Below are 57,671 nucleotides of genomic sequence, written 5' to 3'. Positions count from 1 at the left end.
GCATTGGTGAATCCCCATGCGACCCTGTTATTTGTACCCACAACAATGGCTGGCGCGCCTGGCAGTGAAACACCTGTAACTTGTATAGGCTCACCGGTATCTGAAACGTAATTCAATTGAGCACGATACCAGATGATAGGAACCGCAAATGAGAGGTGCATATCATCGGACAACATGGCCCGACCACTCTCGGTCAGTGCTCCGGTTACAGCCCAGTTATTGCTGCCGATATCAATGGGTTCCTCAATCGTGCTAATCAGAGCTGTCGCTAGCAGTTGAGGTTCAAGCTCTGGAGTTGATATATCTTCTGTGGGGAGAAGACTAGAATCGAGCGCCGCTTGATAAGGGCTATGTTGTGTCACGAATGCCAACATCTGCTCGCCATACAGGCGCTGGATCTGAGTCAGAGCCATGTCTCGCTTTGGGGTATTTCCTTGCAAATCCAGGTACATGCTATAGATAACCAGCAAACTATCTGCCGGTTGCCAGGTTTGAGGGCTTGCCCCGGTGAGCAGGTATTCGAAAGAACTAAGGCTTTGCTCTGCTACTGCGGCGTTGACGCCATTGGCATAGGCCTGTAGTAGCAATTTTTGATTTGGTTCCATCTTAGCGACTGTATTCTCGGCTCGCTTCCTCAATTGATGAAAACGGCGAGACTTATCCAGATTAAGCGCCTTTTCACCGAAGAGCTCTGCGAGCTCTCCAGCCGAGTTACGCCTAAGCAGATCCATTTGAAAGAATCTATCTTGTCCATGTGCAAAACCCAGAGCATAGGCCACATCTCGACGGTTTTGACCATGTATGACCGCAGTACCTAATCTGTCTCGCTCTATGGTAACGGATTCAAATAGATGGCCGCTGCGAAACTCCCCTGATAGCTTAGGCAGACTCAGATGCAGCCCCAAATAAGCTGTCGAGATCAGAATGAAAATCAGTGAGAGGGTTGAAACCAGAAGTATTTTTATTATTTTAGTCATCAAGTATCGCCATAATATCCATTATCATGCCGATGACTATAACCTAAGTTACACTGATGTTAACTAAAACAATCCAGCACTAGAATAATTGCACCAGAAATAAATAAACAGATATAGAAAGGTGAACTAGCTAAGTTAAGCGTTACATACACTGAGCCAGTTTGCCTTTCTTCGTCGCTGCCATAACACAGCCTCTTTCACTATCGGTAGCCGCCTTACAATCCGCTATTAAGGTCTTATGATCCGGCGACATACTGCCAAGCACCTTCTTGGCATGTTTTACCACCTCACTACATTTTCCGACCGGAACGGGATCGTAGTTAGTACAAGCACTTAGCATAAGAAACAGAATAACGGTAAAGAGCAAGGTAATACGATTAATTTTATCGACAGTTGAGAACTTAGGCATGATTATTCCTTGATCGCTAAACTTGAGTAACTAACCTTCTATTAAACCTTGTCAGTAAGAAAATAAAACTGGAAAACCGACTTAAAAAGGCACTTAGAAAGAGTAGAAGATAAACCTAGGTTTTGCACACTTTGTATTAACGCTTTGCTCGATTAGAATAGCCACTTATTAACAATGACATTATCAATAGCAAGTCACAAAACATGGCAAAACCCAATAAGAAAGGCCCAACACGTACTGTCGATATCTTCTGCGCTAAGTGCAAAACCCAGCTATTTAAATATCGCAAAGGTGGCAAAGGCGCTTTAGTTAAGTGCTTCAAGGAACGAATCGTCGAAGACTTCACTCAAACGCCCTGTACCTGTCCTAATTGTGGACAAAAGTTCGCCAGAGATACCTTAGTGAGAGGCACACCGGCATTGAAGATGATAGGTGGCAAGGTGACGTTTAAATGAACTAGCAACTCACATTCAATAGCCATATTATTTTCTTCTTAATATAAAATGAGCAGCTGATTGTTCGTTGATTTATAGCATTATATTTCCCCTAATTTTTTTATCAAAAAATCAAGAAATACTCTGATATGAGGCTTAGGATATTGAGCACCTTTATAGATAGCAAAGATTTCACCACTGCCTTCTTCCCAATGATTCACCGTCCAGTCTGGTAAAACTTCCACTAGCTGACCACTGTCTATATAAGGTTTAACCATCCACTCTGACAAGAGCAGCACACCGCAATCCTTAAGCGCAGCAGTGAGTAAAGGCGATCCCCCTTTTGAAATAAAATTGCCCTTAACAGATATTTTTTGTTGGATTTTCCCCTTAGCAAAGAACCAATGATTCCTTTGCCTCTCTTGACTGATAAGTAAGCAATTATGTTCATGTAGATCTGATGGCTGTCTGATTGGAGAGCGATGATTTAGATAGGTTGGAGACGCTGTCAATAAAGTAGGATGATTCAACAACTTTCTCGCTTTTAAACCACTATCTTGCGGAACACCAATACGAATAGCGAGATCCACATTTTCGCTATGAAGATCCACCAGCTTATTGTCGAGATCAAGCTCAATTTGTATATCCGGGTACATCTGTAGAAACTCTGGAATAATAGGCGCTAAGCAAAGGTTACCGAAACTTTCGAACACTGATATTCTTAACATTCCCAGAGGCGTATCCAGAGCCCCTCTCATCTCTGCCAGCAAGGCATCGGTATCTTCTACTAACTTTCCCGACTGCTGGTAAAAGTAGTCACCTTCTTCAGTCAACACCAACTGGCGAGTACTCCTCTTAAATAGCGTCGTTTTAAGTTGAGCTTCTAGATTGTCGATATTGCGCGCAATGGAAGAAGGCGCCATATGCAAGACCTTAGCAGCCTGAGAAAAGCTTCCCGAATCGACAACCTGATGAAATATCTTGATCAGAGCAAACATTTTCACACCTCTGTTGTACTTTTCAAAACCGCACACCTTTGCAAAATACGCAAAGGTGTTTCAGTTTATGTGCGTATTCAATTAATAATTAGAATTATGCACAATTAAGCCATCCCAATAAAGCAGCCTTAAACCTCAATAAAGGATAAAAGATGACAAAACGTATTGATATCGCCCAAACACAAGCAGCAGCATTAACTGCCATGATGTCTGTCGAAAATTATCTGGCAGAAACCAAACTATCAACAGCACTAAAAGAGCTAATTAAGATCCGCGCATCCATGATTAATCAGTGCGCTTATTGTATTCAAATGCATACGGAAGTGGCTTTGAAAGCAGGAATATCACAACAAAAATTATTTGCAGTATCCGCCTGGAAAGAATCTCCCTTGTTTGATGATACAGAGCGTGCGGTACTCGCCCTCACCGATGAGCTCACTCATGTTTCACACCTTGGTCTGAGCGATAACACTTATCAAGAATGTCTCGAGTTGTTAGGTGAGGAACAGATAGCTCAAGCAATCATGCAGGTCATCATGATCAATGCCTGGAACCGTTTTGCTATAGCGACGAAGATGACACATTAAACAGATCTATGGCGCTTCGGCTCATGGCTCTTACGCCTGTGCTAATAGTCAAAGGGTAGTCGGGGGCAAACTTACTCGAGTGAAGTGATGGTAAGTGTTCCCCGGACGCCTTACTGGTTTCATACAGTGCGGGCTCTACGGCGCCAAGCCAGAAGATGTTGATGGGACGCTTCTCGGATGTGAGCCCATAGAGGCCAAAATCTTCACCGGCCATAACAGGCTCTGCTTTAACCACATTAGCCTTACCTATCTCGCGTTCGATACTGGCTTGTACTGAGCTAGCTAACTCAGGATCATTATAGGTAGAGGGTATCGTCTCATCTTCATGAACATAGACCACAGGCATTAAACTATCAGGTAGCCCGGCACTCATGGCTATGCCCTTTGTCATGCGCTTTATTGCTGCAATCTGTTGCTGACGAACTTGCGGGTTATAAGAACGTAGGGTGAGCTGCAATTTAACTTCATTAGATATGATGTTGTGCTTAGAGCCCCCATGAATAGAGCCAACTGTGATCACATTTGGCTCTAGTGGTGAGATCTCTCGACTCGGTATGGTCTGCAGCGCCATCACAGTACGAGCCGCTATCACCACAGGATCGATAGTCATATGTGGATAGGCGCCATGGCCTCCCTTGCCTTTAATGGTGATATCCACCGAGTCGACATTAGCCAAAGCATAGCCCGGCGCTATTGCCACCTTACCCGCAGGAACCGAAGCACTTACATGCAAACCCAGTACAAAATCAGGTGTTGGAAACTCAGTAAATAAGCCTTGTGCTAACATGGCTTTGGCGCCACCGCCCACCTCTTCCGCTGGTTGTGCCACCATCATCAAGGTGCCTTGCCAATCGCTCTTATGCTTCACAAGCTGGTCAGCGGTGCCGATTAAACTGGTCATATGAATATCATGACCACAGCCATGCATGATGCCAACCGACTTATTATCGGCATCAATTGTGGTCACAACTGATGCATAAGGTTTTCCGGTCTGCTCTATGATTGGCAAGCCATCGATATCGGCGCGGATCATCACAGTCGGGCCATCGCCATTTTTGAATATGCCTACGACGCCATAACCGCCGTAATTATCCGTCACCTCAAAACCCAGTGCCGAAAGCTCCTTCGCCATTCTCTGTCCCGTCGCCTTCTCTTGATAGGAAAGCTCAGGATGTTGATGCAGATGCAAGTATAGCTTTTCAAGTTCAGGTAGGGCTTTACCGACAGATAGTGCTAATGATGAGTCAAGGCTGCTTGCATAAACCGCTAGCGGGCTCGTCATCATAAATACGAAGGCGAGTGACTGGCATATTTTGGTGAGTTTCATCGGCTTCTTCTTTTTATTCATAGCAAAGTTAACAATCAAGACACATAAACTAGCACAAAAAATTTATTAATCTGAACTGAATCGAAACAGATAGATTGAAATAGAAGAGTTAAAACAATTTAAATACAACTAGTAAAAAGCGCAGCCCCAAGGCTGCGCTTTCAAAACACTCTACAAGCTCTTAGCTAAGAAGCCTAAGCTTACAACTGATAATTAAAGCTCAGCTTGGCATTACGCTCTTCACCTGGCATACCACCGAGGAACATGGCCTTGTTGTAGTAAGTCTCATTGAACAGATTGTTGACGTTCAATTGTAGCTTCCAGTTATCGGCCTGATAGCTGATGGCCGAATCGAATACCGTATAACTTGGCACATATCCATCGGGAATACCGAATGAGCTTGAATTCGTGCTGCGATCATCGACGTATTTTGCACCTAAGCTAATATCAATTGGGCTAGAGAGTGAGAACATATCTGCGCCATAAGTAACCCAAGCACTGGCTGTCACATAAGGTACACCCTTTTGACGGGTATCATAGCTGCTGCGATTCGGATCTTTCTTATCACGAGCATCTTGGTAGACACCGTTAACGTTGAGCATCCACTGCTCATTCAAATGAGCATTCATGTCTAACTCGACACCTGTGGTCTCTTCCTTGCCATCATAGAAGTTTTTCGGCACGTTTGGCCCTGAAACATCTTCTTCATACTCTGAGTTTGAGTATTGCAGATTAGTGCGTGAACTCTTAAAGAACACCAAGGAAGTCAGCATCTGATCATCAAACGCCTTAAAACGCATGCCTAGATCGTCACTGATAGATTCAGAATCCAGTCTGTCCGAACCATCACCTTTTACGCCACCTAACATGCTGTAAGCCGTGCGGCCTTTAGAATGATTAATGAAAAATGACAAGTCATCGGTTGGCATATAGGTCAAACCTAAGTTATAGGTGATGCCATCATCATTGGTATCCGCCTCAGGCGTTGGCTCAGCCGCACTGGCGCGATAGCGCGCATCGACACCGAAATGCTCATAGCTTTGCTTAATCTCGTTAAAGGCAACACCGATACGACTAGTGAAACCGTAACCGAAATAGCCGACATGCTGTAGGCCAACGCCCCAGGCACTCACCTTCTTGTTGTAGTTACTGGTCATTAGAGGGTCGTGATCTTCAAAGGAGCCTTCAGCCCAATTGGGATTACGAATGTCATAGATATAAGGCAATTGGCCCTGATAGATGACATCACCCGCCTTGTTCTTTATGACCTTATCGGCATCGTAAATGGAGTACTGCTTGAAGCGAATATCACGGTCTTCGAAGTTCGCATTAACTAACAGCTCATTATCTATGCCGGCAAGTTCGAAATCGTACCTCAAGTCGGCGAAATACTGCCAAGAAGTCTCATCGGCAGAGACTTGACGATACTCCTGACGGCGAGCCGCAAACGGGTAGAGAACATCGTCTTCAAGTAGTGGCGCACGAGGGTCTGCATTGATGGTGCCTCTGCGATCCCAGTAAACATAGTTATAGGCACCGGTTTGACGGGCAAAACCTGAGGTGTAGTCACGATATTGCAGCTGCTGGTTCAAGAATAGATTTTCATTGAGGAAGATATTATGAGTCAGCTTAAATCTCAGCTCTTCACCTTCATTATCTTTGGCCATTGGCGAGATAATCCCGTTATGACCAAACTCATAGGGGGTTAAACCATCGCTAGCAGCCAAAGAGTCGGCTAGTTGTTGCCTCTGCTCATCGGTAAGTTGAATACCTTTGCCTTCTGGATCGTTAATTAAATCTTCCCAGCTGACTTCTCCGGCAGTTTTCCCGCCGACGGATTCAGCGTTGTAGATACGTATTGGGTGACCGATAGAGTCGACTGCAATAGCATCCTTGATATAAGAAGCCGATAGCATCAAGTCCTGGTTTTCATCGAACACATATTTGATCGATGTGTAGACTTCATCACGATCGGTACCGATATCACGATAGCCGTCACTGCGCCCCGTTTTAGCAACAACACGATAAGCTAGCTTGTCAGTCAATCCGCCCGTGCTATCGATACTCAGCGCATAGGAATCCCATTGACCCAGCTCGACACCTATATCGTGGCGACTCTCAAATTCAGGCTTCTTTTCGATAAGGTTAATCACGCCGCCGGCGCTGCCCATACCATATAAACCTGTCGCCGGGCCTTTGAGCACTTCTACCGATTCAACATTCGTCAGAGAGCGTGTCGGATTAAAGGTGTTGCCAAGCCCTGCGCCGCCATACATACCATCATAGGTATAGTTAGCACCGAGTCCGCGGATCACTAAGTTATCACCGATACCATAGTTATTACCCGCCTGAGTCACGCCACTGATATTACGCACCAGATCTTGCAGATTATTCACGCCTTGAGCATTGATTAGCTCTTCATCGACGATGACAACTGCCGCAGGGGTTTCCATTAAAGACATATCTGACTTTGTCGCTAGGCCTGAATTCATAACCACTTGGTTTTGTCTTCCATAGACAGTGATACGCTCTACATCCTTGTTTTTCAGCTCTTCTGCTTGCACTTTTTCTGGTACTTGGGCCTGCTCATTAGCAGAAATAAGCCCAGGAAAAAAAGCTGATGCGCAAGCGACAGCAAGTAGTGAAAAACGAAATTGTTGCATCGATATTATCCCCATTAGTATTATGGCCGGAATGATAATGATTATTGATAGCATTACAACAGGGAATTCACATACCGACACAAAATTGTGACCTTCGTATCCGGTTTTGCGGTTTTTTTACAAAGTAAATGTTGATGGGTTAAGGATATGCCTTAAGTTTACTCAGAGACTTCTAGAGTAATTAGCTGAGGTGGCTGTTGGAAAATACTTTATCTTCATCGAATAAACTGATGGCTTTACACTTTATAACTGCCGTATACACTAGACGTAAAAAGCTTGGCATTAAAATGCCAAGCTAAAATGAATTTATCTTTTAAAACTGATAATGCAAACTTAAGGTAAAGTTCGACAGCTCACTAATCAATCAGACTGAATCAAATCAAGATTTATGATTTTCGCCTCCTCAGACTGGCAAACAGGCTTAGGCCCAAAAGAGAAATAAATGAAAATGCCCCGCCGCCATGGTCTTCACTACTAGAATCCCCTCCTGTATAGACTGTGTCTCTATCACTGCTCTCTAAGGGCAAAGCATAGAAATTATCTGTATCATCAGCGCTAATGGTGGCGACAATATCATCAAACCCCACTTCGTATAGATCGACTAGCACGTCATAATGGTCTGTGTAATAGCCATTATGCAGCGTGGTTAACACTTCAAAATCATCGTCACTCGAGTCACCCAGTATTGTAAAAATATCTGTGGTGTAATAATGCACCCAAGGACCACCGTCTCGGCTCAAGTAGAGCTCTGCGTATACATCGGCGACCTCGACCGCATCGGGCCCATAGACATCGGCATCGAAGGTCACGCTAAAGGTTTGGAAAAAACCGTCACCATCATCATCGACGAACAGGCGACTGCTGGCTTCATAGATTGAAAACTCATGATAGATGGGATTAGAAAAGGCTTTGGGTACAGTAGACTGAGCATCGTCGTTTACTGTTTTTAACCCGCTTTTCTGCATAGAGTACTTAGGTGAAATATTGCCATTTTTGTGGTCGGCAATGACCTCTTCTCGAGATTTAGCTTTTATACTTGGTAACATCAGTGGCATTTGCTGTTTCAACTGGCTTAATCGCGTATTCAGCTCATCTTGTTCCACTAATTGAGCTTGGTTTCCAACTGAAAACGTCTGTAAGTTTACACTCTCTATCTGGCTGACACCCTGTTCGTCACTCGCATAAACATTTGGAATGAATGATATTAAGGCCCCTGCAATCAAAGTTAATGCAGATATTCGCTTGCAGCTCCAAGATTGAGTGCCTGAGCTAACTCTGGTTTCTGTATCCATTTTTACGCAATTGAGCTCTCTGGCTTGATTAATTATGTTCACATTCATCATATAAACCTCATTATTTCTGTCGTTGAGGTCATTAAAGACGATTTAAGGTGAATATAAGCTGAACGCTAAAAATGCTATGGAGTAAAATTCGAAGAGATGAATTGTCCATCGACACGAATGCATTAAACATTGTCATCTTGGGTTCATCTTATCTGAGGTATAACTATTAGAGCCCCTGAAACTGACTCCTTCATTTCTTTGATTTCTTAGACAAGCTCTTTAAAACTTGTGTCTTAAGAATGGGATATTTACACTGATAACAAATAAAGGCATTTAAACATCGGACACACTCTATGAAATTGGCTTCGAGCTTCACATTAGCTTTAATCATATCGGCTTGTTTACTGTTCCCACTACAGGGAGCAGCCTCAAGTGTGACTAAGCTATCAATGGTTTCAGCTGTAAGCTCTGTCAATGCCGTTAGCTTAAGTTCGATGAGCATGGCCGCTCAGTCTAAAAAGCCCCCTAAAAAGTTAAAAGTCACCAGTTCTCAACAAGCTATTCAGTTAGTCAAACGACAATACCCAGGCAAGGTGCTCAAGGTGCAATCGAGCCGAGTCAACGGCAACCCAGGTTACCGGGTCAAGTTGTTATCCAGTTCCGGAGCGGTATTTTATGTGTCCGTCGATGCCAAAACCGGCAGTGTGCGTAGAAACTAATTTGCAACTTAAAGACTTAACATAATGAATTTACACAGGTGATCCAATGCGAATACTGTTAGTTGAAGATGACTTAGAACTACAAACTAATCTTAAACAACATTTGATTGATGCCAATTTTACCTTGGATGTGGCCAGTGATGGAAAGGGTGATTTGTTTCAGAGGAATACCCGAAGCTCATTACAGAGGTGACCCAATGCGAATACTGTTAGTTGAAGACGACTTAGAGCTACAAACTAATCTGAAACAGCACCTGCTCGATGCCAATTTTACCTTGGATGTGGCCAGCGATGGAGAAGATGGTTTATTTCAGGGAAGTGAGTATAGCTATGACGCCGGGATCATAGATGTCGGGTTACCTAAGCTTAACGGCATTGAACTGATCACTAAGCTCAGAGAGCTAGAGATAGACTTTCCCATCTTGATCTTAACCGCCCGTGATAGCTGGCAAGATAAGGTAGAGGGCTTAGATGCCGGCGCCGATGATTACCTGACGAAACCTTTCCATCCTGAAGAGCTAATCGCCCGTCTCAACGCCTTGATCCGTCGCTCGGCAGGCAAGGCCAGTCCACTAGTCTACAATGGACCTTTTAGCATCAATACCAGTACTCTAGAGGTTAAAAAGTCTGGTCAGTTGATGAATTTAAGCAGCTCAGAGTACAAGCTATTCGAGTTTTTTATGTTGCACCCAGGAGAAGTTAAATCTAAGACAGTACTGATTGAGCATATCTATGATCAAGACTTCGACTTAGACTCTAACGTGATCGAAGTATTTATTCGCAGGTTGCGCAAGAAGTTAGATCCAGACAATCAGCTCGGACTGATAGAAACATTGAGGGGGCAAGGTTATCGTTTGAAGCCACTGGCTCGCTGTGCACAGCACACTGAAGATGAGTCAGATGCTAAATAAACTGTCAAACCTGATGAACTCACTCAAGGCGCGCCTGATTATCAGTGCACTCTTGCTGAACCTAATCTTACTGCCCTTGATTGGTTTTACCCTGAACGATGCATTTAAACAGCAAGTCTCGACATCGGCCAAAAATGAATTGAAAGCTTACCTCTACTCAATTTTAGCCGTGACAGAGGTGGATAACGGCCAACTTATGATGCCCGAAGCCTTAGCAGAGAATCAATTTAATGTGATTCAATCTGGCTTATTTGCACTCATTTCAACGCCAAATCCCGATAGGAAGAAAACCAGTGTCACTTGGCAATCCAACTCGTTTCTTGGGCTGAACTTACCCGACAATTTGCCCCAACCTGAGATAGGTAAAAGTGAGTTTAAGGAGATAGAGATTGATGACAAGCCCCATATTATCTACAGTTACAGCGCCAGTTTCGAACATAAAATTTTATCCAATGATGGCTTGAGTGTTGACAATGTCACCTTCCCAATCACGGTGCACATCATTAAAGATCAACTCGACTACCAAAACCAAATAGATTTATTTGGTCAATACCTTTGGAGCTGGTTACTGATCTTGATGGTTTTCCTGGTATTGGTTCAGTTGGCTTGGCTACTGTGGACCCTAAAGCCCTTGGCTCAGTTTAAGCGAGAACTTAACGAGATAGAGCAAGGCAAGGCCATGCAGATCCAGGCAAAGTATCCCAATGAGCTGCAAGCTGTAGCGAGACAGCTCAACACCCTGCTCAATACCGAGCAGCGCCAGCGAAAACGTTACCGCAATGCCCTATCGGATCTGGCCCATAGCCTAAAAACGCCACTGGCAGTGATTCAAAGTCAGAAAGATCTGAGCAAAAGTTCATTCGAGCAAACTAATATCATTAGCCGCATCATAAGTCATCAACTCAAACGAGCACAAACGGCAGCTGGGTCTTCTTGGCACTTAGGTGTTAATGTCATGTCGGTGTCAGATAAGCTAGTGAGGACCTTGCCCAAAATATACCGTGAACCTCAGATAGAGATAAGTTCGAGTGTCGGCGAGCAGTGTATTTTCAAGGGTGACGAGGCCGATTTAATCGAAATGTTAGGTAACTTACTCGACAATGCCTGTAAGGCCGCCAAGGCTCGAGTGCACCTGACCGTCAGCATGAAAGACACCGGACTCAACATAGATATAGAAGATGATGGCCCGGGAGTATCACCTGAACTTGAGAGTGACATATTCGAGCGCGGCATACGCGCCGACTCCTATCTACAGGGAAACGGCATAGGACTTGCCATAGTTAGTGACTTGGTTGACAGTTATCAGGGCCAACTTTCAGTGTCCCGTTCAGATACTCTGGGCGGCGCCAAATTTAGCCTGAGCTTTAACTGATTTTCTGAGTTTTAGTTAATAATTTGGCTTACTAAAAAGCCCTGCTAATCGGTATTAGCAGGGCTTTCCTCATCTTATCTGTTCGTTTTGGTAATTACATTAGCTTTCCACTGTAAGCTTCTGCACTGCTATCGCTTCTTCTAGCTGAGCCTCTACAAAACCGGGGGAAGTGGTTTTCGCCGAGATTAAACGATACATGGCCGGAATCACCAGTAGGGTAACAAACGTCGCAAACGCCATCCCGAAGAAGACCACAGTACCCACAGCGATACGGCTCTCAGAGCCTGCGCCGGTTGACATGATCAAGGGGACTGCACCGACTAAGGTCGTAAATGCGGTCATCAGGATAGGACGCAGACGGCGCGTCGAAGCATCGATAATCGCCTGTTCTATCTCGAGCCCTTTATCACGTAACTGATTGGCAAATTCCACGATCAAGATGCCGTTCTTGGTCACCATGCCGATCAGCATGATCATGCCTATCTGGCTGTAAATATTCAGTCCTTGGCCGGTCAGGAAGAGGCCGAGGAAGCCACCGAAGACCCCCATAGGTACAGTAAACATCACCACCATAGGGTTAATAAAGCTCTCAAACTGGGCAGCCAACACCAGATAAGCCACTAACAAAGCCAGTCCAAATACCACAAGCACACTACTTTGATTTTCTTTAAAGTCTTTCGACTCACCCGTGTAGCTCACCGAGATATCACTGGGCAAAATCTCGATCGCTTTAGCATCGAGAAAATCTAAGGCTTGGCCTAAGGTATAACCTTCACCTAAGTTAGCCTTAAGTGTTATCGATTTCTGCTTATTGGTATGACTCAATTTTTGAGCCGAAGCCACCTCTTCGATATGTGTTATCGAATCGAGTGTGATCAACTCGCCTTTACTCGAACGCATGTAGATCTGGCTCAAGTCCGCCATGCTATTAAAGCTATTCTCGTCGCCTCTTAAATAAACATCATACTCCTCACCGCGCTCGACAAATGTGGTTTCACTGCGTCCACCGAGCATCACCTCCAGGGTCTCGGAAACTTCGGCAACACTAATCCCAAGCTCGGCGGCGCGCTGTCTGTCGACACTCACCACTAGCTCTGGCGTGGTCTCGGAGTAATCGAGATCGGCCCCTTCCAGCATAGGGCTATGAATCGCTTCTTCCTGTAAAACTTCCGCCCACTTGAACAGTTCCTGGTAATCAGAACCTCCTATCACAAACTGCACCGGCTCGCTCGATTGCCCCCTGAAACCTGGCAACATGGGACGCACCATCACATCGGGGATCCCCTGCAGGGCTTTAGCGACAATAGCCAGTGCTTGCTGAGCATTGACGTCCCTATCTTCCCAGTCTTCAAGCTGCATGATAACGAAACCGGTCTGATCACCAGCCCGGCCACCGAATGCCGGAGCTTGTACGCTGAAAGACTTGATCACCCCTTGGCCTAACAGCGGCATTAGCTTGTCTTCGACAATATCCATGTTAGCCGTCATGCGGTTGTAACTGGTGCCTTCTGCCCCCTTGACGAAAGCAAATATCACCCCCCTATCTTCTTGGGGTGCCAGCTGTGATGGCACCACCTGCATCAGGGCGGCGCTGCCGACAATACACAAGATGATCACCACAGGCGCGACAAACCTAAATTGAATCGCCTTGGCAACGGCGAGTCGATAGCCACGCTCCAGCTTGCTAAATCTGGCATCGATCCAGATATTGAAACGATTAGGCTTAACATCCGCTTTAAGTATCTTGCTGGCGAGCACTGGCGTTAACGTCAGGGCCACGATAGAGGAGAAGATCACCGACATCGCCAGCATGACGGAGAACTCGGTAAACAAGCGTCCGACCATGCCTTCCATGAAAGAGATAGGCAGAAATACCATCACCAGAACGGCCGTGGTGGCGACAACGGCAAACCCCACTTCCCGCGTGCCGTTATAGGCTGCCAACAAAGGTGGTTCACCTTTCTCGATATGATGGAAGATATTCTCCACCACCACTATGGCATCATCCACCACCAGACCGATGGACAGAATCAAGGCCATCAGGGTGAGCAAGTTAATCGAGAAACCAAAAAAGTTAGCGGCAATAAAGGCTGAAATGAGCGAAACCGGTACGGTCACGGCAGGGATAAGTGTTGCCCTCGCCTGACCGATAAAGATATAGAGCACCAGGACAACCAGTCCACCGGTGATCAACAATGTGTTATAAACTTCGCTAATTGAGCGGTCGATAAATACCGTGGAGTCATAATCGACCACCAGCTGAGTCCCTTCAGGCAGGAATTGCTGAATGCGCTCGACCTCGATATGCGCAGCCTTTGCCACCTCTAAAGGGTTGGCGTCGGACTGAGCTATGATACCTAAACTTAAGTTTGGTACACCATCACTCTTAAATGTGGAGTTTTCATTCTCTGCACCAACAAAAACCGAGGCGACATCTTTAAGGTAAATTGGCGTGCCATCACTGGCGGTGCGAACCACTAAGTAATCAAAGTCATGCGGATTATTGTAGAGCCTGGCCGTACGCACTGTCATTACAGTGGTGTCGTTTCTGACTTCTCCGCCCGGGGTTTCAACGTTTTCAGTCTTTAAGCTGGCAATGATATCTGCGGTCGTCACATTACGACCCGCCATCAACTCAGGTTTGAGCTGAACATACATCACCTTGTAGAGGCCGCCAGAGATACTCACCGAGCTCACCCCAGTGATCAGGCTGAATCTGTCTTCCAACACCCGCTGGGCATAGTCGGTCAGCTGGGTTCTGTCCATCACAGACGAGCTGAGATTGATATAAATTGAAGGCTCACCCGAGCCATTGTCCTTGGAGACAATAGGATCATCCGCCTCGTCGGGCAAACGACGTTGGGCACGGGCAACCGCATCACGGACATCACTCACCCCTTCGGTAAGGTCCCAGTCGAGATCGAAGGTGATGGTGATCCGCGACATCCCGTTGCGGGTAACGGATGTTATCTCATCGATGCCACTGATGCCTGTGAGTTCATCCTCCAAAGATGTGGTGATCTGACTCTCCATGATCGTTGCCGAAGCGCCATCATAGGTGGTCATCACAGTCACCACTGGATTTTCCACATCCGGCATTTCACGCACCGCCAGTTTAGAGAAGGACACGGCGCCAAATACACATAGAAGCAAACTTAAAACGATAGCGACGACGGGGCGTTTAACTGAGATATCAGAGATTAACATTAACTTCTGTCTCCCTGAGACTCACCTAACTTATGGCCCGCAGTCATAGACTCATCTTTATTTGAAAGGTCATCCACTCTTAAGCCGTCACGCATGTTAACTAAACCTTGCACTACGATGCGATCGCCGACACTGAGTCCATCTGTGATAAGTACTTCATCTTGAATACGCGCTCCTAGAACCACTTGGGTTCGTTTGGCTAATTGGTCTGCGCCAATCACGTATACAAATCGTTTGGTGCCGGAATATTCTATGGCTTGAACCGGGATCACAGGCTCAGACACGGCAGGAAAGCTCAGACTCGCCGACATCATCATGCCAGGCTTTAGCTTATGATCTGCGTTATCGAAATTGACCCGCACCTTAAGGTTCAGGGTCTCCTCATTAATACGAGGATCGATAGCCACCACCCACCCTGTAAACGTACTATCGGGCCAGGCTCTGTTGGTTGCAGCCACTGTCATGTCAACACTCAACATAGAGAGATAATTCTCAGGTACCTGCAAATCGACCCGCATAGAAGATAGATCATCTAGGGACAGCAGCTCACTCCCCGCCGTCACCATGGTCCCCCGGCTGAAATCCAGTAATCCCGCGGTACCGGAAAAAGGCGCCTTGATATAGTGGTATTCGAGTTCGGCCTGAGCAGACTCGAGTCTGGCGGTGGCAATATCGACACTGGCTCTTTGAGCATCAATCTCAGTCTGGGTGATGGCATTACGATCGATGAGCTTGAGATATTCTTTTAGTTTACGTTTCTCATCGTTGAGGTACGCCTTCGCCTCTGAGACACTAGCCTGAGGCTTAGCATCTTCGAGCTGGATTAGCAGCTGCCCCGTGTGTATCTCTTGATTAGCGGTCACATGAATCGCTTTAACCTTGCCCGCCACCTCTGGGGAAATATAGACAGATTTATCCGCCTGCAATTTGCCTATTAAAGAGATAGTCTGAGACAACAGGTGCCGATCAACAACACCTGTAACCACAGGCACGACGCGCGGTGCACGCGCCGACTTATCGTTAGGCTTCTGCGCCAGAGTAAAGCCACTGAACGAAGCGACAACGGCGCTCACGATAAGAATGGGGATCAATAGCAGACTTTTTTTCATTGATGAGTTTTCTTCTAATACCAAGGTTGTGAATTGCCACTATTTTAAAGAAAAACTAGCCTTTGTAGGGTAAAGCTGTGTAAAGCAACGCAAATGTCCGGTGTTTATTAAACAATATCTTGTAACAGAGCATGACTAGAAACAATCCCGCAACCACAGGCAAACTAAAGCCACACAAGCCAACACAGAAAGACACAAGTTATATCTGGAGGCTGCAAGGCCACAAAAGGCCGATAAAATCGAGCTGCAACCCATTTATCTGTTGAGTGAACACTATTAGCAATTGGTAAAAATTTCTTCGATAATCCACGCAGCCAAAATACTTGGCGCTTATGAGACATTCCAATTGAAATTAATTTGGCTAGATAATCTACACCGAAGAGGTGTCTACGGCTTTTACCGCAGTTACATGCCCTATACCCGAATCAGTCGAAAAGAGCAGATAGCCTTATTGATAAATGATGATGAACACACTTTCCCCCCTGACTCATACATTAAAGCAGAGCAGATTATTGCAGGTCTCAGGTTTAGGCCTATCGGAGAATTTAACTTACTGAACGGTATGCTGGTTCACCCAGACCATAGAGGAAAAGGCATAGGCCACCAGCTAATGAAGCGAGTAACAGAGAAACTGACATCAAAAGAAACCTATCTATTTTCTCTACCACACCTGGTGGAGTTTTACCGAAAGCATGGATTTAGCCAAGATGTCCAAGCGCCGAATGATATCGAACAGCTTTTTAATAAATACACCAGCCAAGGTAAAGACTTAGTCATGATGGGCTATATCAAGGTAAAGAATCAGAATCGGTGATTTAACCTTTCTCTTGCCTTGGTAAGCTAAACAACCAAGGCATCGACTTGAGCAGCTTATAGCCTAGCCAGATCATCATTGAGGTGGCGATCACAGCGACCAGAATAGAGCTAGCTCGATAAAGAATGGCGAAGAAGGCGTCTTGTTGTCCCGGTACCATGTTAGTCGTCAAAGGAATCGTCAGCGCGGAGATGGCTGAGAAACCGATCCCTGCCCATACAGGATCCTTAGCCAACCAGCGACAGAAGATCCCGGCGGCGATGGCATAAGACACGAGATAGAGTATAGGGTTGTCAAACATATCATAGAGAACAAATTGAATGGCCATCGCAGCCATACAACCGGCCAATGTTCCTATGATACGAATTTTTGCCGCCATCAGGGACCCAACCAGAGTCATAGGTGCCAATATGACCAAGATACTCGCCTGAGCCGAGAGTGAGTCATTCAAGTTCGCCACCTGAAAAATGACAAACGCAACCATGGCCACCAGCCAGCCCAGGGCGGTTTGTTCCAATATGGCTTTAGGCTCTTTATCTTGCCCTTGTATACTCATTATGGGCCCTTCTTCTATCGGATCAGGAAAACAATAAAAGGCCAGACCGCAGATAGGCAAGGTCATCAGAGTGGCTATCCAGATCCCCACGATGAAGTTTTCTAAATCGAATGCTTGATAGCTGCCAAAATTGAGCAGAATCGAACCAATAAGTAGACCCACATATCCGAATACATAGATCGGTTTATGATGCATGGCAAAGCATTTAAACAGCAGCATGATCCCCACGGCTATCAGCATGAGAACCGGGTATGGCTGCAAGAAGCCTATGATTAGGCTTACCTGAACGCTCACCCAGAAGATGCCCAATATCAACTGCACAAACAAGCCCGTATTCCAACGATTCAGACTCACTAAAACAAACACAGGAAACAAGGCCATAAACATGGCATTCGACCACCCAAGGAGCGTGCTTATGGTTACACCTAACACACAGGCGAACCAGATCCTTAACGGCTTCATCTTACCTCCTCGAATGACTCTCTAAAACAGAAAATAAACCATAGTGAGAGCCCGAATAAACAGGGCTTCAACCTGTTCAAAAATAACGGCAAGCAGCAGAGTAACACTGACTCCCAGAATCATTCGGGTCGTGGTTTCTCTTTTAACTGGCTTACTATTTGATGGTGACATCCTGGTTACCTTTTACTCGTTTTAATCTAAGTTCAGACGTGATCAATACACATAATGGAACAGACTCACCATGCGTATTAATAGCCCACCTAAAAAATTAAACACTAAATTATCTGTTTGATAGATAATAACAGTTGCACGAGAACCAACAAATAGATTATCAGGAAGTTTAATGTCAGCGCTGAAGTTAACCCTGACTCTTTGGGCATCACGTACCCAACGATTACTGGTCACAACCGATGACAATTGACCATTAGCCTTCTGCTGCGCCGACGCCACACCAAAATCACGACTGGACACAGCTAAACTCAGCACCTCTCCGGGCAGTCCATCGAAGGCGACTTCGGCGCGCATGCCAGGTTGTAACATGGAGGTGGCCTTCTCTCTGAAATCGGCAGTGATCCACAAAGAGTCGGTAGGAATAAATGTCAGAAGAGGCTGATTAACACTGGCAAAACTACCTTTATGCAGCTGTAGATTTGTCACCACACCGTCACTCGGTGCTTTTATCTGTGTGTGCGAGAAGTCTAACTTGGCTTGTGCTAAACTCGTTTCGGCTGAATGTACTAAACTACTCTCCCCCTCACTATCACCAAGTTGAGTCTCAATTGCCCTGTACTGGGCCTTCGCTGCGACAAGATTCGCCGAGCTCTCATCTCTCTGTGTCCTGATCGAATCAAGCTTAGATTCAGAGACAGAACCTGAAGTCGACAACTTAGATATTCTTTGAAACTCCCTTTTGGCATTGTCAGAAGCTGCTGTACTGGTTGTAATATTCGCTTTCGCCGCCGCGGCCTGAGCATACAGGGACGCTTCCCCCTCGATGGCCTGCTTTAAATTCAACTCGGCCATAGTAACCGCTAACCTAAACTTACGATCATCTATGCTAAATAACAGATCACCAGACTTAACCAACTGATTATTGCTGAGGTTCACTTGGGTTATATAGCCCGACACTTCGGGGGCTAACTGCACGACAAAGCCTTGTACCCGACTCTCAGTCGTCATGGGCGCATAGCGGTCGGCCATAACCAGATAGAGGCCAGTCACCACGAACATGATGATCAACACTGTCATCCAACGTCTGAATTTTTGCTCTGCGAGCTCCATTTTATCTCCTTTCAATCTTAAGCAGAGTATTATATATCGCTATTTTTACTACAAATAGTCTGTATCATAGGCCATGTACGTCCTATTAATAGGACGGGATTATCAAGTAAAAGATCATGGAGTAGCAGATGCCAAGCTTAGACGATATCAATTTGTTTGTTCAGACGGTACGACACCAAGGGATCAGTTCGGCTGCTAAGGCCAATGGTTTACAGCGTTCTAAAGTCAGTCGGCGCTTACAAGAACTGGAAAAACAACTAGGCTACCAGCTACTTATCCGCACTACCCGCAACATAGAACTCACTGAACGTGGGCAATGGTTGTACGAACAGGTGAACGGCCCCCTCAACAGATTAAACGAAGCGGTTAATTTGATGCAGACAGAGCGAATGACACCACAGGGGAAAATGCGTCTGGCTATCCCGCCCGCCCTTGGAATGACAGAGATATTTTCTAACGTTATCGAAGATTATGTTAATCGATATCCTGATGTCAGATTAGAAGTAGAGCATCAGAAACAAGCTATAGACTTGAGAAGAACCGATACGGATCTACAGATTTTACCAAGTTATATAGACACACTGCACCATGACTATGTTCAACAGCACTTACTCTATTTGAGTTTTTGCATGGTCGCATCCGTAAGCTATCTCAGTCAGTTTGGTACCCCTAAGCAATTTTCTGACCTAGCGTCTCATCAACTGTTAGCCAGTCGCTATAGCAGGTCACTGTTACCTGAAGATGTCGAATATCACCTTTACAGCGATGATCTACAGCTTCTCATCAGGCTGGCAAAATCAGGTAAGGGCGTCGCCTTATTACCCAGATTACTGGTGGATAAATATCTTCAAGACGCCAGCTTGCATGAAATATTAGACCAACAGCGTTTTACCGAACTTAAACTCACCTTGATCTATCCATCTCAACCTTATTTGCCCGAGAAAACCCGGGCCATGGTTCAGTTATTGAGGCTATCTTTCGGCCAAAATACATGATGCCATAAAAAATGTAGAGGCTAGCTTGTGCTGCCATAGATAAATGAGTAAGAATGTGCACCACACATAATTCATAGCGAAGCTAAGCATGACAAATAAGAAAATAGCCATCTTCGTCGATGTACAGAATATCTATTACACCTGCCGTCAGGCCTATGGCCGCCAGTTTAACTATCGAAAGTTATGGCAACACATTGGCTACGAGGGCGATATTGTCTCGGCCACGGCCTACGCCATTCATAAAGGCGATGATGGCCAGCTTAAATTTCAGGATGCACTCAAACACATAGGCTTCGATATTAAGCTAAAACCATTTATTCAGCGCAGCGATGGTTCGGCAAAGGGTGATTGGGACGTGGGGATTGCCATCGATGTAATGGAAGCGGCTCCGGAAGTGGATACTATCATTCTGCTCTCCGGCGATGGTGATTTCGACTTACTCATGCTCAAGGTGTATCAAAAGTATGGCGTCGACACTCAAGTTTATGGTGTACCGACACTCACAGCTAAGTCTCTTATCGATTCGGCCTGTAAATTTGTTGAAATCGATGAGGCTTTATTGCTTTAACATTCAAGAAAAAACGATTAAAAACAAAAGAAAATTAACAATGAAAAACAATAGGTTAATCATTAGATATAATAATACCTCTACAGAAAACCTGAAAGATTGGATTTATTTATGATGTGTGGTGAACTTTCTTCGAGATAGTGACTCTGATTATATGTAGCAAGTTGAGTGTAACTTGTTTCATGTTTTCATCATGGTTCATCACCTCCCTTTTAGAGGGCTCAATGAGTTCTCAACTGAAAGGTAAGTTAATTTGCTAGCGCTTAGTGCTTACCAATTCAGAACTTATTCTATTAAGAATGTTTGGCACCTCATTGAGGTGCCATTTTTTTTGCTTTCAAGCCCTGTTTACAAACCAATGCTCTTATCTAGCTGAACGACGATCGATGGATGATACCCCACTCTCGCCTGGCTATAGATCTGCTTAATTTCGCTCTCATAGCCGGCAACTTGCAACTCTGAGTAGAGTGGCCTAACAAACTTGCCCCGGCCTATTCGGATAAGGTAATCACTCAATGCGGGTAATACTGGATCGTAGTGATTACGGATAGCCACCCTAAACCAATCACAAGCAATTTCTGCGTTAGTCGATTGAGTCAGGTTAAAGCATCCATCTAACTCCATCAGCTGCTCTTGACTAAGCACCTCAGGCAGTGAACTTAAAAAGTACTGCCAATGATGGACTCGCCAACTATCTGTCAATAACGAGCTTGCTTGTGTACCAGCCAACCAAGTCTCTATGGCTGCTTCGACTTTATCTAAACTGTCTGATACCGGCGGAGTAAACCAGTCAGGCATGCCACAGCCATAGATCCACTCCAGCAACTCAGCCTCGCTGAGCTTGTCTGCATGCTCAATCAGCAAGGTCTGCTTGGCATACTCGATAAACGTTTCTGTGGTTATCGCCTCGAATGCAAAGTGCTGCACATAGGTATAGAGAAATTTATCGAATGCCTCACGACCCAAACGACGCTCCAAATCATGGACAAACATAGACGCCTTATCATAGGTGAAACGATTAAAAGCCTCATTGGGATCTTGAGTCTGTACATTGGCAGGTAAATGCTGTTCGGCGAGTTCTGTGGTTGCCAGCTCCTCCTTCAAGCGGCCATATTCCAATACCACTTCCAACTCGGCTTGCTCTTTACCAAACACAGCCTCGACGATGCGATTGGTAAAATAGGTGGTAAATCCCTCATTGAGCCAAAGATCTCGCCAAGTGGCATTACTGACCAGGTTTCCAGTCCAGGAGTGAGCCAACTCATGGGCCACGGTAGACACCAGACTCTTGTCTCCAGCGATCAGGGTCGGCGTAATAAATGCCAATCGAGGGTTTTCCATGCCACCAAAGGGGAAACTAGGCGGCAAGACTATCATGTCATAACGCCCCCAGGGATAAGGCCCCAGCAGAGACTCGGCGATTTCTACCATCTGCTCGGTATCTTCAAACTCTTTGACCGCCGCATCTAACACTTCGGGCTCAGCATAGACGCCGGTGCGGTCGCCTATTTTACCGAAGGCGAGATCTCCCACCGCGATGGCCAACAGATGAGTCGGCATGGATTTCTCCATTGAGAAAGAGAATTCTCCATCCAAACTCGCCGTCGCATCATTCATGGCGCTCATCACAGCCCGCATGCCAACAGGCACCTTAACTATTGCCTCGAACGTGATGCGGGCCTTAGGGCTATCTTGCAATGGGATCCAGCTTCTGGCATTAACGGGCTGAGATTGGCTGAATAGAAATGGCAGAGTCTTACCACTGGTTTGCTCAGGAGTTAACCATTGCAGACCTTGGGCATTGGTTGAGGTCTGATAATACAGCTTCACACTTAGAGTCTGACTCAACAGAGAGATATTAAGTCTCTCGCCTAAGATAGAATCGTGTTTATCAATAGTAAATGTTAAGACATCACCCTTATCATCTCGTACATCCAGTATGGTGAGTTCGCGAAGATCTAACCATAAATGACGACAACTGGCATCGATATAATCCAGCGTTAACTCGGCAACACCTGTTAACTGTTTAGCTTCAAAATCGACATCGAGATCTAATGCTAAATGCTTGACTCTAATTTCATCGACATTAGCAAATGAATGATAGTCACGATTATTATCCCATTGATTTGACACTACACTTTCCTTTTTAGCAATTACGAATTAACTTGAAATCTCAAATATAAATAGCCCGACACATGTACATAAAGTTTAACTGGCGTTGCCGTCGATAACACATACCACGAATATTAATGATTATCTTAACCACAGCCGGTGAACATGTCATTGCAATTGACTTCATTTAACTTAGATGAAACACTTGAGAATATTGTATACAAAAAGACATTTCGAGGGAACACGCCGTGCAAACGTTTAAACTTTTATCATTAACGGGTCTGCTTAGCCTAAGTGCCTGCCATTCATCGGTTCAAGAAGATCCAACGAGTTTAGCCGCGGTCTTATCTCAGAATCATGCCTGTAGTGACACCATAGTCATACGTTCACAAGCCCTAACAGAAGAGCAGATAGCCGAGGCTTGTGCGCTAATGGGCAAACAAGAAGCTAAATTTCATCAGCTATTTGGTACCCAAGGTAAGCCTGTCGCCAACGACAACAACATGAGTATGCGAGCCAACGTCTATCATTCTCGCGAAGATTACACTCAGTATGTAACCACTCACTTCGATGTACCCAGCGACAATGGCGGCATGTTCCTCGAAGGATTACCGGGCCAAACTGACAATCAAGCAGAATTTGTCGCCTATGAGAAGAAGGGGCAGATTTGGAACTTAGCCCATGAATATGTGCATTATTTGGATGGCCACTTTAACTTATACGGTGATTTTTGTGCCTCACTGCACGACTCCCACAGTGCTCCTGAATACTGCCCTAAACCTGCACCACTTTTACCCTACTTGATCTGGTGGAGCGAAGGATTAGGTGAATATGTCTCCCGAGGAGACGATAATCAAGCCGCCATCGACTTGGCTAAAAAATCCCTTTCAGACAATAGCAACTTCCCATTAAGTGAGCTATTTAATACCGGCTACGAGAAAAATGGCGGCACCGACAGAGTCTATCGTTGGGGATATTTATCGGTTCGCTTCATGATGGAAAACCACAAAGATAAGATCGATAATATGCTCATATTCACCCGCAAGGGAGACTACCCAAGGTACCAGTCTTTAGTTAAGCAATGGGGCACAAGCATGGATGATGAATTTAAGATCTGGCTGGTTAAACTCACCAGTTAATCTTGCCCGTTTTAAAAGTTAGAGAAAGTTGCTGGTAAATATTTTATCGTTATTTCCAATAAAATATGAACTATCCGGATAAATGGGACTCTGATTATATGAACCGAATTTTTGGCTTCTGTTTAACGTTAGATTGAAGTCGTTTTCATTGTTCATCATCACTCCCTTTTAGATAGTTTCTAGCGCGACTGTCACCCTATTCCAAGCTTGGAACATGTAGCGACCTGATTAGGTCGCTTTTTTTTGCCTAAATTTTAAATGAAGCGGTAAGGATAAGAAGAGGCTAATCCTAGTTCCTAGGAACTGGTATTAAAACCAAGATCAAAAAAGGCCTCAGATGAGGGCTATGGCAATGTACTCAATGTAGGCCGAGTGCAAACGCGGTATTGGGACTGATTAACACTCGAACACTGGCGAATCTCAACCACTGCGAGAGCTTCTACTACGTACTTTCTGGTGCCTTCTCTTTTTCAAAAGGTAATATTAATGCCAAACATGTTCCTGGAAAGGATGACAACACGGATGAGAAAAATCGTCTAACCAGTGAGCTTGATGCGCTCATGATACAAGAGCAGTGCCTCAACCAACCGGCGAGTATCACTGGCATCAACACTAAGGCGGAAAACAAGGCCGCGCCGTTGCCGTTTAACTTGTCGACCTTGCAACAAACGTGCGCCAAACAACATGGTTACAGTGCCGATGACCCCCTCAAGCTGGTACAAAGCCTGTATGAGACCCACAAGCTATTAACCTACCCACGCTCAGATTGCCGTTATTTGTCTGATGAACACTATGCGGGGGCCAGTAAGGTACTGACTGCAATAGCGGGTACAGCACCAGGACTGAATGCAGCCATCGAGGGCGGCAATCCTCAATTGAAGCACAAAGCCTTTAACGGCAGTAAAATCACCGCGCACCATGCGATTATCCCCACTGAAAAAAGTGGGGCAAGCATCACCTTGAGCCCTAAAGAGCGCACGGTATATGAGTTAGTCGCAAAAAGCTTTGTAGCCCTGTTTTATCCAGCCAGTGTGCGAGATAAGACCCGTTTGGAGATTGATTGCCAAGGGCGTGTCTTTGTTGCCACCCAAAGCAATATGACCGCGCAAGGCTGGGAAGTGCTGTATCGAGGTGAAATAGAGGAGGAACGCGAGAGCAAGCAAGAGCTGGACTTAAGGGAAGTGAGCAAAGACACCGGCACTAACCAATCACTTGATATCGATAAGAAGAAAACCACACCACCGAAATACTTTGTCGAATCAAGCTTACTGGCCGCGATGACCCGGGCAGCCAAATTCATAGAAGACCCAACGCTTCGCGCGGCCTTGGAAGCTAAGGACAAAGATAATGCGTCTGAGTCTGGCTCTATCGGAACAGAAGCCACCCGGGCGGCTATTTTGAAGAAGTTGGCCAACAATCCTTTAATCACCCTTAGCACTGAGAAAGGCTATAAGGAGAAGGTGTGGAAAACCACCGAGCAAGGGCAAGAGTTCTGCGCCTTGCTGCCTAAAGAGATTGTGGCGCCGGATACCTCGGCACTGTGGGCACAGAAACAGCAAGCTATCAGAGCCGGAGAGTCCACCGTTGAGGCATTTGTCAGTGATTTAGATGATTACCTGGCACTGCGTATTTCTGATGTAAAAACCAACGGCGTGCCCATCACCATCAAAAACAAAATCAGTTGCCCTAAGTGCCAAGTGGGGGCGCTGGTGAAGCGTAAAGGAAAGCATGGCCCGTTTTGGGCCTGTAATCGTTACCCTGAATGTAAGAGCCATTACCCTGATGATAACGGCAAGCCTAACCTTGAAGATAAAAATAAATCCACGCTGGCCATCTCAGAGACCGAGTTTTGCAAGCAATGCGGCAAGCCCCTTATCAGACGCCCAGCGAAAAAAGCAGGGGTATTTTGGTGGGGCTGTTCGGGCTACCCAAAGTGTACCATTCGATTTTTTGACCAAAACGGCAAGCCGGACAGAGATAAAGGCGAAATGCGATAGCCCCAAACTTGACTAATCCCTTGCTAGCTACGAGTATACGCCCAGCCAAGTAGGGATACAGACGGAACAATAATAAGGCTTTTACCCTTTCAATCCCGCTAAGTAAGGCGGTTTTTTTTGTTGATGACCATTCAATATCAACCCACTTTTTCCTTTTAAAGAGACTGAAATAATGAGCGATTTTTTAGAGATTTTAACCCATGGCCGTAAATTCAAGGCAGCAGTCAAAGACCTGCCGTTTGATGAGCTAAAGGTCTTCGCCGGCAAGCTTGAACAATTGATTGCCACAAGAGAGGCCCAAGCGGAAGCTGAGCTTGCTGAAAATGCAGAGCGTAATGCTCAAATTGATGCCATCAGAAAGCAGATGGCCGAACTCGGGCTGAGCTTGGATGACGTGGGAGAGGCACCAAAGGCCCCCAAGAAAAAACGCGAACCCCGCCCTGCGAAGTACAGTATTGAAGTCAATGGCGAAACCATCAGCTGGACAGGACAAGGCCGGATGCCAACCGTGTTTAAAAAAGAACTCGATGAAGGCTTTGAGCTTAAGGGTTTCCTCATCTCATAAAACGTTTTCATGCCAGTTTTATGAAGATTTGATGAAGTTACCCACAGATTTAGTGGATAACCTTTGTACAAGTCAAACCTGTGCAAGTAAGAGATTTTGTCAAGGTTATGAGAGGATAAGCTCAATATTTTAGAGCGCTATTCTCGTGTAAATAAAAGATAACCCAGGCTTATACCAGAGCATTCCGACACTGACAAAGCAGTCATCACATCCAGCCTTGCTGGATGTGATTTTTTTTGCTTTTTTTCCTGAAAACGACTTTTTGTTATCGAATTAGCACTCGTGCAGCGCTTCAAATGACACCAACGAATAGTTACATTGTAATTATTCGTTCTTTTCAAATTCACTTAAATCCGCATTCAATATCAAATAATCAATGATTTCAATTTTTGTTTTACCTGATTTGAAGATCATTAGACTTAATTTGCGTCGGCTCGCATCAGTGATTTCAACTTGTAGCAGCTCTTTACCATTGCGCTTCTTGTGAACCCGTAACGTCGTGACCAACTTCTTGAGACCCTGCTCAGATAAATGAAGGTTCTGTCGCATCTTGAAGTTACAGAAATGGTCTACATACAGAACTTGATAAGCAGACGATACATAGTCCAGCCCTGCAGTGATGCTAAGCTGGATTTTTATTTGTTATGTAATTTATCCTATGGCCTTAAGCTTCGCCAAAAAACAGTTTCCTTCAGCCACAATCTTGATGGCCGTTCGATGGTATGTTGCTTATAAGCTGAGTTATCGTGATATAGAAGAGTTACTCGCTGAACGTGGTGTTCACGTTGATCACGCGACGCTTCATCGTTGGGTGTTGGAATATGCTCCTCTTTTGGAAGCTGCCTTCCGTAACAGCAGAAAGCGCGCAGTGTCTGGCTCGTGGCGAATGGACGAAACGTATATCAAAGTTAAAGGTCTATGGTTTTACCTGTACCGAGCCGTTGATAAATACGGTGATACTATCGATTTCATGTTGAGCGAAAAGCGGGATGAAGCTGCCGCCAGAGACTTCTTTAACAAAGCTATCGGGCAGCATGGCTTACCAGAGAAAGTGGTTATTGATAAAAGTGGAAGTAACAGCGCGGCTCTGGATAACTTGAATTGGCAACTTTGGTTCGCCGGTATCGCAGCTTATATTATCGAAGTGTTGCAGGTTAAATACCTCAATAATATCGTAGAGCAGAGTCACCGAGCGGTGAAGTGGAAGATGCGTACCGCCCTTGGATTCAAATCGATGGCTGGGGCTGAAGCTACAATAGTCGGTGTCGAGTTATGGCAAATGCTTCGTAAAGGTCAGATGAAAGATGCTGGTGAGATGACGTTATGGGAGCAATTTTATTCTTTAGCAGCTTAACAGTGTCTGGAGAATAGTACGATCACTGCTTTTTTCAAAGATGCGACAGAACCACATTTCGCCCGTCGGTCATAATTTTTCATCGTCGTGTAAGCCGCATGTGGACTATACCTGAATAGGCTAACTCTTTACATAAAGCGTATTATGTAAAGAGTTTTTGTGTAGGGAAATGTATAACTATTTATCAACCTGCTGAACAACAGGTGGCTTCCATAAACCTTGTTGTAAACTGTCATCCGGAATATAAAGTCGCAAATTCAGATAAAAGCCTTTTGTGGGGGCTGGCAACCAATTTGATTTTTTCTTAGCGTCTATTGGTGCTTCATTTTGTAAAAAAATGTCAAGAGAGCCATCATCGTTATAAATTAAACCTTGAGTGCGACCCCCAATAGAGTAGCGCTTAATTGGGTTTTCAATAAATGCCCCTGTATTTAAATCATACATAGACACGGACCAAAAGGCTTTAACATGTGGTAGCTGATCTTTGGGGAAGTGCATGAGGTAATGGTCATCTCCGTTAAAGGGCTGACCTTTATCGTCCTTGCGGCCATCCATGTAGATGGCTTCTTTGGCCGTATTACCACCGGTGTACCATTTTGCCCAAGCTGCTCGGAATAAGTAATCAGTCCCCATAATTCCTGACTTTCTACTCCAACGCCAACCATTAACCGACTCTCCAGTGCTAGCGGCATTAGAGTCCATTAAATGTAATGCGAACTGGTAGGCTTTAGTTAGCCCGCTTTTTTGGGCATCACTTAAAGCAGAATAATCAAATCTTAAGTTGTCATCCCTAAATCCAATTTGTTGCAAACTATCGGCAATGACAATATCGCGTTCTTTCGGGGGAGTGAATTTTAGTGAGCGTGCAAGTTTATAATAGAATTCAAGCTCAGGAGCTAAATCAGCAGGTTTAGTATAGGCTACGCGTTGCATCGAAAAAGTTTTATCTACTGCGATTTCTTGTCCACTGTTTTTCATTTCCTGAAACTGACTAAGGGGGGTTAAGCGAAGTTTATCTTGAATTTTATTAGCATTTTTTACATCGTCTGATCCCTTAACTCCAATGCGCCCCCAAATAACTAAACTGTTGTACTCACTATCAATACGTTTAACATCTGGAGGTAAATTACCTTTCCAGTCAGGCCCCACAAGCGCGAAGTCACCGGCTTTAACACCCGTAGTTCGACTACCAACATAAGCAAAAGTATCGCCATTTGGATCCCATAATTGCATGGTGTAGTAGCGATCCGCTTCTACTTCAGGAACCGAAAGAACCATAGGTTCGCGGCTGACATCTGTAAAGGCTTGAGCATATAGAGTGTCATTGTTGGGTGTCGCAATCGCTTTAAATTCAGGGCCGCGTAATTGGCGGACTAAAGCAAATTCATTTATTTGTGCTTGAGGGTTACCTGTTTTAGCTTCAGCATCAGGTCGTGTCCGACCGCGAATTAAATCTTCAAAGAACACGATTGGATACCCCCAAATAACGGCATTAACACCAAGATAAAAGGCTTCAGCCTCAGCGCCCTTAAGGGTTCCTAATTCAGGTGGAGGAGTCGCTCGCCCCTTAGCATCCGCTACAGAGCTCATGGTTAGAAGCACATACAAAGCTATAGTCATTATAATTTTCATTGTTCATTCCTTGACAATATTGGTTTAGAACTCGCTGTTATGAAAAGTCTTTTTGAATTATGAAGCTTTTCAACTATAAACGACTTAGGAGTAAACAAAAGATGATCCATCACCTCAGGTATCTAAGCTCTACTGCTTAGCTGGACTAGTATGCGCTTTATCTAAATGCTCTCTTAAGCTTTTAGCCCACTTTCTAATCACTCTTTTGGCGTCTGCACGGTTTGAGACTCGACTCGCCCACTCGTAAAAATCATTATCCCCCGCCTCTTCTGCATCGATGATACGAGCAACTATCTGGCCACTCACTCCATCGAAGACCTCCAAAAGCAATGTCCCTTCGCCTGTGGTATCAGTATAGCGTTTAACATTGACAGCACTCTCTAAATCAGGTGCATTCACTTCCAAATTGAGGACAGAGGGCTTAAGTAACAAGGTTCCCGGCTCTGCTTTGGTCACAATGGAATAATGTGTTGATTTGGCTAGCTCTTCCTGAAATACTTCATCAAAGAGTTTTTCTACCCCCTCTTTAATGCGAATAACATCTTTATCTTCAACTCGCATTGATAACTCTCTTTCATCGCGATTGTAATCTCGTTTCCAATCCTTTTTAAAGGTAACAGTGCTGGGAGAGATAAGGATTTTATCGTAACGGGTAAAATCAACATTCTCGTTTTTAGCCACTTGAGTCGAACGTGTCGCTTTAACTAACGTCATCCCGTCAGCTGACACGGTGAGCTGTTGATTTTTATTTATCGTGCACGCTGAGAGCGTTGCGACAGCTAAAAGTGTTACGCATAAAAATAACTTATTCATATTTTTCCCTGTTTAATATCATTAACGACTATTTCTGTTGTGATTTTTTGGTTGCCACTTTAGCGTCAAAGGAGGAGTCACCTACCCCCTCCTGATGGCTGATATAGCTCATCAATTCTTTGCTAAAGCTTGGTTTCAAGCCACTTCAAATGAGCTTAGCTGTTAAGAATTAAAATCCAGGTAAGATTGCACGCACCATGAAGCGAAACTCCCAATCTGCCGCGCCTTTTACATGTTTATAAACTTGCGGTCCCCAACTTACTGGCATCTTTCCAATCCTGCTCATATGAGAAAAACCGCCCCCAATAGGCACATCCCACTTATCATCATCTTTTGTGAAATCCGCAACGATTAACGGCGTAGAGGTGAAAATCCATCCTCCTTTCTCACCAAAGTCATAATTAACAATAGGTTGGAAGGTGAAGGTGTTAATGTCTTCAGCCGCGTTATCGCCATTGACATCCCAAACTTGAGTGGCAAGACCGCCGATAACCCAACGCCCTTCGGTGAGCACTAAGCCACCAGATAATCCGGCGCCCCAGCTGTCTTTACCTAGTGCGCTATTGCTGTGGGTGGGAATTTGAAAGATGGGACCAAAGCCTGCGCGCAGACCTGGGCGTACATTGGTGGCAAAGACGATGTCTAAAGTGGTATCGCCCACCCCTGATTCATCTGGTATTTCAAAGTCATCAATAGGAATAATGGCGCGAGCAATACCGTACCACTCATCACTGCCAAAACTAAAAGGCACAACAGGCTGTATGAGTATGGCGTTGTTGTCTTTGCCACTATCTGCAATGTCTGTGTATTGGTTGAAAAAGATAGGCATACTGATGATTTTTGCCAAAGGGTCTTGTGCCTCCTTGGACAGTTTATTTAACTCTTCATCAGCGATAGCGCTTGCAGATATCACCATGCTTGCAGCCATTGTGGTGTAAATGGCGACACATTTAGCCACTGAACTTACCGTTAACTTCATTTTTATTCTCCCTGACGTGAAATTGCTCACAAAAGACGCTCAATAAAGAGAACATGGCTTTAAATGCTAATAAAAGCAACAAATAAACTGCCACACTATTGAAACATTGTGTAAACACAATCACCCTGACTTGTTAGCATTCCAGGTGTTAATTATCTCTGTGTCATTAAAGTAAAATGCCGTTAATCGAAAAAATAAGCAGAGACCGCACCTTAAGTGCCAACCTCTTTTGATAAAGAATGGTTACAACAAACGAAGATTAAGCCACCTTACATAAACATGAGCGAGAGGATGAGTCAGATGAACAAGTCTATTTTGATACCAACACTATTAAGCATCACTATCACCACGATATTGTCAGCCTGCTCGCCTCTGGAGAGTAAAGAAAACCAGGACAGAAGCGCCACAGAGCAATCGACTCAAGCAGCAAGCAACACTGCCCCTAAGCAAGAGACAAGCGATACTAATCAGTCCGTGGCCGTCAATCCCTCTAAGGATGTGTACTTCGGTGAGACCCATATGCACACCGCTTTCTCACTGGATGCTTATCTCGGTGGTACACGCTTAACCCATGAAGATGCCTACCGCTATGCTCAGGGCGAAACCATTAACCTGATGGGCCGAGAGCTGAAACGTCATCGCCCGTTGGACTTCATCGCAGTAACTGACCATGCTGAATACATCGGTGAAATGTATACCAATTTGACCGAAGGTGCAGAAGGGCACAACCAAAAGTTGCTCAAAGAGCTACGGGGCATGACAGATATCAAGGACCGTGAAGCTTGGTTTATGAAGTACGTTATCTCCAGTAATCGCGGAACCCATCCAGCTCACCCTCCCTTCTTCACCGGTCCCGAGTCAGTCAAGAGTGCCTGGAAAATCATGCAGGAAACGGCGGACAGATATAACCAGCCCGGCAAATTTACCGCCCTTAAAGCCTTTGAGTGGAGCGGTGCTCCCGGAGGCGGTAATCTGCATAGGAACGTGATTTTCCGCGACGCTCAGGTACCCGATGCCCCCATCAGCTATATTGATACCAACCGCGAAGATGGATTATGGCAGTGGATGGCCCAGCAAGAAGCCAAAGGTATGAAGCTGCTGGCGATTCCCCATAACTCCAACGCCAGTAAGGGCATGATGTTCCCCAGTGTCGATGCAGAGGGCAAGCCTATCGACCTTGAATACGCCCAGACCCGTCAACATTTCGAGCCTTTGATGGAGATGATGCAAGTTAAAGGTAACTCAGAAGTCCATAGACAGTTCTGGCCAGAGGATGAATTTTCCGACTTTGAAAATGCCGATTCGATTCAAAAAAACAGTGGCCGAACCTTTCACAAAAAAGACTTCGTTCGTGAAGGCTTAAAAATGGGACTCGCTTACGAGCAATCCCTCGGCGTCAACCCGTTTAAATACGGCACCATAGGCGGCACAGATAACCACAATGGTCTGCCCTCCGCTGTTGCTGAAGACAGCTTTATCGGAGCCCATGGTGGTGACGATGGCAGCGTAAAAGCCCGCCGAACAGGCAAAGTCGTTGGGTGGATTGATGGCAAGGACCTCAGTATCGACACCCTAGCCGGCGTCTGGGCAACCCAGAACACCCGCAGTGGTTTATGGGATGCGATGAAGAGCCGTGAGACATATTCCACCACGGGGCCGCGCATCAAGGTGCGTTTCTTCGGTGGCGTCGAACTTCCAGCAAAACCTAAGAACGGTCAAGAGCTGGTCCAGCAAGGTTACGATTTAGGCGTGCCTATGGGCAGCGACTTGCCTTCAATTGGCTCTGCTCCGACCTTTACCGTCCACGCAATGAAAGACCCTGACGGCGCGAATCTTGACCGAATACAGATAATCAAGGGTTGGGTCGATGTTAAGGGAAAGACATATGAAAAGATTTTCGATGTGGTCTGGTCCGATAAACGTAAAAAGGGTGAAGATGGCAAGCTTACACCAGTGGGGAATACCGTCGACCTGACAACAGCCAAGTACACCAATACCATAGGGGCAACGGCCCTTATCGGCAGTTGGACCGACTCTGAGTTTAACCCAGAACAGCACGCTTTTTATTACACTCGAGTCATAGAAATACCAACGCCTCGTTGGACCACCTATGATGCAGTGAGAAGTAAGCAGCCTCTGCTAGACGACGTGCAAGCCAGCATTCAGGAACGCGCCTGGACATCGCCCATCTGGTATAAGCCTGCGGGATAAGTTTGTTTGCGGTAGTAATATCGCACAAAGCACAGACTTTAGGTAATTGCCTGATATATAGTAAAATTTAAAAGGAGTTAAGATGAAAAACACACGATTTCTCATACTTGTGTGCTTGATGTTTCCTGCAGTGTCGGCTGAAGAGGGGTTAGCAGAAATCTCAAAAAATTGAGCGACCCAACATCGAATACCTGGGCACTTTTTACGGCTCTGTTGCAAAGATTGAGCCTAGCCCGAAAGTACTCCGGTTATCTGGATGATTATTAATAGTTTACCAGTGCATTGGTGATTAGACGGATCTCTCCTGCTATTCCTTGACCGGATAACCAGGTATTGAACTGCCCTTTTTTAAACATGTGCATCACTTCAAATCCTTTGATAGTGGCATAAGCCGTCTTCATCGATTTGAATCCTCTCACAGGATTGATGAGCCTTTTCAGTTTTCCATGATCAGCTTCTACCGCATTGTTCAGGTATTTAATTTGCCGGTGTTCAAGCGCTTCAGGACATTTGCCTTCTTGCTTTAATTCCGTAATGGCTACACCGTAGGAAGCGGCCTTGTCGGTATTGATGGCGGAGGGACATTCCCAGCATTTGAGCCCTTTCAAAGCTTTACCCAAAAACCGTTTAGCCGCCTTAGCATTACGTCTGGACGATAAATAAAAGTCGATGGTATGACCTTGTTTATCGACAGCCCGATACAGATACACCCATTTGCCTTTCACTTTGATGTAGGTTTCATCGACCTTCCTGCTTAATCCTGCTTTGGGCTTCCAATACCACCTTAATCGTTTTTCTATTTCTGGCGCATAACGCTGAACCCAGCGATAAATCGTACTGTGGTCAACATTGATACCACGCTCACTGAGCATCTCTTCGAGTTCTCGATAGCTGATCCCGTATTTACAATACCAACGTACAGCCCAAATGATAATGTCGTGGGAAAATTGTCGATACTTAATGAGTGTCATGAGATAGCAGGCCTAAAACAAAAGAGGAGCTTAGCTGATTCGACGATCTTTGCAACAGAGCCCATTTTGAAAGAGCTGCTAACAGTTTTAAATGATGCTGTCATAAAGCAAAAAAACCGCCGATTAAGGCGGTTTTTTATTTTCCTAACGGTTACGTGTGGTCAATGTGTGGACGCCTAAACTATGGTTCCATTATAAATCAATAACTTACAAGCTTACAGCAAGCCTCAGATGAGGCCTTTTGAACATTATCAGTCTAGCGATATGAAGATTGTAGACTTAAAGGCGAATGCCCGCTTTGGCTAAATCTTTAGCTGTCACACTAAGTGGTAGTGGCACATAACCATCTTTCTCTACGATTTGCTGACCTTGCTTAGACAGTGCAAACTTCAAGAATTCACGGTCCATTGGTGATAGGTCTTTGTTCGGATGCTTGTTCACATAAACATATAGATAACGTGATAATGGGTAAGTACCGCTTGCCGCATTAGCCGCATTAGCTTCGATATACTTAGTCCCCTTCTTCGCAATGGCCACCGCCCTCACGCCTGCAGTCTTGTAGCCGATACCCGAGTAACCTATGGCATTGAGTGACTGAGACACAGACTGAACCACAGATGCAGAACCTGGCTGCTCATTCACGTTTGCCTTGAAGTCACCTTTACACAGTGCTTTCTTCTTGAAGTAACCATAAGTACCCGATACTGAGTTACGACCATAAAGCTGTACATCACGAGCAGACCAACTACCTTCCAGACCTAAGTCGCCCCAACGCTTAACATCGCTGCCACCACATTTATGCGTCGCAGAGAAGATGTCGTCAATCTGTTCGATGCTGAGGCCTTTAATTGGGTTATCTTTATGGACAAATACCGCTAAGGCATCGATAGCGACACGAATCGCCGTTGGCTGGTAGCCATAATGCTTCTCGAACGCTTCAATTTCGTTAGGCTTCATCTTACGGCTCATAGGACCGAACTGAGAAGTCCCTTCCGTGAGCGCTGGAGGCGCAGTAGAAGAGCCAGCCGCTTGAATTTGGATGTTCACGTTAGGATACATCTCTTTAAACTCTTCGGCCCAAAGCGTCATCATGTTAGCCAGAGTATCTGAGCCTACAGAAGATAGGTTACCCGATACGCCGCTTGTTTTTTCATAAACAGGTAGTGACGGATCGATTGCAGCAATTGATGCTGCAGAGAATAAACTAGCGGCTGTTAAACTAACCGCGCCGACAAGCTGTTTCAGTTTCATTCTTTGCTCCAGTGTTAAGCGTACTTGCTCATTAATTGAATTAACATTTAAGTTGCAGCCAGTATCTGTTTCTATGATGACAAGTCTATTACTCTGGTGTGACACTTAGATGACAATGTGCGTTTTAAGTGAATTTTTAATGTCTGGTTAAGCTATACACGTTAGTGGCCTCCGATTACCCTGAGCAAAAAGCAGACTCAAGGTCTGCTTTTTTGTGAACTCGCTAGCCCAATCACTTTTTTAATCGGTGTGGTGAGTCCCTTCGATGAGATTCGTCGGGATAACGAAGCTGAATGTACTGCCCTTGCCAAGTTCACTCTCAATCATTAACTCACTCTGATGATTACTCAGGGCATGTTTAGTGATGGCCAGGCCTAAGCCTGTACCGCCTCTTTGACGGGTTCTGGCACTGTCCACTCGATAGAAGCGCTCGGTTAACCTGCCGATATGCTGGGACGCAATACCATCACCACTGTCGGTGACGCTAAACAAGCCACCTGTCGCGACTCGTTTCCAACATACCCTTATCTGACCACCGGGCTCTGTATATCGAATCGCATTAGATATGAGGTTAGAGCAAGCACTCCTAAGCTCAATTTCATTGCCATAGAGATGATAGTCAGCCTCACAATCAAAACTCAAATTGTATCCCCCCTGAGACAAGGCATTGGCTTCCTCTTTTAACACCTCGATCATATGGTCCATATTGATAATATTGCTTAAATTTAATTCAGCTGAATCTTCTATTCTGGACAGGACTAAGAGTTGTTCGACCATAGAGCGCATGCGATTGGTTTGTTGCTGCATCTGGTCCATCGCCTTAACATTTGGCGAGCCAGGTTCTGCCATGGACTGCATCATCTCCAGATAACCTTGCAGCACTGTGAGTGGGGTTTTCAGCTCGTGAGATACGTTAGCGACAAAATCTTTGCGCATCCCCTCGAGTTGCCTCACCCGAGTAATATCTCTGGCGATAAGCAGGAACTGACCCGTGCCATAGCCCATGATACGGATCTCCAGAATGCGTCCCTCAGAGAGTGGCGATGCCAACTCGAATGGCTCTTGATAGGCAGCTTTCTTGAGGTAATGAGAAAAATCAGGATGACGAATTAAGTTATCGATTCTCTGGCCGCTATCCAGTGGCCAAACGAAACCCAATAACAGCTGGGCAAGCTTGTTACACCAGATGATGTTGTGCTCAGAATCTAACACCACAGCAGCATCGGGAAGTGCCTCTGCGCCTTGCCTGAAGCGACCAAGCAGGAACGCTAATTGGGAGACACGTTTACGGTTTTTCCCCTGAAGGCGATAAATACCATTGAAGACACCTTCCCAACTACCGCGACCATTTGGCGGGGTTAGCCTTCTGTCACGCCATAACCAGAAGTTGAGCCTGGAGAGCTGGCGATAATGCCAGAACAGCAATGCCAGAGTACCGATCAGGAGAACCCAGACAACTTCGCCCAGGAGCAGACCAAGAATAAAACATAACACCAGATAGGTTACTAATCGAGATAGTAGTCGATAACCCGAATATGAATCAAACATAGAAATTGCATCGAAACCATAGGTAAGAGACGGGCACAAGATAACCTAAATTAGATCTCGTGCCTAACGCTTTCAAGCTAAGTTACAGTCTCGTTGAGAATCGGTAACCGGCACCACGAACCGTTTGAATCAGACGATCGTGTTCAGATGGCTCAATCGCCTTTCGTAAGCGCCTGATATGCACATCGACCGTTCTGTCTTCAACATAGACATTGGTGCCCCAAACATTATCGAGTAACTGCTCACGACTGTAAACCCGCTCAGGATGAGTCATAAAGAAATGCAGTAACCTGAATTCTGTCGGCCCCATATCCAATACCAGATCCCCTACGGTCACTCTGTGACTGACAGGGTCTAACATAAGCCCCTGAACATCGATAGGCTCTTCTGAACTGGTAGGAGAGCTGCGGCGCATCACTGCCTTGATTCTAGCCACTAACTCTTTCGGAGAGAATGGCTTAGTGATGTAGTCGTCGGCGCCCACTTCCAGGCCGCGCACCTTATCTTCCTCTTCACCACGCGCCGTGAGCATGATAATAGGGATCTGACGAGTAAACTCATCCTGGCGCAGACGCTTTGCAAGTTGGATCCCGCTACCGCCTGGAAACATCCAGTCTAATAAAATAAGATCGGGATACGGCTCCGATATCATGTCTAGTGCGGAATCGAAATCTTCCGCCGATGTTGTGGTAAAACCATGTTGCTCTAGAACAAATGTCAGCATCTCTCGGATAGCCAACTCATCTTCAACAATTAATATCTTAGCAGTCATATGCAATCTTCTGTCAGTGAATGTTCGCGCTTCTATTATTGGTCAGTTTTATTACAAAATTATGATCGGCTAGGCATATATTGTCATAAAGTGCAGATTATTGTCATAAAACTTATATCAAAGGGTAAAAGTACAGCATAAAAAAAGGAGGCCTAAGCCTCCTTATTCTCGCTTTGTTCTTTAATCAGAACAGTTAGAACTTATGTTCGATACCAAGACCTAGGAACTTGTCATCGTTTTCAACGTTTTCGTATGAACGATTAGTATAGAAAGCAATAAGCTTAGTCGGCTTACCTAGCTTGTAATCGGCGCCCACTGTCCATGAATCACCCTTGTTTTCCATGTCCTGATACTGAGTTTTAAGTACCACAGCATCGATAGTGTAAGACGCGCTTAAAAGGTAACCTGTGTAGCTGTCTCCATCGAAAGGATTAACGACATCATTATCATCGTATTCATAAACCTTCTCTTCCTGTTGATACATGGCGCCAAGCTTAAATCCAGCAATCTTGCCTTGAACCGTTGCACGAGCAACTTGGTAGCCCTTAACGTCTGAATCATAGGCGATAGAAGCATAGATAGGTGACTTCTTAAGACCCTTGTCACCATACATGGCAGCCAAACTGTATCCATCTTGCTCTAACTGGTCACTGTCACCACTTGCCGCATAAGTCACACCAAACTTAAAACCACTGAAAGAAGGCGTAATATACGTGGCGGTCTGGGCCAGGCGGTTTTCACCCTTAAATAGGTTCTTGATATCGCCAGACATATCGTTAAACAGGTCGACTTTACCTTGGGACTGCTTAAGCTGGGTATCGTTACGACCCACAGCTATTGAACCAAAACCGCCTCTGAGACCCACAAATTGGTTACGGGCCTTGAAATTCTCTTTGTCATCATCACCGGTATCAACTTCATACTCGATAGTATAAAACGCCTCTAATGAACTGCTAAGCTCGAACGCCCCCTTCACACCAAAACGTGACGCGTTACTTTGAATCGTAGTCTCTGAATCACCGTTAACATCATTAGACTGAGCCGTGATGTTCAACTTACCGTAGACAGTGAGAGGATCTGCCGCATGTGCAGAAGCTAGAGTGGCGGTAGCAAGCGCAGAAGCTAGTAAAGTTTTACAAAAAACGTTCATCATTTAATCCTTTCGACGTATCTGTTCGTCTGGGTTATTGGTTTGGACGGCCAGAAGTTTGCAATGTTTCTGTTGCAGTTTTATTTCAATCTAGATCAATTTTCATAAAAAACCAGTAACCAAGAGAAAAAATAAAAACAAACCCCATATACATCAAGGGATACAGAGCAACAAAACCGAATGTGACAGTTTTATGAATTATCCTGAACCTTGCCATATTCATAAGTACTTTCGGGTTTACCAGAGAGTGACAATGTCTTACACTGCGGCTTCATTTTTTGATTGAGCGCCTATTATGTGGTTTAAGAACCTGACTGTTTATCGTTTTAATAAACCTTTCTCTGTTGACACTGAGGCTCTTGAAAAGTCATTGGAAGACTTCACTTTCTCTCCATGCTCAAGTCAAGACATCAGCAAATTCGGTTTCTCTAATGCTCTGGGGAAACAGGGGCAAACTCTGGTTCACAGTGCCAGTAACAGACACCTAATCTGTGCAACTAAAGAAGAAAAAATCCTTCCTTCACAAGTGGTTAAAGAAGCCTTAGAAGATAAAGTCGCTCAAATCGAAGCCGAAGAAGATCGCAAACTCGCTAAGAAAGAGAAAGACGCATTAAAAGACGAAATAATCATCACCTTATTGCCGCGCGCCTTCTCAAGACGTAGTCAAATTCGCGCCCTGATCATCCCTGAGATTGAGATGATCTTGGTCGACAGTTCGAGCGCAGCTAAGTCCGAAGAGTTTTTGGCTTTGTTACGTAAAGCTATGGGCTCTTTGCCGATCATCCCTCTGAGTTTTAAGGCGCCTATCGAGAGTCAATTAACCGATTGGGTTAAGACTAACTCGACGCCTGCACCTTTCGAGATGCAAGATGAAGCTGAATTTAAGTCAGACTCAGATGAAGGTGGCATTGTCCGTTTCAAACAACAAGACTTGACCGAAGCCGAAGTGCTAGCCCATATCGAAGTGGGTAAGCAAGTTCATAAACTGGCGCTGCATTTCGGCGAATCGATTGCTTTCTTATTGCAATCAGATGCTGGCATCAAGCGCCTCAAGTTCTCTGAAGAGTTCAGAGCCGGCAATGATGAAGTGGGTACCGAAGATCCTATGGCCAGACTCGACGCCGATTTCGCCTTGATGGGTAGCGAGCTTATCGCCTTAATGAACTCACTGGTAGACGTCTTAGGTGGACTGGAAGAGAGTATCTAATACCTTAACCCGTTACAAAAAACCGCTAACAACTTCTGTTTTTAGCGGTTTTTTAATGGAAATCAGTTTAACTATCCGATTTTAATTCGCCATTATTATCGAACGGCCAATCGATACCTAACCAGGCTTTAAAGAAGGCTTTCTGACCTCGACTTGGCTTATCCACACTCAACAGCTTCAGCTTATCACTCTGCTGCTCACCCAGTTTCAGCGTCACCTGTTTGAGACGGTCATCGCTAAACAGGCTCACTACAATCTCAGCTCCCGGCTTAAAGTCTTTGATTCTGGAATCAAAACCTTTGCTGGTAACCTTCAGTCCATTGATGGCTACAATTTCATCCCCAAGCACGATGCCCGCATTCCAGGCGGGTCCATTACGCAAGACTTCCGCAAGTTTAAGTGAGTCACCGCTCAACTTAATTCCGACATAGGCCGTGGCTTTCGAGTCATCCCCATAACCAGGCTTTAAGCCGGCATTTTCTAGCAAGGAGGGAAAATCCAAGCTCATAGGTGAATTAACATGGGTCTGCCACCATGTTTGATAATCTTTACCCGACAGATCTTTTAAGATCTGTTTAACATCAGAAACTGAATAACCCGCTGGGATCTTATGCTGATTGTAGAGCGCTTTATGAACGTCACGATATGAATGAGCAAGATCTGTGTCATTGAGCAGTGAAAAATCCAGGGCCAAAGAAGCGAGGTAGCCTTCAGAGTAGATGTTAGCACTGTGGTTAACCGCATAATCTCCACCCGTGCTCGCCCATTTGCCGACGCTCGCTTCTTGCACCGACTGAACTTCACGCCCCGGCGTCCTCTCACTCTGGGCAATTCGCTTGGCTAAGTCTTCAAAAAATTCTTTAGCCGTGATCACCCCAGCTCTGAGTAACAACTGGCTTTGAAAATAGCTTGTCGAACCTTCGGCAATCCATAACAGTTCAGATATATTTTCTTTCTGGTAGTCGTAGGGCACCAAACCTTGAGGCCTGTAAGCCTTCACATTCCAGGTATGAATAAACTCATGGGAAGCGGTTTTAATGAAGCCTAAATAGTCTTCACGCTCTCGATAACTGAAACGAGGACGCTGAATCACAGTCGAGTTCAGATGCTCAGTTGCACCTCGGGCACCACTGGTGGCATGCACCATGTAGACATAACGCTCAAAAGGGTAGCCATCCCAGATAGCCCTTGCCTGACCACTAAGCTTGGTCAGATCGGTAACCATCTGTTCAATGTCATAGTTGCCCTCTCCCCACACGACCAATTCATAATCCCGGCCATCGGCGGAGAACCCTCTGTGATGACTAATTCCCGTCTCTATCGGAGAGTCCACCAACACATCATAATTGCTCGCCTCAAACGAATGAGGCTTTCCTCCAGGCTCCATACCTGAATAACTATTCCATTCATCTGGCACGACTAATTCGACCTTGATCTTCTGGTCCTTAAAATCAGGGCTATATACCAAGGTACCACTGGCATCCAAGAAAGCATGAGTTGCATCTATATGCCCAATCCTTTGACCTAATTGATTAGCATATAGCTGATAAGTCACAGTGACCGACGTTGGCTGTTCAAGCTCAACCGTCCACTCACCACTGGCACTTCGCGTATAGGGCAAGACCTTTCCCGACTCATCTTGCGCACTAAAATAGCGAATACCATCGGCTAAGGGTAAGACCTGATACTTGCCTGTTCGCCACACTGGAAGATTGATTTTCAGCTCTGTGGTTGCAGACTCTGGAAATCCCACCTCAACCTTAGCCAGATGATGCTGAGAGTCAGTGAGATCTATGCGATAGCTGACCTCAGCGAAAATTGATGAGGAAAAAAATGCACTTAAAGTTAAAATCAATGGGACTGCTGGTTTCACTCTTGATTCCTTCTGTTATGATTGTTATTTATTTTTATAATAAGATCGAGAGTATATCTCTATTTCGCAGACTCGGCATCACTAAAACCTATGCCTCTACGAGTCGATTTTGAGACAATACAATGACTGACCGAACGTCCCTTTAAGAGGGCAAGGTATCTGCTTCTTATGCGTATTTTTTTTGTATCTGTGATTTTTTTGCTACTTTTAGCCGCACCTTCGACTTACGCTCAAGATCATGTCGCCCTTGAAATTAAGTTAAAAGAATCGCCTGTCGAGCTGTTACAAGAATTACAAGCCTCAATCACCTTACCCATATCTGCCACTAGTCTCTCTGTTTTTGAACGAGTAGCCAGCGACCAAGGTTACCGAGTCGATGAGCTAAAATATAAACTGCAGCTGCTCACACGACTCTATCTCAGCACCTATGTGAAAGAGAAAGATAAATATCGTAAAACCGAGGCATTATTGTCGCTGCTGGAGATCATAGGAACCACAGCCTACGATGAAAGCTACCTACAAATGTTAAAAGGTAGATACATAGCCAGGAGTCAACATGATTACCAACAAGCACTGCCCCATTATGACCAAGCACTCAGCCTGATAGAGAGTGAGCAAGATCTGCAAGCCCAGCTATTAAAACAGCTCATCCATTATCATCTTGGCAGCTTACATCGTATCTTGCATCAGGATAAACTGGCGCTAATTCACCTAAAACTGTATAGAGACACGACCTATCAGCTTAGGACCGATTACCTGATTGCCCACGCAGAGTCCGCTTTAGGCGACTTCTATAATAAACGGGATCAGTTATCTTTAGCATTACAACATTACAGCGAAGCACTTAGACTCTCGAACCGTCAGGATAAACCTTTTCTCAAGGCTAATTTACAACTACAGCTGGCAAGGGTATATCGGGACCTAGAGTCTTGGGATGAAGCCACCCAATACGCCCATGATGCAGATGAAGGCTTTAAGGCACTTAATATGAATCGGTTACGTTCTCATTGCATGACAGTGATGGCTATGGTTCATGCCAATCAAAACAACTGGAATCAGGCTATCGATTACTATCTCAATGCCCAACAGCTCGATTACAAAGATCAAAATGTGATTGCTCAAGCATTAAATTATCATAATTTAGGCGAGGCCTATTTCAATAACGGCAACACCAAAACGTCTTTTGAATTTCTGTTTAAGTCCAATGCCATTTTTCTTGCCAGAAAGAGTAACCATTATCTTGTTTTTAATGACCTCTTGATTGCCCAAGTTGCCGTTGCCAATAAAGATTGGCTACTGGCGAAAAAACATAGCACCTTAGCCTTACACAATGCAGAGAATCTTAAGCTCAAAGATGAACAGATAGAAGCATTACAATATCAGTCTCAGGCATATAGAAACCTTAAACAGAGTGACAAGGCCCTTGCGACACTGGATAAGCTCATCGCCCTTAACTTATCCACGCCAGAGACACTAGATACTCCCACCGACTACACTTCATCGGTACTTGCCGAGCAAAAATTAAAGCTTGAAGTACATAAGCTTCAAGGCGAAAGAAGTGTACTCAGCACCCAGTTAACACGTTCGAGACTACTCTTGATCACCGCGGTGATTTTGGTGTGCTTAGTATCACTCATTGGAGTGAATCAATGGCGAAGAAAAAGCGTATTAGCAGTTAGCTTATTAGAGGCTAGAGGCAAAAGCGTTATCGAGCCAGTGAGTGGTTTACCTGGCTATAAAGGCTTCATCGAAGAGCTTGAGTCACAAAATAAAGACACTCCTCATGCCATAGCCTTAGTTTCACTGACGGGTCAATTAAACGCAGATATCAATCAAGGTTTTCAGTGCAATAACAACATGAATAAAATTCAGCTCCAAGCTCTGGCTCACAGTTTAGCAGGGAAGGTATACCTTATTCGGCCTGGATTATTTATTCTGTCTCTGAGAGAGCCTGTCACAGCCAATGAGTTATTGCAAAAGTCCCGTAACGCCATTGATAAAGATTATGGTGACACCTCTATCCATATAGGCATGCTGCCTCTTCCTCTGCTGATGGATCCCGACATTAAATTGTCTGCCGAGGTTCATTTTGGTGCAGTACAGATGACGCTAGCGGCCGCACTGAGTCTGGGGCAGGACACTGATTACTATGTTTCCATTAAAGCATTGAACTTTGCTCCAGCGGCTATCTTTGCAACACCGCTATATTTACACTTGGAAAAGGGCATAATGCGTGGGTTACTGAAGGTCGATACCAATGGTGACAAGAAAAAAATTCTATGGCCCAGGTGGAAAAGCCATGAACATCTGGATATAACAGAATTAGCCTAATCAAGATGATTAATAATCGCGCTAGACTAAAATGAGGTTTGCACTCCAAAGGGATTGCTATAACATTAGAAGTACAAATTTACATTTGAAATAATTTTTTCATTTTTTTGCCTTGAAGAAGTAGGACACGGTTAATGAAGGATTCGATGGCAAACACATCTCAGCTCAGTTTATTAAAGCAAAAACTTCATTCGGCTAGAGCCGCACTCGATAGCATGAACGAAGACAGAAATGATAAATTGAGGACACTAGTACAGTTTATTGGTCATCTGAGTCTTGCCTGCAAGGGACAAAGTCTTGAGCTCGATAATAAACTGGCTAAATTAAGACATCATTTTACTGATTTCGAGACAGTCGAAGAATCGCTACCTGAATTAGTTGAGGTTGAGCAGCTTCTTAAGCAACAATATAACCATGTCATGGTTCAACTCGAAGACAGTAGAGCCAGCTTATCCCGGGTCATCAGGCAGATACAGCGAGTCCAATCTGTTCCCGAAAAGGTCAAGAAAGAGATCAGTTACTTCAAGAAAGATCTCGCCAAGCCTTTCCATACTTTCTGGGACTATATCCCTAAAGTCGAAAAACTGGTTGGCTTTTATGAAAGCATATTGGAAGAGCAGCTGGCACAGGGTGATAAACTCGTCGTGCTCCCCAAGCATCGTCAACTGGCTCATGAACTCGCTCAAATGATCTCCGAGATCGAATTTCGCAAAGATCAGCGGGATCGAATACTCGTGCTCAAAGAGGTGCTTTCTAACGATATTGAAATAGACAGCCTCATCGATGCCTATCAGACAGTGCTTTCTCTGCTACTGGATAATATCGCAAGAGAGAAATCTGCTTCTCAGGAATTTCTCTATGCCTTAAACGACGCCCTGTCTGCAGTGAGAGAAGTGGTAAGTGACTCTTACAACAATAATCAACGCAGCTCTCAACTAAAAAAGCAGCTCAATCGTGAAATTAATACCCGCGTCGATAACGTAGGTGAAGCCATCATAGATATCGATGACATTCATAGATTAAAGTCTCAAGTCACAGAACAGCTAGCCTCGATTCGATCGGCTCTTGGACGCAAAGAGGCCCTCGAGGAGCGCGAACAAGCCTTACTTCGTAAATCTATGGAAGCCATGCGTAAAGAGCTTAACCAGCTAGGTAAGGAAGCCAATACCTTTAAAGAACGGCTATTTGAACAGCAGAAACTCAACTTACTCGATACCTTGACCCAGCTGCCTAACAGGGCCGCCCTCGAAGAGAGAATGGAACAGGAATATCGTAATTATCAACGTCATAAACAACCACTCTGGGTCGCAGTGGCCGATATTGATCACTTTAAAATAATTAACGATAGTTTTGGCCACAGTACGGGTGATAAAACCCTCCAGGTCATCGCCATGGCATTGAAAAATTCACTGCGTGATACTGAGTTTGTCGCCCGCTATGGTGGTGAAGAATTTGTGCTGATTATTCCTGATGTAAACTCCACAGATATTGAACAACTTTTGAACAGAGTGAGGGAGAAAGTAAAAAGTATTCCTTTTAAGTTTAAAAATCAGAGGATTACAGTTACAGTGTCTATAGGTGCTGCACAGATTATTAATAATGAGCTCATCAATGAAACCTTTGATAGAGCCGACGCAGCACTGTATCGAGCAAAACATGAAAGTAGAGACAGAGTGATCATTGACGTGTAGCCTATACCCGTAAGACTCTTAGATATCTTGATAGGCTGGCATCGTATGTAACGATGCCATAAATGCACATCATTGAACTCCAGTCACAGCGAAGGAGTTACTATGATTGTAAAGGTCAGCCCTAAAGGAAGCATGGATCAGCTTTCACAATTGGAAGTCGATCGTCTAAAACAAAGCGCAAAAAGCGAACTATATCAACTTTATCGTAACTGTTCATTGGCCGTTCTCGCATCAGGCCTACAGAGCGATAATGCCGAAAACCTGTTCGAACAATTCAATGATTTCAACATTAATGTTCTACGTCGAGAGCGCGGAATTAAGATTGAATTGACCAACCCTCCGGAAGCCGCCTTTGTCGACGGAAAAATAATCAGAGGCCTTCAGGAGCATCTATTTGCCGTGCTCAGAGATATCGTCTACGTCAGCAATAAATACGATAATCTCAAGCATATCAACCTGACCAACTCTAGCCATATCACCAACGTCGTTTTCGATATTTTACGTAATGGCCAGGTTATTCCACTGGAAGACCCCAACGTTGTCGTGTGCTGGGGTGGGCACAGCATTAATGCCATCGAGTTCCAGTACACTCGCGAAGTGGGCTATGAGCTTGGCTTAAGAGAGATGAACATATGTACCGGCTGTGGTCCAGGCGCCATGGAAGGCCCCATGAAAGGAGCAACGATAGGTCACGCAAAGCAGCGCATATCACAAGCAAGATATGTGGGACTCACAGAGCCCAGCATCATCGCCGCCGAACCTCCTAATCAGATTGTCAACGAGTTGGTGATCCTTCCCGATATAGAGAAGCGTTTAGAAGCCTTCGTCCGCTTAGGTCACGGCATCGTTATTTTTCCTGGCGGAGCAGGCACCGCCGAAGAATTGCTCTATCTACTCGGTATTTTACTCAATAAAGAAAACGAAGGCATGCCCTTCCCCTTGGTACTAACTGGCCCTAAAGAAAGTGCCGATTACTTTATCAAGATCGATGAGTTTATCGGGGCAACCTTAGGAGAAGAAGCCCAGAGTAAATACGAAATAGTCATCGATGACCCAGTGCAAGTCGCCAGAATTATGAGCCATGGTATGGATGTCGTCAAAGATCATAGAAAAAATACAGGCGACTCCTATCAATATAACTGGTCACTGAAAATTGAGCCCGAATTTCAGCTGCCTTTCAACCCCACTCATGAGATGATGAGCAATCTCAACCTGTATTTTCAGGATAACAAGGCGGAACTTGCCGCGAATTTACGCAGAGCGTTTTCAGGCATAGTCGCTGGCAATGTGAAGATGGAAACCATCAAGAGTGTTAAACAACATGGACCCTTCGAAATAAAGGGCGACCCTAAGCTTATGGCTATGATGGATACTCTCCTAAGCGCTTTCGTAAAACAACAGAGAATGAAGTTACCTGGTAGTGAATATGTTCCCTGCTACAAGATAGATAATTAAGCATAACCAAACGTGTAAAAGTCTGAGTTATAGCCAAGCAAGCCGGTAGTAATACGGCTTGCTTGGCTTGCTTTACCTAACAACCAAACGATAAAAACAATAGATGAACACTTTTTTAATTATTGATGGCTTAAACTTAGTCCGTCGCATCCATGCAGCGCAGCCCAATGAGAACGATACTAACGGACTCGATAACCGGGTGGCCTCAGCCTGCAAGAAGTTACTCAAATTCCACCAACCAAGCCATGCGGCGATAGTCTGGGACGGAAACGAGATCTCATGGCGAAAACACCTGTTCGAAGACTATAAAAAAGGGCGAAAACCAATGCCCAAGGCATTGTCTGAGTACTTGCCAAGTTTAAAGCTGCATCTTGCTAAAATACATGTTAACTCCCTGGATGCTAACTCCGAGGCTGACGATGTCATTGCCACCCTAGCAAGCAAACTCGCCGCCAGTGGTGGTGAGGCCATCATAGTATCGACGGATAAAGGCTTCACTCAGCTCAATCACCCTAAGATAAAAAGATGGGACCACTTTAACAAGGCCTATCTGACAGTAGAAGAACGCGAGCAGAAACTGGGGGTTCAACACTCGCAGTTTATCGATTATCTCGCCTTAGCCGGGGACAGCGGTAATAAGATACCAGGCGTTCCGGGTATCGGCCCGAAATCAGCCATTGAGCTATTAAAAATATTTCGCTCTCTTGCCAATATCTATTTGTCTATCGATGAAGTGGGGGCTAAACAGGCAAAGAAGCTCGAAGAGGGTAAACAGATGGCCAGACTTAGCTATAAACTGGTCCAACTGCAGACTGATATGCCATTAAAGGCCAATCTAAGCCAATTTAGATTGCCACAAGAAGCTGTAAGCAGCTAGGTCCACATCGGTTAGATTAGAAAAGAATACACAAAGTTGTAAACATTAAGTTACCTTCTTGTTGTTTACCTAGTAGCGTGAAGTGAGTATCTTATAGAGCTTCATAGGTATAATGTACCTATGTCATCCCGTTATTATGTATCAAGGACCCAGCTCGCAGATGAAATCTAAAGTTCCAGTCATTATCGGCTCTATTTTTGCTGCCTACACCGCCTTTGTCGCTGTCGTGGTACTCGTGTATGAACCGACCCCAGATGAGATGCACTGGGAAGACAGACAGGTTTACAACAATGCAAAATTAGCCGATATCACTATAGGCCAGAGCTTATCAGACATTAAACTATTAATGGGTAAGGCTGATTTTTCGGAAGCTAAAGTGACAGACGATGTTGCATTGCAGGTGCTCTTTTATCGAACTCATCATGCTCAATCCGATGGGGTAACCACCAGAGACGAGTGCACTCCGCTATTATTTAAGGATCAGAAACTGATCGCTTGGGGATCTGATACTTACGATCAATACCTTGCAGCAACCATAGGCGGCTAAACGCTAGTAATAAAAATGATAATCAACAGGCTAGCCATTAACTTTGCTCACTAGCTAGCCTGATTGAATTTACCCTAGCTTAATCTTTCAATAACACCTCTTGCCGCAACGCTTCTCTCCTAATTTCTGCTTCACGTCGTAGCGATGCAAAAATCATATCAAAAAAGCAGTTAACAAGGGTTAGAGATCTGCGGGATTAAGCTTAGAAGTCAAAATGGTAAATTAGCTCATCTACCACCGGCAAGATCCATAAAGGTGCCGGTCACATAGGAAGCTTCATCTGATAGTAACCAGGCAATGGCAGCCGCCACCTCCTCTGGCTCCCCACCTCTGCCCATTGGGATCATAGGCGCGAGGCGTTTCACTCTATCGGGCTCGCCCCCATCGGCGTGCATACCGGTATTGATAAAGCCTGGCCTGACACAATTAACCCGAATGCTATCATTTGCCACCTCAACCGACAGACCTCTAGTCAATGTATCGACGGCGCCTTTAGACGCCGCATAATCGACATACTCGCCCGGAGCACCGATTCTAGATGCCGCCGAGGAGACATTCACGATCGCACCACCATATCCTCCAGCAGAAATAGACATGCGTCTCACCGCTTCGCGGCAACAGAGGAAATAACTGGTGACATTATTAGTCAGTATTTTGTTAATCCGTTCTGCCGTCATATCAACTACTTTCATCTGCGGCATCAAAATGCCGGCATTATTGACTAGGGCTGTGATCTTACCCAGCTCTCGATCCAGTGTGTTGAACAGCTCAACAACCTCACGCTCAATGGATACATCCGCCTGCAGTGCCAAAGCTTCGCAACCTTTAGCCTGTAATTCAGCTACCAAGTGTTCAGCAGCCAGTTTATTTTGTTTGTAGTTAACCCCGATAGCATATCCATGATTCGCCAGATATCTTGCTGTCTCTGCGCCGATTCCGCGCCCACCGCCTGTGATCAGTGCTACTTTTTTCATTGCTGTCCTCCCGGGTTAACTTAGATTAGTGAAGTGATAGAAGCTAAAGCTAGCAAGTTAAACTAATGATTAAATTGATACTTAAAAGACCTTCTGATAATGCTCAACCTCAGGAAAAGGCTCATAGAAATTATTGCAACTTCCAGTATCATGTTTAATCCCCTTGTACACTAACTCACTGACTGATTTAATTAAAAGACTTGAGGCCAAGTTCAACTATAGCCAACGCCTGACGCGACTTCGATATGCTAGGTATTCATCACCAAATTTTTCAGTCAGATAAGCTTCTTCCGGTCGAATAGCCAGGTAATAGACAGATATACATGCCGGGATCACACTCAGCATTAACCAGATATGGCTGAAAAACAGGCCTCCCCCCAAAGGAATAGTACAAAATGCCAGGTAAATAGGATTACGGGAGTAAGCGTAGATACCCGTGGAGATAATCCTAGAAGTGGGCTTCCAGGGCTCGATATTGGTTTTGACCCGCTTAAAAAGCGTCGCTAAATGCAATAAAACCATGAGTCCAAATATGCTTAATGCCACACCTGTGTATGCTAATGCCACAGGAAAATGGATAGCTATGGGATAACTAAAGCCTAACCCTAGCCCACAAAACATAAAGAAGATAAACACCACAGGAGGCGGTATGCGTACCCCTGCACCTTTAGCATCATCCATCACTAATATCCTTATTTTGGCTCAACTTATCAATTTACCGGATGAACCTAACTCTCATTGACGACTGAAGTTAAGCTCATATTGCCAAGACTGTTAGATACCAAAGGCGCCTTTAATGCCCTCTATCGCCATCTGTGTTCCTATGACGGCGAGAATAAGGCCCATCATTCGGGTGATAGCACCGAGTGCTGCATTGCCTAAATAGCTAACCAGCTTTCCACCTGAGATAAAGAAACCGTAGGTGACAAGGCAAAGAACACCAAAGGCCCCTATGGTGATCAACATTTCCTCTATGCCCCCTCCCGCCGAAAAGCTCATGGCTGTGGCTATAGTTCCTGGTCCAGCTAAGATCGGCAGAGCCAGTGGGGATACCGCTATGCTCAGAGCAGCCTCACGTGCCTTAGCCTTATCACTAGCATTTTGTTTACTCTCACGTAATTGTTGATTATCCGGGTGATGCACGCTGGAATTATTTCCCTGCAGCATATGAAAACCAATCAAGAAAACCAGTAAGCCCCCCGTTATCCTAAATGCAGATAGCGATATTCCAAACAGGGTAAAAATATACTGACCAGCGAGTGAGAATAAGGTAATGATGATAAAAGCCAATAGCAGGGCCCTAAATGCGATGGCTTTCGTGGTTTGCTCATCTTCTTCCGAGGTTAATCCTAAAAATATTGGCACATTCGCAATAGGATTCATGATGGCGAAAAAACCCATAAACACAGTCCCCATGTGCAACCAAAGTCCATCCATATTGTTCTTTCCTTAAAGCAGAGATAAATGAGTATATTCTTGGGGTGGATTATATTTCGTCAGCCCATATAGATAACATCAGCGGGAAATAATCACAAACACTAAAAACTTAGGAGCATCCTATCCCTAATATCAGAAACTAGATTAAAATCTGAACATTGGGAAGAAATATGCAGGCTGATAGCTCAGGCCCTTATAACAGAAAGCCGAGTCTATACTCGGCTTTCTGTTATTGACTGAACTTAAGATTATGACTAGTCCGCTTTCTTATACTCGATATAAGCTTCACCTTGGGTCAACCAAGTCGGAGCAGGTGTTCCCTTAAGATAATGATCGAAATACTCCATCATGCGGATGCTGTAATCCAGCTTATTAGGATACTTCTTCAGATGATGTGGCTCATCTTGGTATTGTAGGAAGACCACATCTTTACCGGCGCGACGCATCGCTAAATAGAGCTCGATACCTTGCTCCCAAGGCACTGCATCATCTTTATCACCAAACATGATCATCATAGGTGTCTCGATGCGCTCGGCGTAGAAAACTGGTGAGTTCTCGATGTACTTCTGCGGCGCGCGAAATAGGCTCTCGCCGATACGGCTCTGGCCCGTTTCATACTGGAACTGACGCGCTAAACCACTGCCCAAACGTATACCGCTATAGGCGCTGGTCATATTTGAAACGGGAGCTCCGGAGACGGCGGCCTTGAAGATGTGAGTCTGAGTCACCGCAAATGCCGTTTGATAACCGCCCCATGAATGGCCTTGAATACCTATGGCATCGGGATCAGCAACGCCCATCTCGATGATCTTCTGCACACCCGACGTTAATGCCTGAACAGATGTTGCTCCAGGATAGCCAACTTCGAATCTGATATCAGGCAGAAAGATGGCGTAGCCATTATCGGCATACCAGGCAAAGTTAGGCCTATGATTGATCTTCATCTGTGGGAAAGCGTGCAACCTGTCACTCATGAAACGATAGAAATACACCAACACTGGGTAGCGCTGACCTTCGACATAGTTAGTTGGCTTAATTAGCACACCGTCCAGAGGCTGACCATCGCCATTAGTCCAATGGACTAACTCAGACTTTCCCCAATTAAACTGACGTTTCTGCGCATCAAAGTCAGTCTGCTTGTTGGCTTTTTGCGGCGTTAAATACTCGGCTGTATAAAGATCTGGAAACAGGTCATAGCGCTCTTTGGAGAAGACTATAGTTTCTGTATTTTTACTGCGTGTCAGCGTCTTTAGTTTGTAATCCCCCTCCATCAGGGTTTTAACACCTGCAACCCCTATGGTCGAAAGATAATACCCGTCACCTTTGGTTCTCTCGCTATAACCATGAAGTAAGACTTGCTGATCTATGGCTAGCACATCGGGATGATTCTTATCGTCGACTAAACCAGTAACCCGATATTGAATACCTTGCTTACGCCCTTTACCTGCTGTCAGCTTAAATGCCTCATGTGACTGAGTATTCACCTGCCAGATGTCGTACTTATCGTATACCAGGAAACCTGCATCATCTTTCAACCAAGGGCCGAAACCATATCCCGGTGCATTCGATGGATAGTCATGATCTTCATCGGCGAATGACACCTTCAAGTCTTTAGTCAGATTAGTGCGTCTATCTTCCGAGATTTGATACAGGTAAACATGACCTTGCTGAAAGTAAGTCACATAACGCTCGTTTGGCGAAAGAATGGGGTCTTCGCTGCTCGGCTGTTGAGTTAACACTAAACTCTTACGTCCGGTATTAAGATCGATAAGATAATAATCCCGGTAAAAACCGGCCCAAGTGATCATCTTACGATAGGGAATGTCGGAGCTTGCTAACACGAAACGAGTCTGTTCCTCTAACTCAACATCCGGCACAGTTTCATCGGCCAGCTGGACTAAGTTGTTGCTATTAAGGTGCAGTACCGCCAGATAAGTGCGCTTCTGCTCCTTCTCGTATTGTTTAACCTCATTAGGCTTAATGCGCGCATCGTCACCGTGCCATATTCGTAGCTTTCGCTGACCCGTGACGATTGACTCATCGAACAAGTCTTCTTGCTTCTCAATTGTCGCGAGCGCTAACTGCTGACTCACGTGAGGCACACGTCCAAAGAACAGACGTTGACTATCTTCGGAAAATCTCAACTTAGTATAACGGTTAAGCTTCCACTGTTTCGATGTCGGCGCGGCTTTAACCTCAGAGGTTTCTATATTAAACAGTGATAAGTTATATGAACGCCCATATGGCTCAACATCCGCTACGCCATGAGTAAAGCCAATATATTCCCCATCGTCACTGAGTGATACATGGCCAATTTGTTGATTATTATATTGGCGCACTATCACTCTGGTATTGTTACTAAGCTTAAACAGGACTAACTGATGAACCTTAGCCTTAGTATTATTGCTGGCTACTATCAGGTGCTTGCCACTCTTATCGAAATAGTAGTCGGTGACATGAGCCACTTTATGGCTAGTGCCATTTTTCAGTACCACAAGCTCAAATGGTGAGCCCTTGTCGAACTTATCGACTTCTTCACTCTTATCGTCGTCTGCCGATTCTTCTTTATCTTTCTTGTCTGATTTATCTTCTTTTGCCTCGAACCAGATAGCCAAATGACTAGCAGATTCGTTAAATTCAAACTTTTTCACTCGCTCAAAACGCGTCTCTTTACCCGTTTGAGTATCGAGTAACACCATGGCGGGTTTTAGCTTTTTCTTTTCTTGCTTCGATGCTTTCTCAAGTTCAAGCAGAGGTGTCTTCACACTAAAAGCAACAAAACGGCCATCAGCGCTAACCTTGGGCTTAGAGCCACCATCGACACTGAATGTTTTTGTCGACGTTAAACTCTTCACCAAACCATGACTGTCGCCACGATCGGGACAGATCTCAACGGCCAGTGTGGTCCCCGAATCAGAAAGCACGGGCTTCTTCAGTGATTCAAAGTGCATGATGTCATTGGGTGTTATCGCCGGATGCGCCGCCATGGCATAACCACCAGCGGTCAGTAAGCTCGTCGATAGGAATAGCAAGGATGCAATTGGTAGTGACTTCAAGGTCTTCCTCATTTTTCTTATTGTGTTAACTTTTTTTAGGTTTTGATTGGTTTTTTATTATATTTTTTACTGAAGATACTAGGGCCTGTTGACCTTTCATGGTTGTTTTTGCAGCGAGTTGTTGATTATTAATACAAGGCGGAGCTTGTGCCGTGTAGTTGCTCTACATAAACAAGCGATAACGCAGTAGAAATAGTCAACAAACGCTGCCCTGCGGGCTCATCTCAATGGCCTTATTGCCGCGTTACGTGCTTTTCGCTTAACACATTAGGCATCATCGCACGATGCCTTGCACTAAACCCATTGAAATTGAGCAAAATTCAAGCTAGAAAGATAAACAGGCCCTAGACTAAAGTCGTCTTTTTTAACCTTTAACGATCAATCATCGTCACAAGCTATATTTAATGCAAGTTACACTACATAAAAAAACGTGAGATTGCTCACTATTTTCTGTGAAAAATGTATAAAAGTGTTTAAAATAAAGATGTGAACAATAAGAAATAATTCCTAGTCGTAGCCTCCCTGTTTAAAGTGGGGTTAGACAGTAGCAGTAACGACCAACCGTGGAAGGATTCTCCATGTCAAAAAGAATGATAACCGTGATCCCTGGTGATGGGATTGGACCTAGTATTATCGACGCAGCAATTAAGATCCTCGATAAAGCAGGTTGTGATTTCGAATACGAATTTACCGATGCGGGTTTAACTGCACTAGAAAAGCATGGGGAACTACTACCTCAGCGCACTCTCGATATGATTGAGAAAAACAAGATCACCCTTAAAGGTCCATTAACGACCCCAGTTGGTGAAGGTTTTACCTCAATCAATGTGACCTTGCGTAAGAAGTTTTGTCTTTACGCCAACATACGACCAGTCGTGTCTTTTAAAGGTACGCAAGCGCGTTATGAAAACATTGACATCATCACAGTACGTGAAAATACCGAAGGCATGTATTCGGGTCTAGGCCAGACACTTTCTGAAGATGGTTCAACTGCTGAAGCGACCAGTATCATCACGCGTAAGGGTGCGGAACAGATCACAACATTTGCTTACGAGCTAGCGCGTAAAGAAAATCGCAAGAAAGTGACCATAGTTCATAAAGCTAACATCATGAAGTCAACTTCGGGTCTATTCCTGAAAGTCGCTCGTGAAGTGAGCCTACGTTACCCCGACATCACCACAGAAGAGATGATCGTCGATGCAACCTGTATGAAGCTGGTCATGAACCCGGAAATCTTCGACGTTATCGTTACCACTAACTTATTCGGTGACATTCTGTCAGATCTTTGTGCAGGTCTGGTTGGCGGCTTGGGCATGGCTCCGGGTGCTAATATAGGTAAAGATGCGGCTATTTTTGAGGCTGTACATGGTAGCGCACCGGATATTGCTGGTAAGAACTTAGCTAACCCAACCTCGGTTATCTTGGCTTCTATCCAGATGCTTGAATATTTGGGCATGGCAGACAAAGCTGAAAATATTCGTGCAGCAGTATCTGCGGTTATCGCCGAAGGCGACCGCACCACACGTGATTTAGGTGGTACTCATGGTACGACTGATTTCACTCAAGCTGTGATAGACCGTCTGTAAAAAGACTCGAGTTCCTAGGTTCTAGAACCTAGGAACTTATTTCCCTAGTGCCTTCTCTGACCTAGAAACCTTTAGTAGGATTTAACCTCAGGTGTACAGTCACCTCATCACGATCGTGATAGAGATGCTTACAAGAAAGCTCAAACTCCTTGACGTCATTTTCCTTTAAGATCTCAGTCATGGTCTTAAGAATAGTCGAAACATCTTTATATCTGCTCTTCATCGGCAGTTTAAGGTTGAAGATAGCTTCTTTAAACCAACCATTGATCGCCCAAGCTTCGATAAGCTCGGCTACCCGTGACGGCTTCTCAATCATGTCACACACCAGCCAATAAATGTTCTTTCTCGGTGGCTCGAAACGAAAGCCATCGGCTTGATAATGTTTAACTTGACCAGTATCCATTAACCCTTGATCCATTGCCCCGTTATCAACGGCCGCCACAAACATGCCACGACGCACCAGTTGATAGGTCCAACCACCAGGGCAAGCCCCCAAGTCAACCGTATACAGGCCACTGGTTAAGCGTGTCTCATGCTCATCTTTAGGGATAAAGTGAATAAAGGCTTCGTCCAATTTCAGCGTTGAACGGCTAGGCGCGTCCGCTGCCATCTTGAGTCTGGGGATGCCGCAAGCATAGGGCGAGCTATTATTACTCAACGAAAATCCAACATAAGCCGTTCCCGGAGCCACGAAACAGACGTGAATAATAGGACGTTTAGGGTTTTCTTTTTCGAGCAAGATGCCCGCTTTTTTTAATTTTTGCCTTAAGGGTACGGTAAACTTACGACAGAAAGTCGACAGCTCTTTCGCTTCGTTGGTATCAGGCGTCTCAACCCTTAACTCACCCGCATAGCTGATTTTTGACAAGGCTTCGAGGATGGGTGAGATTCTGTCTTGTTCCGGTAGGTTCTTCAACAACTCAGCTGCCGCAAACATCTGCCTGGCAAAGATCAAAGAGTCTAATTTGATCTTCTGCACCAAAATATCAGCATCACCAGCATTAAAGCACTGAAAAATCACGTAGGCATCATTCTTATTGGTTTTTACGAAACCACCAATGTCGAGCGCTGCGGCGCGGTGTTGTATCTCTGCAGCACAATCTTTCTCATAGCCTGCACGACAAAACAAAAATAGGTTAATCATCTACATTCCTGAAGCTAACCAATACTGACTTTTCAATATTGATTTTTGCGAATATTAAGTCGACACGAATATTAAATCGGCATGTTTAAACAAAAACGGCGACCATATTCATAATGGCCGCCATTCTACACTGTCTAAGTTATTCGGCCAACTCTGACGCCAGAGCAGCACACCAAAGTTAGGCTTGCTCTAATCATGGTCTAATCGTTGAGTTCGACCACTCTGTTACGCCACACTGCCAATGCGATGAATAACCAGCCCAAGAGTAAACAGAAGCCGCCAATAGGCGTTATCGGTCCGGTCCATTTAGCACCCAGTATTGCATAG

At 45.0% G+C, this 57,671-nt stretch carries 48 protein-coding genes (2 of these 48 only partly in view); 21 read left to right on the top strand and 27 right to left on the bottom strand.

From position 1 onward, the window contains the following. Both FS373_RS04960 and FS373_RS04955 read right to left on the bottom strand, forming a co-directional pair. A protein-coding gene (locus FS373_RS04960; RefSeq protein WP_144047514.1) for a penicillin acylase family protein crosses the window boundary here: on the bottom strand, nucleotides 1–977 show its 5' portion. Its footprint begins 1,327 nt before the window's first position; the window shows 977 of its 2,304 coding nt (coding positions 1–977); the start codon lies at nucleotides 975–977; its stop codon lies beyond the left edge, outside the window. Nucleotides 978–1,119: 142 nt separating this feature from the next. Continuing rightward, a complete protein-coding gene (locus FS373_RS04955) occupies nucleotides 1,120–1,386 on the bottom strand; it encodes a hypothetical protein (RefSeq protein WP_185976869.1) in 267 nt (88 codons plus the stop codon). A 203-nt stretch (nucleotides 1,387–1,589) separates the two neighbouring features. Between FS373_RS04955 and FS373_RS04950 the strand changes: the two genes are divergently transcribed. After that, nucleotides 1,590–1,841 (top strand): hypothetical protein, encoded by a 252-nt coding sequence (locus FS373_RS04950; RefSeq protein WP_144047515.1) that lies wholly within the window; start codon nucleotides 1,590–1,592, stop codon nucleotides 1,839–1,841. 80 nt (nucleotides 1,842–1,921) lie between these two features. Here the strand turns inward: FS373_RS04950 and FS373_RS04945 are convergent, their stop codons facing one another. Then, nucleotides 1,922–2,818 (bottom strand): LysR family transcriptional regulator, encoded by an 897-nt coding sequence (locus FS373_RS04945; RefSeq protein ID WP_144047516.1) that lies wholly within the window; start codon nucleotides 2,816–2,818, stop codon nucleotides 1,922–1,924. Between the two features lie 152 nt (nucleotides 2,819–2,970). Here FS373_RS04945 and FS373_RS04940 point away from each other — a divergent pair, with 152 nt between their 5' ends. Beyond that, a complete protein-coding gene (locus FS373_RS04940) occupies nucleotides 2,971–3,405 on the top strand; it encodes a carboxymuconolactone decarboxylase family protein (protein WP_144047517.1) in 435 nt (144 codons plus the stop codon). Here FS373_RS04940 and FS373_RS04935 read toward each other — a convergent pair. From FS373_RS04935 to FS373_RS04925, 3 genes are all read right to left on the bottom strand, one after another. Beyond that, nucleotides 3,380–4,690 (bottom strand): M20 metallopeptidase family protein, encoded by a 1,311-nt coding sequence (locus tag FS373_RS04935; RefSeq protein ID WP_407695671.1) that lies wholly within the window; start codon nucleotides 4,688–4,690, stop codon nucleotides 3,380–3,382. The two genes, FS373_RS04940 and FS373_RS04935, sit on opposite strands and share 26 nt — an antisense overlap. Before the next feature lie 242 nt (nucleotides 4,691–4,932). Beyond that, nucleotides 4,933–7,395: a TonB-dependent receptor gene (locus tag FS373_RS04930; protein WP_144047519.1), complete on the bottom strand. Its 2,463-nt coding sequence runs from the start codon at nucleotides 7,393–7,395 to the stop codon at nucleotides 4,933–4,935. 386 nt (nucleotides 7,396–7,781) lie between these two features. Then, entirely contained in the window at nucleotides 7,782–8,735 is a 954-nt protein-coding gene (locus tag FS373_RS04925; protein ID WP_144049069.1) for a choice-of-anchor H family protein, read from the bottom strand. Nucleotides 8,736–9,112: 377 nt separating this feature from the next. Here FS373_RS04925 and FS373_RS04920 point away from each other — a divergent pair, with 377 nt between their 5' ends. Genes FS373_RS04920 through FS373_RS04905 form a run of 4 tightly spaced genes read left to right on the top strand, consistent with a single transcriptional unit; the run spans nucleotide 9,113 to nucleotide 11,680 of the window. Continuing rightward, on the top strand, nucleotides 9,113–9,397 hold the full coding sequence (locus FS373_RS04920) for a PepSY domain-containing protein (protein ID WP_322619446.1): 285 nt from the start codon (nucleotides 9,113–9,115) through the stop codon (nucleotides 9,395–9,397). Nucleotides 9,398–9,443: 46 nt separating this feature from the next. Next, nucleotides 9,444–9,590 carry a hypothetical protein gene (locus FS373_RS04915; protein WP_407695609.1) on the top strand — a complete coding sequence of 49 codons (147 nt, stop codon included), beginning with the start codon at nucleotides 9,444–9,446 and terminating at the stop codon, nucleotides 9,588–9,590. A 4-nt stretch (nucleotides 9,591–9,594) separates the two neighbouring features. After that, nucleotides 9,595–10,308 carry a response regulator transcription factor gene (locus FS373_RS04910; protein WP_152828867.1) on the top strand — a complete coding sequence of 238 codons (714 nt, stop codon included), beginning with the start codon at nucleotides 9,595–9,597 and terminating at the stop codon, nucleotides 10,306–10,308. Next, on the top strand, nucleotides 10,298–11,680 hold the full coding sequence (locus FS373_RS04905; protein WP_144047522.1) for an ATP-binding protein: 1,383 nt from the start codon (nucleotides 10,298–10,300) through the stop codon (nucleotides 11,678–11,680). Before FS373_RS04910 ends, FS373_RS04905 begins: the two co-directional genes overlap by 11 nt. A gap of 99 nt (nucleotides 11,681–11,779) precedes the next feature. On the opposite strand, the gene FS373_RS04900 is transcribed toward FS373_RS04905, so the two are convergent. Then, the gene (locus FS373_RS04900) at nucleotides 11,780–14,887 is read right to left on the bottom strand and encodes a multidrug efflux RND transporter permease subunit (protein WP_144047523.1); all 3,108 of its coding nucleotides are present in this window, start codon (nucleotides 14,885–14,887) and stop codon (nucleotides 11,780–11,782) included. Continuing rightward, the gene (locus tag FS373_RS04895) at nucleotides 14,887–15,996 is read right to left on the bottom strand and encodes an efflux RND transporter periplasmic adaptor subunit (protein ID WP_152828866.1); all 1,110 of its coding nucleotides are present in this window, start codon (nucleotides 15,994–15,996) and stop codon (nucleotides 14,887–14,889) included. Before FS373_RS04895 ends, FS373_RS04900 begins: the two co-directional genes overlap by 1 nt. Nucleotides 15,997–16,342: 346 nt before the next feature. On the opposite strand from FS373_RS04895, the gene FS373_RS04890 reads away from it, so the two are divergent. Next, a complete protein-coding gene (locus tag FS373_RS04890; protein WP_144047524.1) occupies nucleotides 16,343–16,810 on the top strand; it encodes a GNAT family N-acetyltransferase in 468 nt (155 codons plus the stop codon). A 1-nt stretch (nucleotide 16,811) separates the two neighbouring features. Here FS373_RS04890 and FS373_RS04885 read toward each other — a convergent pair whose 3' ends face one another. The 3 genes from FS373_RS04885 to FS373_RS04880 are packed head-to-tail and all read right to left on the bottom strand — an operon-like array spanning nucleotide 16,812 to nucleotide 19,109. Beyond that, entirely contained in the window at nucleotides 16,812–17,828 is a 1,017-nt protein-coding gene (locus tag FS373_RS04885; RefSeq protein ID WP_144047525.1) for a DUF2955 domain-containing protein, read from the bottom strand. A gap of 21 nt (nucleotides 17,829–17,849) precedes the next feature. Then, nucleotides 17,850–17,999, bottom strand: a complete 150-nt coding sequence (locus tag FS373_RS31410) for a hypothetical protein (RefSeq protein WP_194165804.1) — start codon at nucleotides 17,997–17,999, stop codon at nucleotides 17,850–17,852. Between the two features lie 42 nt (nucleotides 18,000–18,041). Next, nucleotides 18,042–19,109: an HlyD family secretion protein gene (locus tag FS373_RS04880; protein ID WP_144047526.1), complete on the bottom strand. Its 1,068-nt coding sequence runs from the start codon at nucleotides 19,107–19,109 to the stop codon at nucleotides 18,042–18,044. 128 nt (nucleotides 19,110–19,237) lie between these two features. Here FS373_RS04880 and FS373_RS04875 point away from each other — a divergent pair, with 128 nt between their 5' ends. After that, nucleotides 19,238–20,104 carry a LysR family transcriptional regulator gene (locus FS373_RS04875; RefSeq protein WP_144047527.1) on the top strand — a complete coding sequence of 289 codons (867 nt, stop codon included), beginning with the start codon at nucleotides 19,238–19,240 and terminating at the stop codon, nucleotides 20,102–20,104. Between the two features lie 88 nt (nucleotides 20,105–20,192). Beyond that, nucleotides 20,193–20,672 (top strand): NYN domain-containing protein, encoded by a 480-nt coding sequence (locus FS373_RS04870; protein ID WP_144047528.1) that lies wholly within the window; start codon nucleotides 20,193–20,195, stop codon nucleotides 20,670–20,672. Between the two features lie 348 nt (nucleotides 20,673–21,020). Here the strand turns inward: FS373_RS04870 and FS373_RS04865 are convergent, their stop codons facing one another. Continuing rightward, on the bottom strand, nucleotides 21,021–22,805 hold the full coding sequence (locus FS373_RS04865) for a M1 family metallopeptidase (protein WP_144047529.1): 1,785 nt from the start codon (nucleotides 22,803–22,805) through the stop codon (nucleotides 21,021–21,023). A gap of 227 nt (nucleotides 22,806–23,032) precedes the next feature. Between FS373_RS04865 and FS373_RS04860 the strand changes: the two genes are divergently transcribed. From FS373_RS04860 to FS373_RS04845, 4 genes are all read left to right on the top strand, one after another. Then, a complete protein-coding gene (locus FS373_RS04860; protein ID WP_322619445.1) occupies nucleotides 23,033–23,923 on the top strand; it encodes a collagenase in 891 nt (296 codons plus the stop codon). 386 nt (nucleotides 23,924–24,309) lie between these two features. After that, the gene (locus FS373_RS04855) at nucleotides 24,310–25,920 is read left to right on the top strand and encodes a DNA topoisomerase (protein ID WP_152828865.1); all 1,611 of its coding nucleotides are present in this window, start codon (nucleotides 24,310–24,312) and stop codon (nucleotides 25,918–25,920) included. 172 nt (nucleotides 25,921–26,092) lie between these two features. Further along, a complete protein-coding gene (locus FS373_RS04850) occupies nucleotides 26,093–26,485 on the top strand; it encodes an H-NS family nucleoid-associated regulatory protein (RefSeq protein ID WP_144047532.1) in 393 nt (130 codons plus the stop codon). Between the two features lie 658 nt (nucleotides 26,486–27,143). Next, entirely contained in the window at nucleotides 27,144–27,839 is a 696-nt protein-coding gene (locus FS373_RS04845) for an IS6 family transposase (RefSeq protein ID WP_152828864.1), read from the top strand. A gap of 177 nt (nucleotides 27,840–28,016) precedes the next feature. Here the strand turns inward: FS373_RS04845 and FS373_RS04840 are convergent, their stop codons facing one another. The 3 genes from FS373_RS04840 to FS373_RS04830 all read right to left on the bottom strand — a co-directional run bounded on the left by FS373_RS04840 (nucleotide 28,017) and on the right by FS373_RS04830 (nucleotide 31,263). Further along, the gene (locus FS373_RS04840; RefSeq protein WP_152828863.1) at nucleotides 28,017–29,471 is read right to left on the bottom strand and encodes a DUF1254 domain-containing protein; all 1,455 of its coding nucleotides are present in this window, start codon (nucleotides 29,469–29,471) and stop codon (nucleotides 28,017–28,019) included. A 129-nt stretch (nucleotides 29,472–29,600) separates the two neighbouring features. Then, entirely contained in the window at nucleotides 29,601–30,284 is a 684-nt protein-coding gene (locus tag FS373_RS04835) for a DUF3313 family protein (protein WP_152828862.1), read from the bottom strand. Between the two features lie 169 nt (nucleotides 30,285–30,453). Beyond that, on the bottom strand, nucleotides 30,454–31,263 hold the full coding sequence (locus tag FS373_RS04830) for a hypothetical protein (RefSeq protein ID WP_152828861.1): 810 nt from the start codon (nucleotides 31,261–31,263) through the stop codon (nucleotides 30,454–30,456). A 300-nt stretch (nucleotides 31,264–31,563) separates the two neighbouring features. On the opposite strand from FS373_RS04830, the gene FS373_RS04825 reads away from it, so the two are divergent. Continuing rightward, complete coding sequence (locus FS373_RS04825) at nucleotides 31,564–33,474, top strand: DUF3604 domain-containing protein (protein ID WP_152828860.1); 1,911 nt, start codon at nucleotides 31,564–31,566, stop codon at nucleotides 33,472–33,474. Between the two features lie 263 nt (nucleotides 33,475–33,737). Here the strand turns inward: FS373_RS04825 and FS373_RS04820 are convergent, their stop codons facing one another. From FS373_RS04820 to FS373_RS04800, 5 genes are all read right to left on the bottom strand, one after another. Beyond that, nucleotides 33,738–34,445 carry an IS6 family transposase gene (locus FS373_RS04820; protein WP_152828859.1) on the bottom strand — a complete coding sequence of 236 codons (708 nt, stop codon included), beginning with the start codon at nucleotides 34,443–34,445 and terminating at the stop codon, nucleotides 33,738–33,740. 279 nt (nucleotides 34,446–34,724) lie between these two features. Continuing rightward, entirely contained in the window at nucleotides 34,725–35,696 is a 972-nt protein-coding gene (locus FS373_RS04815) for a PstS family phosphate ABC transporter substrate-binding protein (RefSeq protein ID WP_144047541.1), read from the bottom strand. A gap of 240 nt (nucleotides 35,697–35,936) precedes the next feature. Then, a complete protein-coding gene (gene phoR / locus FS373_RS04810) occupies nucleotides 35,937–37,244 on the bottom strand; it encodes a phosphate regulon sensor histidine kinase PhoR (protein WP_152828858.1) in 1,308 nt (435 codons plus the stop codon). An 82-nt stretch (nucleotides 37,245–37,326) separates the two neighbouring features. Continuing rightward, the gene (gene phoB, locus FS373_RS04805; protein ID WP_144047542.1) at nucleotides 37,327–38,016 is read right to left on the bottom strand and encodes a phosphate regulon transcriptional regulator PhoB; all 690 of its coding nucleotides are present in this window, start codon (nucleotides 38,014–38,016) and stop codon (nucleotides 37,327–37,329) included. A 193-nt stretch (nucleotides 38,017–38,209) separates the two neighbouring features. Next, on the bottom strand, nucleotides 38,210–39,169 hold the full coding sequence (locus FS373_RS04800) for a porin (protein ID WP_144047543.1): 960 nt from the start codon (nucleotides 39,167–39,169) through the stop codon (nucleotides 38,210–38,212). 292 nt (nucleotides 39,170–39,461) lie between these two features. Between FS373_RS04800 and rdgC the strand changes: the two genes are divergently transcribed. Continuing rightward, nucleotides 39,462–40,373, top strand: a complete 912-nt coding sequence (rdgC, locus tag FS373_RS04795; protein WP_144047544.1) for a recombination-associated protein RdgC — start codon at nucleotides 39,462–39,464, stop codon at nucleotides 40,371–40,373. 67 nt (nucleotides 40,374–40,440) lie between these two features. Here rdgC and FS373_RS04790 read toward each other — a convergent pair whose 3' ends face one another. Next, nucleotides 40,441–42,246 (bottom strand): M61 family metallopeptidase, encoded by a 1,806-nt coding sequence (locus FS373_RS04790; protein ID WP_144047545.1) that lies wholly within the window; start codon nucleotides 42,244–42,246, stop codon nucleotides 40,441–40,443. A 168-nt stretch (nucleotides 42,247–42,414) separates the two neighbouring features. On the opposite strand from FS373_RS04790, the gene FS373_RS04785 reads away from it, so the two are divergent. From FS373_RS04785 to FS373_RS04765, 5 genes are all read left to right on the top strand, one after another. After that, nucleotides 42,415–44,577, top strand: coding sequence for a tetratricopeptide repeat protein (locus FS373_RS04785; protein ID WP_152828857.1), 2,163 nt, complete (start codon nucleotides 42,415–42,417; stop codon nucleotides 44,575–44,577). A 134-nt stretch (nucleotides 44,578–44,711) separates the two neighbouring features. After that, nucleotides 44,712–46,268 carry a GGDEF domain-containing protein gene (locus FS373_RS04780; protein WP_144047547.1) on the top strand — a complete coding sequence of 519 codons (1,557 nt, stop codon included), beginning with the start codon at nucleotides 44,712–44,714 and terminating at the stop codon, nucleotides 46,266–46,268. Nucleotides 46,269–46,370: 102 nt separating this feature from the next. Beyond that, nucleotides 46,371–47,723: a nucleotide 5'-monophosphate nucleosidase PpnN gene (gene ppnN / locus FS373_RS04775; RefSeq protein ID WP_144047548.1), complete on the top strand. Its 1,353-nt coding sequence runs from the start codon at nucleotides 46,371–46,373 to the stop codon at nucleotides 47,721–47,723. A 103-nt stretch (nucleotides 47,724–47,826) separates the two neighbouring features. Then, the gene (xni, locus tag FS373_RS04770; RefSeq protein ID WP_144047549.1) at nucleotides 47,827–48,600 is read left to right on the top strand and encodes a flap endonuclease Xni; all 774 of its coding nucleotides are present in this window, start codon (nucleotides 47,827–47,829) and stop codon (nucleotides 48,598–48,600) included. Between the two features lie 160 nt (nucleotides 48,601–48,760). Beyond that, the gene (locus tag FS373_RS04765) at nucleotides 48,761–49,147 is read left to right on the top strand and encodes a DUF3192 domain-containing protein (RefSeq protein WP_144047550.1); all 387 of its coding nucleotides are present in this window, start codon (nucleotides 48,761–48,763) and stop codon (nucleotides 49,145–49,147) included. 227 nt (nucleotides 49,148–49,374) lie between these two features. On the opposite strand, the gene FS373_RS04760 is transcribed toward FS373_RS04765, so the two are convergent. The 4 genes from FS373_RS04760 to FS373_RS04745 form a co-directional block, all read right to left on the bottom strand. Beyond that, on the bottom strand, nucleotides 49,375–50,121 hold the full coding sequence (locus FS373_RS04760) for an SDR family oxidoreductase (protein WP_144047551.1): 747 nt from the start codon (nucleotides 50,119–50,121) through the stop codon (nucleotides 49,375–49,377). Between the two features lie 216 nt (nucleotides 50,122–50,337). Then, nucleotides 50,338–50,802, bottom strand: a complete 465-nt coding sequence (locus FS373_RS04755; RefSeq protein ID WP_152828856.1) for a methyltransferase family protein — start codon at nucleotides 50,800–50,802, stop codon at nucleotides 50,338–50,340. A gap of 93 nt (nucleotides 50,803–50,895) precedes the next feature. Further along, a complete protein-coding gene (locus FS373_RS04750) occupies nucleotides 50,896–51,558 on the bottom strand; it encodes a MarC family protein (protein ID WP_144047552.1) in 663 nt (220 codons plus the stop codon). A 254-nt stretch (nucleotides 51,559–51,812) separates the two neighbouring features. Next, the gene (locus tag FS373_RS04745; RefSeq protein ID WP_194165803.1) at nucleotides 51,813–54,614 is read right to left on the bottom strand and encodes an alpha/beta hydrolase family protein; all 2,802 of its coding nucleotides are present in this window, start codon (nucleotides 54,612–54,614) and stop codon (nucleotides 51,813–51,815) included. A gap of 578 nt (nucleotides 54,615–55,192) precedes the next feature. Here FS373_RS04745 and FS373_RS04740 point away from each other — a divergent pair. Continuing rightward, nucleotides 55,193–56,200: an isocitrate dehydrogenase gene (locus FS373_RS04740; RefSeq protein ID WP_144047554.1), complete on the top strand. Its 1,008-nt coding sequence runs from the start codon at nucleotides 55,193–55,195 to the stop codon at nucleotides 56,198–56,200. A gap of 61 nt (nucleotides 56,201–56,261) precedes the next feature. On the opposite strand, the gene rlmM is transcribed toward FS373_RS04740, so the two are convergent. Both rlmM and FS373_RS04730 read right to left on the bottom strand, forming a co-directional pair. Continuing rightward, nucleotides 56,262–57,344, bottom strand: a complete 1,083-nt coding sequence (gene rlmM / locus FS373_RS04735) for a 23S rRNA (cytidine(2498)-2'-O)-methyltransferase RlmM (protein ID WP_144047555.1) — start codon at nucleotides 57,342–57,344, stop codon at nucleotides 56,262–56,264. 200 nt (nucleotides 57,345–57,544) lie between these two features. Continuing rightward, nucleotides 57,545–57,671: the 3' portion of a DUF423 domain-containing protein gene (locus FS373_RS04730; RefSeq protein ID WP_077752566.1), read on the bottom strand. 263 nt of this gene lie beyond the right edge of the window; the window shows 127 of its 390 coding nt (coding positions 264–390); its start codon lies off the right edge, out of view — the gene reads right to left on this strand; it ends in the stop codon at nucleotides 57,545–57,547.

The organism is Shewanella sp. YLB-07, assembly GCF_009377275.1.
Note: the sequence above shows the minus strand (reverse complement) of the source record. Positions and strands in the feature narration are given on the sequence as shown.

What these genes read in the sequence shown, in the direction of transcription:
- FS373_RS04885 (WP_144047525.1), bottom strand. Translation starts at nt 17,828, where the DNA reads ATGAAGCCGTTAAGGATCTGGTTCGCCTGTGTGTTAGGTGTAACCATA.
- FS373_RS04925 (WP_144049069.1), bottom strand. Translation starts at nt 8,735, where the DNA reads ATGAATGTGAACATAATTAATCAAGCCAGAGAGCTCAATTGCGTAAAA.
- FS373_RS04950 (WP_144047515.1), top strand. Translation starts at nt 1,590, where the DNA reads ATGGCAAAACCCAATAAGAAAGGCCCAACACGTACTGTCGATATCTTC.
- FS373_RS04835 (WP_152828862.1), bottom strand. Translation starts at nt 30,284, where the DNA reads ATGAATAAGTTATTTTTATGCGTAACACTTTTAGCTGTCGCAACGCTC.
- FS373_RS04760 (WP_144047551.1), bottom strand. Translation starts at nt 50,121, where the DNA reads ATGAAAAAAGTAGCACTGATCACAGGCGGTGGGCGCGGAATCGGCGCA.
- FS373_RS04830 (WP_152828861.1), bottom strand. Translation starts at nt 31,263, where the DNA reads ATGAAGTTAACGGTAAGTTCAGTGGCTAAATGTGTCGCCATTTACACC.
- FS373_RS04905 (WP_144047522.1), top strand. Translation starts at nt 10,298, where the DNA reads ATGCTAAATAAACTGTCAAACCTGATGAACTCACTCAAGGCGCGCCTG.
- FS373_RS04895 (WP_152828866.1), bottom strand. Translation starts at nt 15,996, where the DNA reads ATGAAAAAAAGTCTGCTATTGATCCCCATTCTTATCGTGAGCGCCGTT.
- FS373_RS04825 (WP_152828860.1), top strand. Translation starts at nt 31,564, where the DNA reads ATGAACAAGTCTATTTTGATACCAACACTATTAAGCATCACTATCACC.
- rdgC (WP_144047544.1), top strand. Translation starts at nt 39,462, where the DNA reads ATGTGGTTTAAGAACCTGACTGTTTATCGTTTTAATAAACCTTTCTCT.
- FS373_RS04755 (WP_152828856.1), bottom strand. Translation starts at nt 50,802, where the DNA reads ATGGATGATGCTAAAGGTGCAGGGGTACGCATACCGCCTCCTGTGGTG.
- FS373_RS04940 (WP_144047517.1), top strand. Translation starts at nt 2,971, where the DNA reads ATGACAAAACGTATTGATATCGCCCAAACACAAGCAGCAGCATTAACT.
- FS373_RS04910 (WP_152828867.1), top strand. Translation starts at nt 9,595, where the DNA reads ATGCGAATACTGTTAGTTGAAGACGACTTAGAGCTACAAACTAATCTG.
- ppnN (WP_144047548.1), top strand. Translation starts at nt 46,371, where the DNA reads ATGATTGTAAAGGTCAGCCCTAAAGGAAGCATGGATCAGCTTTCACAA.
- xni (WP_144047549.1), top strand. Translation starts at nt 47,827, where the DNA reads ATGAACACTTTTTTAATTATTGATGGCTTAAACTTAGTCCGTCGCATC.
- FS373_RS04840 (WP_152828863.1), bottom strand. Translation starts at nt 29,471, where the DNA reads ATGAAAATTATAATGACTATAGCTTTGTATGTGCTTCTAACCATGAGC.
- FS373_RS04915 (WP_407695609.1), top strand. Translation starts at nt 9,444, where the DNA reads ATGCGAATACTGTTAGTTGAAGATGACTTAGAACTACAAACTAATCTT.
- FS373_RS04785 (WP_152828857.1), top strand. Translation starts at nt 42,415, where the DNA reads ATGCGTATTTTTTTTGTATCTGTGATTTTTTTGCTACTTTTAGCCGCA.
- FS373_RS04845 (WP_152828864.1), top strand. Translation starts at nt 27,144, where the DNA reads ATGGCCTTAAGCTTCGCCAAAAAACAGTTTCCTTCAGCCACAATCTTG.
- FS373_RS04900 (WP_144047523.1), bottom strand. Translation starts at nt 14,887, where the DNA reads ATGTTAATCTCTGATATCTCAGTTAAACGCCCCGTCGTCGCTATCGTT.
- FS373_RS04880 (WP_144047526.1), bottom strand. Translation starts at nt 19,109, where the DNA reads ATGGAGCTCGCAGAGCAAAAATTCAGACGTTGGATGACAGTGTTGATC.
- FS373_RS04750 (WP_144047552.1), bottom strand. Translation starts at nt 51,558, where the DNA reads ATGGATGGACTTTGGTTGCACATGGGGACTGTGTTTATGGGTTTTTTC.
- FS373_RS04820 (WP_152828859.1), bottom strand. Translation starts at nt 34,445, where the DNA reads ATGACACTCATTAAGTATCGACAATTTTCCCACGACATTATCATTTGG.
- FS373_RS04945 (WP_144047516.1), bottom strand. Translation starts at nt 2,818, where the DNA reads ATGTTTGCTCTGATCAAGATATTTCATCAGGTTGTCGATTCGGGAAGC.
- FS373_RS04870 (WP_144047528.1), top strand. Translation starts at nt 20,193, where the DNA reads ATGACAAATAAGAAAATAGCCATCTTCGTCGATGTACAGAATATCTAT.
- rlmM (WP_144047555.1), bottom strand. Translation starts at nt 57,344, where the DNA reads ATGATTAACCTATTTTTGTTTTGTCGTGCAGGCTATGAGAAAGATTGT.
- FS373_RS04740 (WP_144047554.1), top strand. Translation starts at nt 55,193, where the DNA reads ATGTCAAAAAGAATGATAACCGTGATCCCTGGTGATGGGATTGGACCT.
- FS373_RS04765 (WP_144047550.1), top strand. Translation starts at nt 48,761, where the DNA reads ATGAAATCTAAAGTTCCAGTCATTATCGGCTCTATTTTTGCTGCCTAC.
- FS373_RS31410 (WP_194165804.1), bottom strand. Translation starts at nt 17,999, where the DNA reads ATGTCACCATCAAATAGTAAGCCAGTTAAAAGAGAAACCACGACCCGA.
- phoB (WP_144047542.1), bottom strand. Translation starts at nt 38,016, where the DNA reads ATGACTGCTAAGATATTAATTGTTGAAGATGAGTTGGCTATCCGAGAG.
- FS373_RS04875 (WP_144047527.1), top strand. Translation starts at nt 19,238, where the DNA reads ATGCCAAGCTTAGACGATATCAATTTGTTTGTTCAGACGGTACGACAC.
- FS373_RS04800 (WP_144047543.1), bottom strand. Translation starts at nt 39,169, where the DNA reads ATGATGAACGTTTTTTGTAAAACTTTACTAGCTTCTGCGCTTGCTACC.
- FS373_RS04955 (WP_185976869.1), bottom strand. Translation starts at nt 1,386, where the DNA reads ATGCCTAAGTTCTCAACTGTCGATAAAATTAATCGTATTACCTTGCTC.
- FS373_RS04930 (WP_144047519.1), bottom strand. Translation starts at nt 7,395, where the DNA reads ATGCAACAATTTCGTTTTTCACTACTTGCTGTCGCTTGCGCATCAGCT.
- FS373_RS04935 (WP_407695671.1), bottom strand. Translation starts at nt 4,690, where the DNA reads ATGATGACGAGCCCGCTAGCGGTTTATGCAAGCAGCCTTGACTCATCA.
- FS373_RS04780 (WP_144047547.1), top strand. Translation starts at nt 44,712, where the DNA reads ATGAAGGATTCGATGGCAAACACATCTCAGCTCAGTTTATTAAAGCAA.
- phoR (WP_152828858.1), bottom strand. Translation starts at nt 37,244, where the DNA reads ATGTTTGATTCATATTCGGGTTATCGACTACTATCTCGATTAGTAACC.
- FS373_RS04815 (WP_144047541.1), bottom strand. Translation starts at nt 35,696, where the DNA reads ATGAAACTGAAACAGCTTGTCGGCGCGGTTAGTTTAACAGCCGCTAGT.
- FS373_RS04850 (WP_144047532.1), top strand. Translation starts at nt 26,093, where the DNA reads ATGAGCGATTTTTTAGAGATTTTAACCCATGGCCGTAAATTCAAGGCA.